Annotated in this window: 54 protein-coding genes and 1 tRNA gene (2 of these 55 running past the window's edge); 24 read left to right on the top strand and 31 right to left on the bottom strand. The window is 58.9% G+C overall.

What is annotated here, in order from left to right:
- The 5 genes from ACZ5A6_RS13465 to ACZ5A6_RS13445 all read left to right on the top strand — a co-directional run.
- A protein-coding gene (locus ACZ5A6_RS13465) for a DUF1045 domain-containing protein (protein WP_174060650.1) crosses the window boundary here: on the top strand, window positions 1-581 show its 3' portion. 118 nt of this gene lie to the left of the window's left edge; 581 of the gene's 699 nt are visible here — the last part of the coding sequence; the start codon falls outside the window, past its left edge; it ends in the stop codon at window positions 579-581.
- Window positions 578-1,714: an alpha-D-ribose 1-methylphosphonate 5-triphosphate diphosphatase gene (locus ACZ5A6_RS13460; protein ID WP_003514474.1), complete on the top strand. Its 1,137-nt coding sequence runs from the start codon at window positions 578-580 to the stop codon at window positions 1,712-1,714. Before ACZ5A6_RS13465 ends, ACZ5A6_RS13460 begins: the two co-directional genes overlap by 4 nt.
- Window positions 1,711-2,325 (top strand): phosphonate metabolism protein/1,5-bisphosphokinase (PRPP-forming) PhnN, encoded by a 615-nt coding sequence (gene phnN, locus ACZ5A6_RS13455; RefSeq protein WP_003514473.1) that lies wholly within the window; start codon window positions 1,711-1,713, stop codon window positions 2,323-2,325. Before ACZ5A6_RS13460 ends, phnN begins: the two co-directional genes overlap by 4 nt.
- A gap of 87 nt (window positions 2,326-2,412) precedes the next feature.
- Window positions 2,413-3,453: an AraC family transcriptional regulator gene (locus ACZ5A6_RS13450; RefSeq protein ID WP_035251984.1), complete on the top strand. Its 1,041-nt coding sequence runs from the start codon at window positions 2,413-2,415 to the stop codon at window positions 3,451-3,453.
- 383 nt (window positions 3,454-3,836) lie between these two features.
- Entirely contained in the window at window positions 3,837-4,082 is a 246-nt protein-coding gene (locus tag ACZ5A6_RS13445) for a helix-turn-helix domain-containing protein (RefSeq protein WP_003514469.1), read from the top strand.
- Between the two features lie 222 nt (window positions 4,083-4,304).
- On the opposite strand, the gene ACZ5A6_RS13440 is transcribed toward ACZ5A6_RS13445, so the two are convergent.
- The 8 genes from ACZ5A6_RS13440 to ACZ5A6_RS13405 form a co-directional block, all read right to left on the bottom strand.
- Window positions 4,305-5,294, bottom strand: coding sequence for an Ldh family oxidoreductase (locus tag ACZ5A6_RS13440; RefSeq protein ID WP_003514466.1), 990 nt, complete (start codon window positions 5,292-5,294; stop codon window positions 4,305-4,307).
- A gap of 186 nt (window positions 5,295-5,480) precedes the next feature.
- A complete protein-coding gene (locus tag ACZ5A6_RS13435; protein WP_003514462.1) occupies window positions 5,481-6,407 on the bottom strand; it encodes a TonB family protein in 927 nt (308 codons plus the stop codon).
- Entirely contained in the window at window positions 6,404-6,889 is a 486-nt protein-coding gene (exbD, locus tag ACZ5A6_RS13430) for a TonB system transport protein ExbD (RefSeq protein WP_113291276.1), read from the bottom strand. Before exbD ends, ACZ5A6_RS13435 begins: the two co-directional genes overlap by 4 nt.
- A gap of 6 nt (window positions 6,890-6,895) precedes the next feature.
- Window positions 6,896-8,053, bottom strand: coding sequence for a tonB-system energizer ExbB (gene exbB, locus ACZ5A6_RS13425; protein ID WP_174060649.1), 1,158 nt, complete (start codon window positions 8,051-8,053; stop codon window positions 6,896-6,898).
- Window positions 8,054-8,246: 193 nt separating this feature from the next.
- Complete coding sequence (gene hutC, locus ACZ5A6_RS13420; RefSeq protein WP_174060648.1) at window positions 8,247-8,984, bottom strand: histidine utilization repressor; 738 nt, start codon at window positions 8,982-8,984, stop codon at window positions 8,247-8,249.
- 35 nt (window positions 8,985-9,019) lie between these two features.
- Window positions 9,020-9,805 (bottom strand): ABC transporter ATP-binding protein, encoded by a 786-nt coding sequence (locus tag ACZ5A6_RS13415; protein WP_174060647.1) that lies wholly within the window; start codon window positions 9,803-9,805, stop codon window positions 9,020-9,022.
- Window positions 9,805-10,578: an ABC transporter permease gene (locus ACZ5A6_RS13410; RefSeq protein ID WP_003514452.1), complete on the bottom strand. Its 774-nt coding sequence runs from the start codon at window positions 10,576-10,578 to the stop codon at window positions 9,805-9,807. The genes ACZ5A6_RS13415 and ACZ5A6_RS13410 overlap by 1 nt, the downstream gene beginning before the upstream one ends.
- Before the next feature lie 141 nt (window positions 10,579-10,719).
- Complete coding sequence (locus ACZ5A6_RS13405) at window positions 10,720-11,661, bottom strand: ABC transporter substrate-binding protein (protein ID WP_174060646.1); 942 nt, start codon at window positions 11,659-11,661, stop codon at window positions 10,720-10,722.
- A gap of 205 nt (window positions 11,662-11,866) precedes the next feature.
- Between ACZ5A6_RS13405 and ACZ5A6_RS13400 the strand changes: the two genes are divergently transcribed.
- Window positions 11,867-12,577, top strand: coding sequence for a YoaK family protein (locus ACZ5A6_RS13400; RefSeq protein ID WP_174060645.1), 711 nt, complete (start codon window positions 11,867-11,869; stop codon window positions 12,575-12,577).
- 12 nt (window positions 12,578-12,589) lie between these two features.
- Here ACZ5A6_RS13400 and ACZ5A6_RS13395 read toward each other — a convergent pair whose 3' ends face one another.
- Complete coding sequence (locus tag ACZ5A6_RS13395; protein WP_003514447.1) at window positions 12,590-13,108, bottom strand: hypothetical protein; 519 nt, start codon at window positions 13,106-13,108, stop codon at window positions 12,590-12,592.
- A 77-nt stretch (window positions 13,109-13,185) separates the two neighbouring features.
- Here ACZ5A6_RS13395 and ACZ5A6_RS13390 point away from each other — a divergent pair, with 77 nt between their 5' ends.
- Complete coding sequence (locus ACZ5A6_RS13390; protein ID WP_003514444.1) at window positions 13,186-13,824, top strand: trimeric intracellular cation channel family protein; 639 nt, start codon at window positions 13,186-13,188, stop codon at window positions 13,822-13,824.
- A 72-nt stretch (window positions 13,825-13,896) separates the two neighbouring features.
- Here the strand turns inward: ACZ5A6_RS13390 and irrA are convergent, their stop codons facing one another.
- The gene (gene irrA / locus ACZ5A6_RS13385) at window positions 13,897-14,316 is read right to left on the bottom strand and encodes an iron response transcriptional regulator IrrA (protein WP_003507276.1); all 420 of its coding nucleotides are present in this window, start codon (window positions 14,314-14,316) and stop codon (window positions 13,897-13,899) included.
- Complete coding sequence (locus ACZ5A6_RS13380) at window positions 14,306-14,437, bottom strand: hypothetical protein (RefSeq protein ID WP_003514443.1); 132 nt, start codon at window positions 14,435-14,437, stop codon at window positions 14,306-14,308. Before ACZ5A6_RS13380 ends, irrA begins: the two co-directional genes overlap by 11 nt.
- 195 nt (window positions 14,438-14,632) lie before the next feature.
- Between ACZ5A6_RS13380 and fabA the strand changes: the two genes are divergently transcribed.
- From fabA to ACZ5A6_RS13355, 5 genes are all read left to right on the top strand, one after another.
- Entirely contained in the window at window positions 14,633-15,148 is a 516-nt protein-coding gene (gene fabA, locus ACZ5A6_RS13375) for a 3-hydroxyacyl-[acyl-carrier-protein] dehydratase FabA (protein WP_003514441.1), read from the top strand.
- 75 nt (window positions 15,149-15,223) lie between these two features.
- Complete coding sequence (fabB, locus tag ACZ5A6_RS13370) at window positions 15,224-16,447, top strand: beta-ketoacyl-ACP synthase I (RefSeq protein ID WP_003514438.1); 1,224 nt, start codon at window positions 15,224-15,226, stop codon at window positions 16,445-16,447.
- A gap of 5 nt (window positions 16,448-16,452) precedes the next feature.
- The gene (gene fabI / locus ACZ5A6_RS13365) at window positions 16,453-17,259 is read left to right on the top strand and encodes an enoyl-ACP reductase FabI (protein ID WP_003514436.1); all 807 of its coding nucleotides are present in this window, start codon (window positions 16,453-16,455) and stop codon (window positions 17,257-17,259) included.
- A 189-nt stretch (window positions 17,260-17,448) separates the two neighbouring features.
- Window positions 17,449-18,042 (top strand): TadE/TadG family type IV pilus assembly protein, encoded by a 594-nt coding sequence (locus ACZ5A6_RS13360; RefSeq protein WP_025592078.1) that lies wholly within the window; start codon window positions 17,449-17,451, stop codon window positions 18,040-18,042.
- Entirely contained in the window at window positions 18,039-18,632 is a 594-nt protein-coding gene (locus tag ACZ5A6_RS13355) for a TadE/TadG family type IV pilus assembly protein (protein ID WP_003514432.1), read from the top strand. The genes ACZ5A6_RS13360 and ACZ5A6_RS13355 overlap by 4 nt, the downstream gene beginning before the upstream one ends.
- A 19-nt stretch (window positions 18,633-18,651) precedes the next feature.
- Here the strand turns inward: ACZ5A6_RS13355 and ACZ5A6_RS13350 are convergent, their stop codons facing one another.
- The 3 genes from ACZ5A6_RS13350 to ACZ5A6_RS13340 form a co-directional block, all read right to left on the bottom strand.
- Complete coding sequence (locus ACZ5A6_RS13350; RefSeq protein WP_464110961.1) at window positions 18,652-20,418, bottom strand: sulfite reductase subunit alpha; 1,767 nt, start codon at window positions 20,416-20,418, stop codon at window positions 18,652-18,654.
- Window positions 20,415-25,919, bottom strand: coding sequence for a glutamate synthase-related protein (locus ACZ5A6_RS13345; protein WP_464110960.1), 5,505 nt, complete (start codon window positions 25,917-25,919; stop codon window positions 20,415-20,417). The genes ACZ5A6_RS13350 and ACZ5A6_RS13345 overlap by 4 nt, the downstream gene beginning before the upstream one ends.
- 407 nt (window positions 25,920-26,326) lie before the next feature.
- Window positions 26,327-27,655 carry an MFS transporter gene (locus ACZ5A6_RS13340; protein WP_003514422.1) on the bottom strand — a complete coding sequence of 443 codons (1,329 nt, stop codon included), beginning with the start codon at window positions 27,653-27,655 and terminating at the stop codon, window positions 26,327-26,329.
- Between the two features lie 306 nt (window positions 27,656-27,961).
- Here ACZ5A6_RS13340 and cyoA point away from each other — a divergent pair, with 306 nt between their 5' ends.
- The 9 genes from cyoA (at window position 27,962) to ACZ5A6_RS13295 (ending at window position 36,799) form a co-directional block, all read left to right on the top strand.
- Window positions 27,962-29,035: a ubiquinol oxidase subunit II gene (gene cyoA / locus ACZ5A6_RS13335; protein WP_174060642.1), complete on the top strand. Its 1,074-nt coding sequence runs from the start codon at window positions 27,962-27,964 to the stop codon at window positions 29,033-29,035.
- A gap of 76 nt (window positions 29,036-29,111) precedes the next feature.
- Window positions 29,112-31,115: a cytochrome o ubiquinol oxidase subunit I gene (cyoB, locus tag ACZ5A6_RS13330; protein WP_003514419.1), complete on the top strand. Its 2,004-nt coding sequence runs from the start codon at window positions 29,112-29,114 to the stop codon at window positions 31,113-31,115.
- Window positions 31,116-31,120: 5 nt separating this feature from the next.
- Entirely contained in the window at window positions 31,121-31,747 is a 627-nt protein-coding gene (gene cyoC, locus ACZ5A6_RS13325) for a cytochrome o ubiquinol oxidase subunit III (protein ID WP_464110959.1), read from the top strand.
- Entirely contained in the window at window positions 31,747-32,142 is a 396-nt protein-coding gene (cyoD, locus tag ACZ5A6_RS13320; RefSeq protein ID WP_003514416.1) for a cytochrome o ubiquinol oxidase subunit IV, read from the top strand. The genes cyoC and cyoD overlap by 1 nt, the downstream gene beginning before the upstream one ends.
- Before the next feature lie 195 nt (window positions 32,143-32,337).
- The gene (locus tag ACZ5A6_RS13315) at window positions 32,338-33,108 is read left to right on the top strand and encodes an SURF1 family protein (protein WP_174060641.1); all 771 of its coding nucleotides are present in this window, start codon (window positions 32,338-32,340) and stop codon (window positions 33,106-33,108) included.
- Window positions 33,109-33,222: 114 nt separating this feature from the next.
- Window positions 33,223-34,443, top strand: a complete 1,221-nt coding sequence (locus ACZ5A6_RS13310; RefSeq protein ID WP_065659752.1) for a phosphopentomutase — start codon at window positions 33,223-33,225, stop codon at window positions 34,441-34,443.
- Window positions 34,440-35,417, top strand: coding sequence for an adenosine deaminase (locus ACZ5A6_RS13305; protein ID WP_174060640.1), 978 nt, complete (start codon window positions 34,440-34,442; stop codon window positions 35,415-35,417). The genes ACZ5A6_RS13310 and ACZ5A6_RS13305 overlap by 4 nt, the downstream gene beginning before the upstream one ends.
- 96 nt (window positions 35,418-35,513) lie before the next feature.
- Window positions 35,514-36,143 carry a uracil phosphoribosyltransferase gene (gene upp, locus ACZ5A6_RS13300; RefSeq protein WP_003493096.1) on the top strand — a complete coding sequence of 210 codons (630 nt, stop codon included), beginning with the start codon at window positions 35,514-35,516 and terminating at the stop codon, window positions 36,141-36,143.
- Between the two features lie 134 nt (window positions 36,144-36,277).
- Window positions 36,278-36,799: a TIGR02281 family clan AA aspartic protease gene (locus tag ACZ5A6_RS13295; RefSeq protein ID WP_174060639.1), complete on the top strand. Its 522-nt coding sequence runs from the start codon at window positions 36,278-36,280 to the stop codon at window positions 36,797-36,799.
- Here the strand turns inward: ACZ5A6_RS13295 and deoA are convergent.
- The 10 genes from deoA to ACZ5A6_RS13245 all read right to left on the bottom strand — a co-directional run bounded on the left by deoA (window position 36,792) and on the right by ACZ5A6_RS13245 (window position 46,020).
- On the bottom strand, window positions 36,792-38,108 hold the full coding sequence (deoA, locus tag ACZ5A6_RS13290; protein ID WP_081307238.1) for a thymidine phosphorylase: 1,317 nt from the start codon (window positions 38,106-38,108) through the stop codon (window positions 36,792-36,794). The two genes, ACZ5A6_RS13295 and deoA, sit on opposite strands and share 8 nt — an antisense overlap.
- Complete coding sequence (deoC, locus tag ACZ5A6_RS13285; protein ID WP_174060638.1) at window positions 38,105-38,878, bottom strand: deoxyribose-phosphate aldolase; 774 nt, start codon at window positions 38,876-38,878, stop codon at window positions 38,105-38,107. Before deoC ends, deoA begins: the two co-directional genes overlap by 4 nt.
- A gap of 2 nt (window positions 38,879-38,880) precedes the next feature.
- A complete protein-coding gene (locus ACZ5A6_RS13280) occupies window positions 38,881-39,681 on the bottom strand; it encodes a purine-nucleoside phosphorylase (RefSeq protein WP_003514406.1) in 801 nt (266 codons plus the stop codon).
- Entirely contained in the window at window positions 39,681-40,070 is a 390-nt protein-coding gene (locus ACZ5A6_RS13275) for a cytidine deaminase (RefSeq protein ID WP_019564546.1), read from the bottom strand. Before ACZ5A6_RS13275 ends, ACZ5A6_RS13280 begins: the two co-directional genes overlap by 1 nt.
- A gap of 19 nt (window positions 40,071-40,089) precedes the next feature.
- Window positions 40,090-41,061 carry an ABC transporter permease gene (locus ACZ5A6_RS13270; protein ID WP_003514401.1) on the bottom strand — a complete coding sequence of 324 codons (972 nt, stop codon included), beginning with the start codon at window positions 41,059-41,061 and terminating at the stop codon, window positions 40,090-40,092.
- Between the two features lie 6 nt (window positions 41,062-41,067).
- Window positions 41,068-42,171 carry an ABC transporter permease gene (locus ACZ5A6_RS13265; protein WP_174060637.1) on the bottom strand — a complete coding sequence of 368 codons (1,104 nt, stop codon included), beginning with the start codon at window positions 42,169-42,171 and terminating at the stop codon, window positions 41,068-41,070.
- Window positions 42,172-42,178: 7 nt separating this feature from the next.
- The gene (locus ACZ5A6_RS13260; RefSeq protein WP_003514394.1) at window positions 42,179-43,684 is read right to left on the bottom strand and encodes an ABC transporter ATP-binding protein; all 1,506 of its coding nucleotides are present in this window, start codon (window positions 43,682-43,684) and stop codon (window positions 42,179-42,181) included.
- Window positions 43,685-43,767: 83 nt separating this feature from the next.
- Window positions 43,768-44,760, bottom strand: a complete 993-nt coding sequence (locus ACZ5A6_RS13255; protein WP_003514392.1) for a BMP family lipoprotein — start codon at window positions 44,758-44,760, stop codon at window positions 43,768-43,770.
- Between the two features lie 214 nt (window positions 44,761-44,974).
- Window positions 44,975-45,625: a peptide-methionine (S)-S-oxide reductase MsrA gene (msrA, locus tag ACZ5A6_RS13250; protein WP_019564547.1), complete on the bottom strand. Its 651-nt coding sequence runs from the start codon at window positions 45,623-45,625 to the stop codon at window positions 44,975-44,977.
- Between the two features lie 77 nt (window positions 45,626-45,702).
- Window positions 45,703-46,020: a hypothetical protein gene (locus ACZ5A6_RS13245; protein WP_013635245.1), complete on the bottom strand. Its 318-nt coding sequence runs from the start codon at window positions 46,018-46,020 to the stop codon at window positions 45,703-45,705.
- Between the two features lie 220 nt (window positions 46,021-46,240).
- Here ACZ5A6_RS13245 and ACZ5A6_RS13240 point away from each other — a divergent pair.
- From ACZ5A6_RS13240 to dnaJ, 3 genes are all read left to right on the top strand, one after another.
- Window positions 46,241-46,330, top strand: a tRNA-Ser gene (locus tag ACZ5A6_RS13240).
- Between the two features lie 287 nt (window positions 46,331-46,617).
- The gene (gene dnaK, locus ACZ5A6_RS13235) at window positions 46,618-48,519 is read left to right on the top strand and encodes a molecular chaperone DnaK (RefSeq protein WP_174060636.1); all 1,902 of its coding nucleotides are present in this window, start codon (window positions 46,618-46,620) and stop codon (window positions 48,517-48,519) included.
- A gap of 90 nt (window positions 48,520-48,609) precedes the next feature.
- Entirely contained in the window at window positions 48,610-49,743 is a 1,134-nt protein-coding gene (dnaJ, locus tag ACZ5A6_RS13230) for a molecular chaperone DnaJ (protein WP_003514371.1), read from the top strand.
- A 67-nt stretch (window positions 49,744-49,810) separates the two neighbouring features.
- Here dnaJ and ACZ5A6_RS13225 read toward each other — a convergent pair whose 3' ends face one another.
- From ACZ5A6_RS13225 to ACZ5A6_RS13195, 7 genes are all read right to left on the bottom strand, one after another.
- Window positions 49,811-50,362 carry a DUF924 family protein gene (locus ACZ5A6_RS13225; protein ID WP_174060635.1) on the bottom strand — a complete coding sequence of 184 codons (552 nt, stop codon included), beginning with the start codon at window positions 50,360-50,362 and terminating at the stop codon, window positions 49,811-49,813.
- Window positions 50,363-50,375: 13 nt separating this feature from the next.
- Window positions 50,376-50,588, bottom strand: a complete 213-nt coding sequence (locus ACZ5A6_RS13220) for a SlyX family protein (RefSeq protein WP_013635242.1) — start codon at window positions 50,586-50,588, stop codon at window positions 50,376-50,378.
- Between the two features lie 153 nt (window positions 50,589-50,741).
- The gene (locus ACZ5A6_RS13215; RefSeq protein WP_013635241.1) at window positions 50,742-52,247 is read right to left on the bottom strand and encodes a tripartite tricarboxylate transporter permease; all 1,506 of its coding nucleotides are present in this window, start codon (window positions 52,245-52,247) and stop codon (window positions 50,742-50,744) included.
- Between the two features lie 9 nt (window positions 52,248-52,256).
- Window positions 52,257-52,718 carry a tripartite tricarboxylate transporter TctB family protein gene (locus ACZ5A6_RS13210; protein WP_003514354.1) on the bottom strand — a complete coding sequence of 154 codons (462 nt, stop codon included), beginning with the start codon at window positions 52,716-52,718 and terminating at the stop codon, window positions 52,257-52,259.
- A 100-nt stretch (window positions 52,719-52,818) separates the two neighbouring features.
- Window positions 52,819-53,802, bottom strand: a complete 984-nt coding sequence (locus tag ACZ5A6_RS13205; RefSeq protein ID WP_026330668.1) for a tripartite tricarboxylate transporter substrate-binding protein — start codon at window positions 53,800-53,802, stop codon at window positions 52,819-52,821.
- Window positions 53,803-53,999: 197 nt separating this feature from the next.
- Window positions 54,000-55,346 carry a sigma-54-dependent transcriptional regulator gene (locus ACZ5A6_RS13200; protein WP_003514350.1) on the bottom strand — a complete coding sequence of 449 codons (1,347 nt, stop codon included), beginning with the start codon at window positions 55,344-55,346 and terminating at the stop codon, window positions 54,000-54,002.
- Window positions 55,343-56,793, bottom strand: partial view of a sensor histidine kinase gene (locus ACZ5A6_RS13195; RefSeq protein ID WP_003514349.1) — the 3' portion only. It continues 376 nt past the right edge of the window; the window shows 1,451 of its 1,827 coding nt (coding positions 377-1,827); the start codon falls outside the window, past its right edge; its stop codon occupies window positions 55,343-55,345. Before ACZ5A6_RS13195 ends, ACZ5A6_RS13200 begins: the two co-directional genes overlap by 4 nt.

Raw genomic sequence — 56,793 nt, 5'->3', positions numbered from 1 at the left:
CCGCTTATGCGGAGATGACCGAGGAGCCGCGCCGTTACGGTTTCCACGCGACGCTGAAAGCCCCCTTCGAGCTTTCCGAAAAATACAGCGAAGCGGATCTCGTCGCCGCCCTCGAACAGTTTGCGGCCAGCCAGTCCGTCTTCGATATTCCGCGTGTTGTCATCGGTGCACTCGGGCCGTTTTTCGCGCTCGTTCCGGATCGCACCTACCAGCCGCTGCAGGATTTTGCCGCTGAGATCGTTGACCATTTCGACCGTTTTCGCGCGCCCCTGTCCGAGACCGACATTGCCCGCCGGCGCCCGCAAAACCTGACCGAAAGCCAGCGGCAAAATCTGTCGCTCTGGGGTTATCCGTATGTCATGGACGACTTCCGCTTTCATATGACGCTGACGGGCCGCATCGACGAAAGCGACGCGCCCGCTATCCAGGATGTGCTTTCGACCAAGTTTTCCGAGTTCGTCGACCGGCCTCTCACCATTTCCGGCCTCGCTTTGTTCGTTGAGGAAACGCGCGGCGCACCATTTACCGTTCATCGCTGGCACCCGCTTGGCCAGCCGCCAAAGAAAGATGCTGACCCATGACCGAGCATGCCCTTTCCAACGCCCGTATCGTTCTGGAAGACGATATTATTCTGGGATCCGTTCTGATCCGTGACGGCAAGATTGCCGATATCAGCGAAGGCGCCTCCAAAACCGGTGAGGATCTCGAAGGCGATTTCCTCATCCCGGGTCTGGTGGAACTGCACACCGACCATCTGGAACAGCACTATTCGCCGCGTCCCGGGGTTATCTGGGATAAGATCGCCGCCATTCAGGCTCACGATGCGCAGGTCGCGTCATCAGGCATTACCACTGTTTTCGACTGCCTGCGGCTCGGCTCCGACGAAGATGGCGGGTTCAAGAAGGGCGAGATGCGGGAAATGGCGGATGCCATTGAAACCGCTGCCGATCAGAACCGCCTGCGGGCAGATCACCTGCTGCACCTGCGCTGTGAAGTCGCCTCCGCCGATGTGCTCGAGCATTTCGAAGATTTCGAGACCGATCCGCGTGTGCGGCTGATTTCGATGATGGACCACTCCCCGGGGCAGCGCCAGTTCCAGTCGATGGACCAATATATCTTCTATTACCAGAAGAAGCGCGGACTGAGCGACGAGGCTTTCGCCGAGTTCGTCAGACGCCGGCAGACGGCATCGGCGGAGTTTTCCGCCAAGCACCGGGATTACCTGGCGGCCCGCTGCGCCGAGCGCGGCATAACTGTTGCAAGCCATGACGACGCTACAGAAGCGCATGTGGGCGAAGCGATCGGACACGGCGTGAAACTCGCGGAGTTCCCCACCAGCGTCGAGGCGGCAAAGGCTTCGCACAGCGCCGGCATGAGCGTGCTGATGGGCGCACCGAACATCGTTCGTGGCAAGTCCCATTCCGGCAACATCGCCGCGCGTGATCTTGCCGAACTTGGCGTGCTGGATGTTCTCTCTTCCGACTATGTGCCGTTCAGCCTGCTTTACGCGCCGTTCCTGCTCGCCGACCAGGTGGAAGCCATCACTCTGCCGGAAGCGTTGCGCATGGTCACCTCCACGCCGGCACGAACGGTGGGCCTTCGCGATCGCGGCAGCATCGCAACGGGATTGCGGGCCGATCTGGTCCGAGTTCACCGCGAGGACGGCGTTCCCGTCGCCCGCTCGGTCTGGCGTCAGGGCAAACGTGTGGCATGACCGGCAACGGACAGGATAGCCGGCTTGACGGCCAGACACTGGGTACTGTGCCCGGAACCATGATCGTAATTGTCGGCCCGAGTGGGGCCGGCAAGGACACGCTGATGGATTATGCGGCAGCGCAGCTGTCCGGGCGGCCGGGCTTTCATTTCACCCGCCGGGTCATTACCCGCAGCGGCGATGCCGGCGGCGAAAATCACGATGCCGTTTCCATGCACGAGTTCAACCGGCTGGAAGACGAAGGTGCTTTTGCCGTTTCCTGGCAGGCGCACGGGCTGAAATATGGCATTCCGGCCGCCGTCTATCGTCATCTTAATGCGGGAGACGTGGTCATCGCCAACGGCTCCCGCTCGGCCCTGCCCCAGTTCGGCACCGCCTTTGCGCGCCTCAAGGTCGTGAACATCGTTGCACGGCCGGACGTGCTGGCGAAGCGGCTGGAGCAGCGCGGGCGGGAAAGCCGGGAGGATATTCTCCGGCGGCTGGAACGCAGTTCGCTCACGGTCGTCGGAGATTTTGATGTGACGACCGTGGACAATAGCGGTTCCATGGAAGATGCGGGCAAAACCATCATGCAGGTGCTGGAGCAGAGCGCCTGCCGTCGCCACATTTAAACTCCATAGGCCGAACTGCTCGACAAATGGCTTCCCAACGCTTACCATCAGGCGACAATTTCCAAACATGGTACGCCAAGGCGAGGGATGCCTGAAAAGAGGGTCAGCGACGAGATAACAGTGGTGGCCGGTCTGGCCGCCGGCGTCGCCAATTATGCACGGTCGCGGGGCATCGACATTGCCCCCATCTGCAAGGCTCTCGATATCGATCCTGCCACTTTCGGCAGCGTGACGGAGCGCATCAGCCTCGACCGATTTTGCCGCCTGCTCGAGACATGTGCGTTGATTTCCGGCGACGACGCCTTTGGTTTGCAATGCGCGTCCACCTTTCCCGCCGGCGCATCCGGCGCGTTCGGATATGGCCTGATCAGCGCGCCGACAGTGCGGGCTTTCCTGCGTTTTCTTCAGGATCACGTTTATTACGCGACGAATAACAGTAATTTCACCATGGTCACGGATGCCGCGCACGTAACCCTGTCGTGGTCCTTTGCGCCTGTCATCGCCAAACGCGATCAATATGTGGATTTGTCGCTGACAGCTCTGATCCAGCGCCTTCGCGATATTCTGGGGGAGCGCGTGAACCTGATCGAGATCGGTCTGGAACGGCCGAAACCGATTAATATTCAGCTATTTAAAGAAAGAATGACCAAGCGCGTCAGCTTTTCGCAACCCATCCACACCATGCGTCTTCCCACATCGCTTCTGGACGTGGTCAACCCAAATGCAGATGAGCGGCTGTTCGAGCTGATGAACTTGCAATGCCGGATGCTGCGGCCGGAGACATCGGCAGACGCCACGCATTTCATCGATCAGGTGAAGCGTTACATGCAGGTGCGGCTGTCGGATGCCGAGCTTTCGCTGAGCGAGATCGCCCCCTATTTCAACCTGTCGGAACGCAGTTTTCAAAGACGGCTTGCCGAGCTTGGGACTAATCTCAACGAGATAAAGGACGCCATTCGCAAGAATGCCGGCTTCAAGCTCCTCGTGGAAAGCGATCTTCCGGTTTCCGATATCAGCTACAGGCTCGGCTATTCCACGCCGGGTGCGTTTTCGCGTTCCGTTTCCCGCTGGTTCGGGGCAACGCCCACGGATATTCGCAAGAAACACGCGCATCATTCCGCCGTATAGGGCGCATTCCCAGCATCAATATTCCATATATCCAAAATAAAATTAGGAAATATGTCGGCGTTCATTGGATTATGCATCGAAACATAACAATAAAAACGCAAAACTTGGCGTGAGATGTTATTCTCTTGAGATGGCAGACCGCCTAATAGAACGCCGCAATATGCCTTCGGGCATGACGGAAAATATTCCAAAGCTTTGAATTTTACATTGTTCTGGACAAGAACCGATTTCAGGTTTTTGGGAAGGACGATGCAGTCATTCTTTCATCGCCGAGGATATGCCCATGCCGGGACCGGCTGGCTGCGAGATCAGCTGCTTATTGCCTGGTTCCTGAGGCCACATCCCGCTTTGGGAAGGTCAATCTCTTTTGAGGCTGAAAGACTATGTCGTCAAAAACGCAGCATGAACGTCATCAGGCGCGTGAAATCGTCCTTTCGGATCGTGAGCGGCAATATCTGGGGCTCGTTGCGCGGGGCCGACATCCTTCTCACATTGCCTTGATAACGGGAGCGGACGAAGCGGATGTTAAAGATACTCTGGAACGGGTCCGCCTAAGGCTGGGTGCGGCCAATCTGCTGAATGCCGTCAGCATCGCCCTGCTGCGTGGACTGATCGAACAGGATATTTAGAGCTTCCCTCTCGCTCCAAAAGCTTACGCGAAATCGTCCCCTTCCCGTAAGCCAAAACCGGATGTGTTGCTTTCTGCGCCAAAACCCACCATTTCGATGGCGGGACGGCGGACCAAAAGGCGGGTCGGAAATGACTTCCGGCCTATCGGCGCAACTGTAAGGCAGCCATACACGGTTTACCCGGCGGACTTTCCGGTCCGCCGGGTTTTCATTTTCAGTTCCTCACAGTGACTGAATCTCGGCAAGAATATCGCTTTCGACGATGATACCGCTTTCCAGCGCCTGCCTTCGAATGCCCTGGCTTCGCCGACCGGGCAAACGCACGTTTTCCTGCTTCTCTATCTCTCCGGCGATAAGCGCCAGTCGCTCGGTAAAGGCCGCACCGCCCGACGATACGGGGTCTATGGCGATGATCGTATGGCCGAGAGAGGGTGGCGCACCCTTGTCGTCCAGAAGGGAAGAGGCCTCGAAGGCGAAGCTTCCACCGGTGAGCGCAGCGGCCATGATCTCCACCATCAGCGCCAGGGCAGCACCCTTGGCCTCGCCCGCAGGCACCATCGTTCCGGCTAGGGCTTCTTCGGGATCGGTCGTGGGCCGGCCATTCGTATCAAGCGCCCAGTCGCCCGGAATGGTTTCGCCTTTCTGGCGGGCCGCCATAATCTTTCCGCGCGCAACCTTGGAAAGCGCCAGATCGATCACCAGCGGATCTGCCTCGCCAACAGGGCTGGCGAAAGCAATCGGATTGGTGCCATAGAGCGGTTTGGTGCCACCCCAAGGCGCCATGGATGCAGGCGCATTGGCGAACATCAGCGCCACGAGGCCCATTTCCGCGAAACGCTCGACTGTAAGTGCCATGACGCCTGCATGATGGGAGCGATGGATCGCGGCGAGCGCGATGCCCTGCTGCCGGGCCATGTCCGGCAACTCGTCTACGGCGCAGTCGATCGCGGGATAGGCGTAACCGTTGTTAGCGTCAATTGAAAGCACACCCGGTTTGACACGACTTGCCACCGGCCGCGCATTGCCATCGACCTTGCCAACCCGCGCCTGACGGACATAAACGGGGATGCGCCGAAAACCGTGGCCGCCCTGGCCTGCAGCCTCGGATGCCACAAGCGCCTTCGCCACGGAGCGGGCGTTTTGCGGCAGAACGCCGTTACGCTCAAAGATAGAGGATACGAGATCCTCCGCCTCTGCGATTGAGAATTTCATTCCGGAATGCCTCTGCGTGTTAAGTCGACAAGACCTACACCATCGAAAACATTCGCGAAATGCAATTCAGGCCCAAATGGATATCTTATCGAGAATAACGGTCGGGCACGCATTCGCCCTTCGGCAGGGCGTCATGCCAGGCAAGAGCTTATTCCAGCAGAACCGCGACGTGGCCTTGGAATTGATCTAGCGGATGCTGATCGGCAAGGTGATTGTCTTGTTTGCGTCCGGTGGCGGCGCGGGCACGGGTGACGCGCTCTGGATCCAGGCCGCAATCTGCTGGTCGATGGAGGAATCACCAGTGGACTGCACCACACTGACACCGCTGATGGCGCCTGTATCGTTAACCCGGAACCGCACGGTCGCTGTCATCGCATCGCTGCGAAGCGAGCGGGGCTTACGCCGCTGGATATGCGAGCGAACCTTCGATCCCCATTTTGCCGGCGAGGCGGAGGATGAAGAGAAGAAACCGGCATTGTTGCGCGATGCCGCCGTCCGGTCGGATTGCTGTGTCTCGGCCTTGGCCGTTTCGCGCAGTTCCGATGCCTGTTGCGGTTTGGGGCGCTGGCGCTCGACCTTCTTCTTGTCGTCCGGTTCTTTCTTCTCCACCTTCTTTTCGACCGGCGGCGGCGGTGGCCGGATGACGGGCAAGGGAACCTCGACATTTTCGAGTTCCGCCATCATCTGTTCCTGCACGGGATCGATCGGCTCCACCGGTTCGGGAATTTCCTGCGGCTCGACGATCTCCTCGACCGGCGGTTCCGGCGGCTGCACGGGTTCCGGCGGCGGCGTTTCCACAACCGGCTCAGGCGGCGGCGGCTCCTCCGGGGTGACTTCCTCTACCGGCTGGCTGTTGTCGCTCTTTACCTCTTCGGCATCTTCAACGTCCTGCGCAGGCGTCGTTTCCTCGGTGTTGACGGCTTCCGGTATGGCCGCCATTTCGATCATGATTGCGGCAGGCGGCGGCCCGCCGGCATCCAGTTCTTCTGGTTCCTGCATCAGGTAATAGGCAAAACCCGCATGAACGCCCAGCATGAGCAGTGCTGCGGCGGACCACAACGCCGCTTCCCCGAGGCGGGAATGTCGGGACTGCGGGTAGCCGTTTTCAGTCATGGCGCGGTTCCTGGCACTGCAGGCGCGGTGGGCGGAACGGCACTGGCTGGCTGCGTTGCCGCAGCGGCATTTTCCAGCCCTACCAGAGCGATTTTCAGATATCCGGCATCGCGAAGCAGGTTCATGATTTCCATGAAGTGGCCATAGTCGACGGCTTTGTCGGCGCGCAGGAAAATTCGCGTATCTTTCTTGCCGCCCGTCTGCCGGTCGATCGCCGCTGCCAGGGCTTCGCGGGCAACCGCATCATTGCCGAGATTGAGCGACAGATCATCCTTGACGGTCAGATAAAGCGGCTCTTCCGGGCGCTCCGCTGGCTTGGCGGTGGATGCGGGCAGATCGACATTCACATCCACGGTCGCCAGCGGTGCGGCCACCATGAAGATGATGAGCAGAACCAGCATCACGTCGATGAAAGGCGTGACGTTGATTTCGTGGTTTTCGGAGAGATCGTCTCCGCTATTTTCGCGAATACCTCCAGCCATGACCGATCACCGCCCAACCAACGACACAGCGGGTTTGCTGCTGCCCGGCGGAATGCGGCGGAAATCGAGGTCGCGGCTGACGAGGCGTTCCACGCCGGCTGCGGCATCCGCCAGCAAATGCCGGTATCCCGTGATCGAGCGGGCGAAGACGTTGTAGATCACCACCGCTGGAATAGCAGCAACAAGGCCGATTGCCGTGGCAAGCAGCGCCTCGGCAATGCCGGGTGCCACGACGGCAAGATTGGTGGTCTGCGATTCCGAGATGCTGATGAAGGAATTCATGATGCCCCAGACGGTACCGAACAGACCGACAAAGGGAGCGGTGGAGCCGATGGTCGCCAAGGCGCCCGTTCCGCGCGACATGCGGCGACCGGCGTGGGTTTCAATGCGTGACAGGGCCGAGGATACACGCTCCTTGATGCCGCCGCCGTCGGTGTGTTCGACCACCGCGTCGGAAAGCTGCATTTCGTGAGTTGCCATGCGCAACATCAGCGCTGCCGGCCCGCCCTTCTTTTCGACGGCCTCAGTCGCCTCGTTCAGGGTTTTCGCCCGGCGGATGACCTTGAGCGTCGCACCGGCGCGCACCCGTGCACCGGCAAGTTCGATAGACTTCGCCACCCAGACCGTCCAGGTGACGAGCGATGCGAAGGCAAGACCGATCATCACGCCCTTCACGACCCAGTCTGCCGCCATGAACATGCCCCAGGGAGACAGGTTGTGCGGAATGTCCGCACGATGTCCGGCACTTGCGGGTTCGGCGACTACCGGTTCAACCGGGGTGGAGACCTCGTTCGGCGCTGCCGTACCGTTCGTCGGAGCGGGTTGCTCCGTCTGTGTCGGCTGCGGTGAAACACCTTCGGCTGCCGGCGTGGGATTACTTGCGGCGGGCGCAGGCTGGGCCGGCGCGGGCTGTGTGGGCGCGGCAGCGGAAGGCGGCACAGGCTGGACTGCCGGAGCGCTCGGCGTCTCAGGCGACTGCGCGGGCTGCATCGTTTCCGTTGCCGGTGCAGGTGCTGGTTGGATCGGGGTCTCGGATGCCGACTGAGCAAAAACCGCTCCGGCACTCAAGCCGGCCAGCAAAGTGACCGTCATGGCAAGTGAGATATGCCGTGTTTTGTTTGCCCTGGTGAAGCACGCGGAAGAAGTTGAGGTCTCAGCTGACATAATTTTTATCCCGGATTTCCGTCGATGAACTCATCCGCAGATTGACCGGTTCATTAAAACCGGGGCCATGAACGGATGCCGTCGTGAAAGCTTGACGTTCCGATAATAAACCTGAGTTCTTTTGACAACTATTATATTGCCAAAAGACGACCCGTAAACTCTTCTTTACAAAAAATTGACCGACCTGCGGTCTTCAGGTGTTTTGCGAAGGCGAAAACTGCGCCACCAGCGCGTGTCGGTCGCCGGGATAGGTGACCCGAACACTGGTGACATAATCCGCTCCGTGCCAGGTGCGGCGGTGGATGACCAGACACGCCGCACCGGAAGCAATGCTGAGCGCGGTCGCATTTTTGCGATCAGCGGAAACTGCGCTGATGCGATGTTCCGCGGCACTCCAGGGAACCATTTTCAGCAGCCAAGTGCCCGGCCCGATCTGTGAAAAATCCGCTGCCTCAACCTCCGGAACGGCGGTGACATTGATGATGCGTTCCTCGAGGCAAAAGGGAACGCCGCCGGCAAAATGCGTGCAGGTGAGTTCCAGAACCGGGGCATCCGCGGCAAGCGCCATGGCCGCGCCGTCTTCTTCCCCCGCAGGGCGCAGTCGCCGTCTGTCGAGACGGTAACCGTAAACGAGGCCGAGGGCCTGCACCTCCCGCTCGATATCGTGGATTTCCAGCACGGCCGATTGCGCATGGGGCTGGCGAACGAAGGTGCCGAGACGCCGGCGGCGCTCGATAAGGCCGCGCTGCACCAGTTCGCCGAGCGCCTTGTTCACCGTCATGCGCGAGCAGGCATATTGCCGGGTCATCTCGTGTTCGTAGGGAATACGGTACCCCGGCGGCCACTCGCCCGACATGATGTGGCGCTCGACATCGTTGCGGATGCGCTCGTGCAGTGATTTTTCCTGAAGATCGGCGCCTGTACTCCTCATACCGATGCTTCCTTCCTCCCGGTTCTATGGATCAACTATCCATGGGCAGCGGCGGCAATCGCCTCGCTGCGAATTTCCTCCGTCAACTTGGCGCGTAGCTGCGAAAACTCCGGGCTGGCCTTGACGGTGTAGTGACGCGGATGCGGCAGGTCGACCGGCATGATCGACTTGATGCGCCCCGGCCGTGCTGTCATCGTCACAACCCGCGACGCCATGAATACCGCCTCCTCGATGTCATGCGTCACAAAAATGACGGTCTTCTGCTCACGCTCCCATATGCCGAGCAGCAATTCCTGCATCAGCCCGCGCGTCTGGTTGTCGAGTGCGCCGAAAGGCTCGTCCAGCAGCAGGATTTTCGGGCCGTTTGCCAGAGCGCGAGCGATGGCTGTTCTCTGCTGCATGCCGCCGGACAGCTGTTTCGGCCAATGGTTCTCGAAGCCGCGCAGGCCAACCTTGTCGATATAGCTATCGACGATCTCCCATTTTTCCTTCTCGGCCACACCACGCTCGCGCAGACCGAAGGCGACATTTTCCCGGATCGTCAGCCACGGAAACAGCGTGTAGGACTGGAACACCATGCCGCGATCCGCCCCCGGCCCTGTCACTGCCCGGCCGGACAAAAGGACTTCACCCGTCGTTGGACGGTCAAGACCGGCGATGATGCGCAGCAAGGTCGACTTTCCGCATCCGGACGGGCCGAGAATGGTGACGAAATCGTTGCGGGAGATTTCCAGATCCGTGGGCTGCAAGGCCAGCGTTGGCTGGCCGCCCTGAACGCCGGGGAAAGTGCGGCTGACGCCCTTGATAACGAGTTCGCTCATCAGGCAAGCCTCCAGGCGAAAAGCTTCCGGTTCAGCGATTTGAACGCGAAGTCAGAAATAAGTCCGATGACACCGATGACGATGATGCCGAAGATGATTTGCCCGGTCGCCATCAGCGCCTGGCTGTTGATGATCATATAGCCGATGCCCGACGACGCGCCGATCAACTCGGCAACAATGACATAGGTCCAGGCCCAGCCGAGGACGAGACGGAGAATTTCCGCAATATCGGGCGCATTGGCGGGAATGAGAACGCGGCGGACCACGCCCCGGTCTTTTGCGCCAAGTGTATAGGCAGCCTCCACCAGATCGCGTCTTGTGCCGGCAACCGCCACGGCAACCATAAGAATGATCTGGAAAACTGCGCCGATGAAGATCACCAGCAGCTTCTGCATCTCGCCGATGCCGGCCCAGAGAATAAGCAGCGGCACGAAGGCAGAAGCCGGAAGATAGCGTGCGAAGGAGACGAAGGGCTCAAGCAGCGCCTCGACCGGCTTGTAAGCGCCCATGGCGATGCCGACCGGTACAGCAACGAGCGAGGCCAGCACGAAGCCGCCGACAACACGCCAGATCGTCATGCCGATATCGCTGGCAAATCCCTGATCGGTCAGCAGATAGATGCCGTCCTTCAGCATGGTGATCGGGTCAGCCAGAAAGGTCGGCGATACGAAACCGCCGAGCGTGGCAAAGCCCCAGGCGGAGAAAAAAAGCACGAAGAACAGAATGCCGAGAAAAATCCGCGTGCTATTCTTTATGGGTTGAAGAGGTTGCATTCTGTCGCCTGTCCGGAAAACGGGCGCGGCACTCTATCGCCGCACCATCTAAGCGCCGTGCGTCGTCCATGACGCACAGGCGCTGTAAGGCTTCTCACTGGCTGCAATAATCCCCGAAGGAAAAGCAGCAGTTTGCTTCTGTTACTTGATGAAGGACGTGTCGGCGAGTGTCGAAAGATCGGGTTTCGATTTTATCACGCCGATTTCCAGAAGCAGATCAGCCGATTTTTCGGAGAATGTCTTGAATTCACCGTCGAAGAACTTCTGGTTGGCGGCCTTGTCCTGCCATTCCAGGAATTTCGCCGAAGCTGCGAATGCCTCGCCGGTCTGTTTTACGTCCGCTCCCATGGTCTCATAGGATTTTGCAGGGTCCGTCTTGATGAGCTCGAGCGCCTGGAAATAGCTGTCCGCAAGGGCTTTTTCCGCCTGCGGATTGGCCTTCAAGAAATCCGGCGTGCAGCCGAACGTGTCCATGACGGCTGGATAATCCAGCGTCGTCGCAAGGATTTTCCCCTTGTCCGGTGCGGCGCGCACTGTGGACAGATAAGGCTCATAGGTCATGGCGGCTTCATTCTGGCCGGCGACGAATGCCTGCGCGGCCGGTCCCGGCTCAAGGTTGACGACCTTCACGTCCTTCAGGGTCAGGCCGTTTTCCTTCAGTATCCAGGCAAGGAAGAAATAGGGGGATGTGCCCGGTGCAGAAGCGGCAACCGTCTTGCCTTTCAGGTCCGACACCTTTGCAACATCACTGCGCACCGCAATGCCGTCGGCTCCGTGCGACTTGTCCATCTGGAAAATCTGGGTGGACTTCACGCCGTTGGCATTCCACGCGATCCATGTTTCGACCGTGGTGGCGGCGCACTGGATGTCACCGGAAGCAAGCGCCAGATGCCGGCTTGCCTGCGGAATCTTCTTGATATCGACCTTGAGGCCATTCTTTTCGAAAATGCCGGCCTGCTTGGCAAGCGTCAGTGGCGCAAAGCCGGTCCAGCCGGACATGCCTATTGTAACCGATGTTTCGGCATAGGCGGAAGCAGATGAAACAAGCGTCGCGATTGCGGCGATAACCCATGTCTTTTTCATGATCGGAACCCCTTTTGATTTATTTTTGTGCGATATTTTTTTCGCTTTATTTGAGGCATGCTAGGCAGGGATTTTACATTTGTCTAGACAAAATAGAGGCGCTCAAACGCTTCCAGAAAGATTGCAAACAAGCCGCCCGGCATTCTAGACATAGGATAGCACAGCCCGGCGCATCGGCCCGCTGTTTTCCATATCGAGCTTTTCCATGACCAGACAGAGACGCCGTAACATCATCAGGGCAAGGCGCACCGGCACCGGCATTGCGCTCGTCGCCGCCATTTCATTCATCGCCGGAATGACAGATGCGGTGGGTCTTCATCTTTCCGGCGATTTCGTTTCCTTCATGACCGGCAACACCACCCGCGCGGCCATTTCGGTGGAAGCTGGCGTTTATTCCCATGCGGCGAAACTACTCTTCGCGATCATCGCTTTCGTGGCGGGCAATGCTGGCGGTATCGTGGTCGCGCATAAATTCGACCGGAGCATCTTTGCCGTTCTCGTGGCCGTCGGGTCGCTGGTGGCGATTGCCGCATTGCTGCGCGGCGATGCTTCCGCCCTGGCGCAGTTTTATCTTGTCGTTTTCGCCATGGGGATGGTCAACGCTGCCGTCGAGCATATTGAGGGGCTGCCTATTGGCCTCACCTACGTGACCGGCGCCCTTTCCCGTTTTGGCCGTGGCATCGGTCGCTATCTTCTGGGGGAGCGAAGCCTCGATTGGGGCATCCAGATCGTGCCCTGGCTCGGTATGATAAGCGGCGCAATCTGCGGGGCGGTGTTGGGCGCCATGCTACAGTACGATGCCCTGTGGGTGGTTGCGGCAACCGTTTTTGCGGTCGCCATCGCCACACTCGTCATTCCGCGTTCGCTTCGCCACCGCTATAACCAAAGGGTCCGGATCAGGCGCATCGCGCCCTGACGGACTGCGTCGTCACTTGCGTGAGATGGTGACGAATTTTGTGCCGCGCACCCGCACCGTCATCAGGCAGGCTTCCTTGTCGGTTCGATCGCAATAACGCGGGTGCATCTTCAGTACGAAGACCATGTTGCCGAAACGTTTGATGAAATCGTAGCCGTAAATCCGGGCCGTCGCGATCATCAGATATCCGCCCTCTTTGACTTGGACGTAAAAATTGTAAGGGCAACCTTCGTCATCGCAGCTGCGGCCTTTTTCGCCATCGCAATCCAGCACGCCGTGATTGACGACGGCATCCGTCAGGCCATCATTGTTGATATCCAGTCTGGTGATGAAATCATCGCCGAAGCCAGCCGTCTTGCACTCCTTGCGGAAATGATCCTTTTCATAGATCTCAGGATCGTTCACCAGCTGCTGCTGTGCCGCCAGCGCGACCGGAAACATCAAGAGGACCAGCGCCTGAAGAGCGGCAACGATAGCGATTCGCACGGCATTTTCCTTTGCATCCGTTTCGTTTATGGATGTTGCGATCATCCGGGCGGCCAGCCTAGAGTTCCGTGCTTGCGCGACACTGACGCAAACGCATCCAAATTTCCGGGGGGACCTTTTCCATGACACTGCTGGGTTTTCTCGATTATGCCGGCGTTGCCGTGTTTGCCGCAACCGGCGCATTGGCCGCCTCACGCAAGCAGCTCGACCTGATCGGCTTCCTGTTTTTCGCCGCCGCGACCGGGATCGGCGGCGGCACGGTGCGCGATCTCGTGCTGGGCAGGGCGCCCGTGTTCTGGGTGTTGAACCCGACCTATATTCTGGTCTGCGTATCGGTTGCGGTTCTGCTTTTCTTCACCGCCTACCTGTTCGAATCCCGGTATCGGGTGCTCATCTGGCTCGATGCCGTCGGCCTCTCAGCCTATTGCGTCATGGGAGCCGCCAAGGGTCTGGCTGCAAGCGGCTCCGCAACCGTGGCGATCGTGACAGGCGTTTTGACAGCGACGTTCGGCGGCGTATTGCGCGATGTTCTCGCGGGAGAACCCTCCGTGCTGCTGCGCCCGGAAATCTACATCACCTGCGCGCTTTTGGGGGCATCCATCTTCACCGGCGCTTATTTCCTCGGCGCGCCGCTTTATGTCGCGTCGGGCATCGGCGTCTTGACGGCTTTCGGTGTCCGGTCCGGAGCGTTGATCTTCGGATGGACCTTTCCGCCCTACAAGGGCAAGCCCGGCAGACGGCCCGAAGATATATTGAAGTGAGGCGGCGAAGGTTGCCTGAAACAAAAATGGCGCCCACAGGCGCCATGTTTTCTTGTTTATCAAGCCGAAGCTTCAACCGCGCTTGCGACGCAGGCGAATGACCACGTCCACATGGGCGATTTCCATGCCTTCGGGCGCCTCTGGCAGATTGTCGATCTGGAGATTGTTCACGGGGATGTCGAGAACCTCGTTCTCTCCTTCCACGAAGAAGTGATGGTGGTCGGACACGTTGGTGTCGAAATAGGTGCGCGCACCCTCGACAGCCAGAACGCGGATCAGGCCGGCTTCGGTAAACTGATGCAGCGTGTTGTATACCGTCGCGAGAGAAACGGGCACGCCGGCGGTCACCGCCTCGTCATGCAGCTCCTCGACCGTCAGGTGGCGATCACCCTTTGCGAAAAGAAGATCGCCCAAAGCAACGCGCTGGCGCGTGGGCCGCAGCCCCGAGCGCCGCAGCCTCGTCCCGATATCCAATGTGGCGTCAAATGCCATGCAATCCCATTCCAAACACAGGGGTGAAACCCATCAATTGCAATAGCATATATCTTTTGCGGTGAATGCTTTCAATAGTTTCAGCGTCGCCGAGTGTCGCAAATGGCTGCAAACCGGCCATTCTTGCAAATTTCCTCTGGTTCCTGCCGGATGGTTCCTGTATGCGGACGGCATATTGAGGTAATGACTTCTCTAAAGAAGGTTCGAAGACAAAGAATGGGGGCATAATGGCCTCTGCCCTTGCAGCGCTTCATTTTGAACCTAACTTGCTCTAGTGAAGTCGATAAACACCAGTGATTGAGGAAGTGAAAGCGGTATGGCAACGAGGCAATCAAGTTACAATTACGAGGAGATCCTTTCCTGCGGACGCGGCGAATTGTTCGGTCCGGGAAATGCTCAGCTTCCGTTGCCTCCCATGCTCATGGTTCACCGCATCACCGAAATTTCCGAAACCGGCGGCGCGTTCGACAAGGGTTTCATCCGCGCTGAATACGATGTCAGCCCAGACGACTGGTATTTCCCCTGCCATTTCCAGGGCAACCCGATCATGCCGGGTTGCCTCGGCCTTGACGGCATGTGGCAGCTGACCGGCTTCTTTCTAGGCTGGCTGGGCGAAGAAGGCCGCGGCATGGCGCTCTCCACCGGCGAAGTCAAGTTCAAGGGCATGGTTCGCCCGGAGACGAAGCTCCTCCAGTACGGCATAGATTTCAAGCGCGTGATGCGCGGACGTCTCGTCCTGGGTACCGCAGACGGATGGCTGAAGGCAGACGGCGAAACCATTTATCAAGCGACGGACCTTCGTGTGGGGCTGTCGAAGGAAAAGACCGCCTGAAGCGGACGGAATAGTCCTGGCAAACGCCGGGCGGCTTCGGTCGTCCAGCCGAAATCTTAAGAAAAGGTCCATTTCATGAGACGAGTTGTTGTCACCGGCCTCGGCATTGTTTCTTCCATCGGTGGTGATGCCGCCGAAGTCACCGCATCCCTGCGCGACGCCAAATCCGGCATTTCATTTTCACCGGATTTTGCTGAACACGGTTTCAAGTGCCAGGTATGGGGCAAGCCGTCTCTCGATCCGACCGAGCTGGTCGACCGTCGCGCCATGCGCTTCCTTTCGCAGGGCGGCGCATGGAACCACGTTGCCATGAAGCAGGCGATTGCCGATTCCGGTCTCGAGGAAAGCGACATCAGCGGCAACGAGCGCACCGGCATCATCATGGGTTCGGGCGGTCCTTCCACCCGCACCATCGTCGAAGCCGCCGATATCACGCTGAAGAACAACAGCCCGAAGCGTATTGGCCCGTTTGCCGTGCCGAAGGCCATGTCCTCCACCGCATCGGCCACACTTGCGACCTGGTTCAAGATCCACGGCGTCAACTATTCGATCTCTTCGGCCTGCTCCACATCGGCGCATTGCATCGGCAACGCCGCCGAGATGATCCAGTGGGGCAAGCAGGACGTGATGTTTGCTGGCGGCCATGAAGACCTCGATTGGTCCATGTCCAACCTCTTCGACGCCATGGGCGCGATGTCGTCCAAATATAACGAGACGCCAAACCTCGCTTCCCGCGCCTATGACGTCAACCGCGACGGTTTCGTGATCGCCGGCGGTGCTGGCGTACTGGTTCTTGAAGAGCTGGAACATGCAAAGGCGCGCGGCGCCAAGATTTACGCCGAGATCGTCGGTTATGGCGCAACCTCGGATGGTTACGACATGGTGGCTCCTTCCGGCGAGGGCGCGATCCGCTGCATGCGTCAGGCCCTTTCCACCGTCAAGGGCGATATCGACTACATCAACACCCACGGCACCTCGACGCCGGTTGGCGACAGCAAGGAAATCGGCGCGATCCGGGAAGTCTTCGGCGACAAGATCCCGCATATCCAGTCGACCAAGTCCCTCACCGGCCACTCGCTGGGCGCAGCAGGCGTTCAGGAATCGATCTACGGCCTGTTGATGATGCAGGAACGCTTCATCGGCGAGAGCGCGCATATTTCCGAACTCGATCCGGAATTTGCGGGCGTCCCGATTGTTCGCAGCCGCATCGACAACGCCAAGATCGACACGATCCTTTCCAATTCCTTCGGCTTCGGCGGCACCAACGCCACGCTGGTCTTCCAGCGTCATAACGGATAATTGCCATGAACGGCATCATGCAGGGTAAACGCGGCCTCATCATGGGCGTCGCAAACAATCACTCCATCGCCTGGGGTATCTCCAAGGCTCTTGCGGCGCAGGGCGCAGAGCTCGCCTTCACCTATCAGGGTGAGGCGCTCGGCAAGCGGGTAAAGCCGCTCGCCGCCGAGCTCGGATCCGACTTTATCGTGCCTTGCGATGTCGAGGATATCGCCTCGGTTGACGCGCTTTTTGCGGCAATCCGAGAAAAATGGGGTACGCTGGATTTCGTCGTGCACGCGATCGGCTTTTCCGACAAGAACGAGCTGAAGGGTCTTTACGCGGATACGACCCGCGAGAATTTCAGCCGCACTATGGTCATCTCCTGTTTCTCGTTCACGGAAATCGCCAAGCGTGCCGCCGAACTGATGACGAATGGCGGATCCATGCTGACGCTGACCTATAACGGTTCGCAGCGGGTCATCCCCAACTACAACGTCATGGGCGTTGCCAAGGCAGCTCTCGAAGCGTCCGTGCGTTATCTCGCTGCCGACTATGGCCCGCGCGATATTCGCGTCAACGCCATCTCGGCCGGACCGGTCCGCACACTGGCGGGCGCCGGCATTTCCGATGCGCGCGCAATTTATGCGTGGAACCAGAAAAACGCACCGCTGCGGCGGACAGCGGATATCGACGATATCGGCGGATCGGCACTTTATCTGCTGTCCAACATGTCGCGCGGCGTTACCGGCGAGTGCCACTATGTGGATTGCGGCTACAACATCACCTCCACACCCACCCTTGAGGTTCTCTCAAAAGCGGATGCGGAATAAGCTATCGTTTTTCCAGTAAGTAAAAGCCCGGCGATATGCCGGGCTTTTTGCGTTTATAGCCTGTGCCATTTTTGCGAACTGATAAAGTATAACTCGTCGGGGTAACTGAATTTAAACACCGGCTGGTTATGGTCAGCAACAAATTCAACGGTTGCGCTTGCCGCATATTCTAAAGATCGACACCGACATATGCGACTGGCCAAATTGAAGCCATTGCTGGAAAAATTCGGGCTCTCGCGTGACGGGACAGCAGCCATCGAATTCGCGATCCTAGCGCTTCCCTATTTCCTCGTCGTCTTTGCGATCATCGAAACTTTCATCGCCTTGATGGCGGAGCAAGTGGTCGTCAATGCTACCGACACAATGGCGAGGCGTCTGCGCACCGGGCAGATCAGCAGTTCGATTTCCAAAGAGGATTTTCGCAAGAGTTTCTGCAACGAAGTTTCGGTGATTATCACCTGCGATGATGAGATCAAAAAAGAACAGAAGCTTTATATAGACCTTCGCTCCTTCACCGCCTTCAAAGATATTCCAACTACGATACCCTTGAAAGCTAACGGCGAATATTACGATCTCGACACGGCGCAATTCGGCTTCAAGCCGGGTGGACCTGACACGATCAATATGCTGCGCGTCTATTATCGCTGGCGTGTAGTCGCAGATATCATCCGACCATATCTTACCAAAATACGACCAGCCGACGGGTCAATGCCCTCGCATTTCCTCATTGTCGCGACCGACGCTTTCATGAATGAGAAGTACACCACGAGCGGGGGCTCATGATGGCAGGGCTTGTTTCTACCATCACGAACGGCCGACTTCGTTTTATCGCGCTCGTTGCACGCTTCGCAAGGGATCGCCGTGGCGTGGGTGCGGTAGAATTTGCGATCGTCTTCCCGATATTGCTTGCGCTTTATCTGACGTCCTTCGAACTCACCATCGGCTATAATACCTACAAGCGGGCAAGCAGCGCCTCCGCAACGATCAACGACCTGATCTCCAAAACAAATTCCGTCGACAAGGCTTATCTGACAAGCATGCAGGACGTAACGGCTGCCGTCTTTGCGCCTTACAGCACCAAGGGTCTGCAGCTGAAGATCAGCGGCATCAAGATCGACAAGCAGAAACAGGCGACTATCGCCTGGTCCTGGAACGAGAAAAACGCGCGGCCCTATGTGGTGGGATCGCCAGTCTCCGTTCCCACACGTTTGCTTGTAGCGGACAGTTTCCTCATCCACGTCGAGCTTTCCGTGCCGCATGAATTGTTGATGTTCATGCCAGATATTTCTTCGTCCGGCGTAAGATCGATCACGATTGCACGCGATTATTTCTTCAAACAGCGCGACGCTGAGATAACCTGCTCCAATTGCTGATGCGCCTCAGCGCTTTGCTCTAATAAACATCGCGCAGATACCGTTTTTCGCGCTTCAGCCGGTTTACATAGTCGCTTGCCGCTTCCGCAGAGATGCCCGCCTCGTCAATAACGATCTGGTGCAGGGCATCTTCAACATCCTTCGCCATGCGGGTCGCGTCGCCGCAAACATAGAAATGGCCGCCCTCTTCGAGCCATTGATAGAGTGCCTTGCCGTTTTGGCGCATACGGGTCTGAACATAGATCTTTTCGGCCTGATCCCGCGAGAAAGCGAGATCGAGACGGGTCAGCACGCCATCGCGACTCATCTTTCCAAGTTCGTCTTCGTAGATGAAATCCGACTGCCGGTGCTGATCGCCGAAAAACAGCCAGTTCCGGCCCTTTGCGCCCCGCGCCTGCCGTTCCTGCAAAAATGCCCGGAATGGCGCAATGCCCGTGCCGGGTCCCACCATGATAACAGGTGCGTCATTGTCCTGAGGCACGCGAAACGCCTTGTTCGGAGAGACGAAAATCCCGGCACTCTGCCCCGCTTCTACCCGGTCCGCGAGATAGGTGGAGCAGACGCCGCCACGCTCGCGACCTTCGGCGCGATAACGCACGCTGGCGACTGTCAGATGCACGCTGTTGTGCGCGGCCAGAGGGCTGGAAGAGATAGAATAGGCGCGGTGCTGTAACGGCTTCAGGAACGTCACGAATTCAGCAAGGTCGAATACGGGTTTTTCACCGAGACTAAGCAGGTCGAGAATATCCTTGCTCCAGAGAAAGGCGGCAAGCTGTTCCCTGTCTCCATTCGCAAGGATGTGGCTGAGTTCATCGTGCCCTGCGCGCTTACCGATCTCGGCGACCAGTTCACGCGACGGTGTCGATATCTCGAACATATTGAGAAGCGCATCGCCGACCGGACGGTCGAGTCCGACGACTTCGCCATCCGCGCTCACTCCGAAGCGTTCGAGCAGCGCGCCCACCAGTTTCGGGTCGTTTAGGGGAACGACGCCCAGAGCATCCCCCGCCTCATAATCGAGACCACTTTCGCCGAGATCAAATTCGTAGTGGCGAATTTCCTTGGACGAAGCAGGCCCGGAAAGAAGGCGATTGACGCTCACCTGCGCAGCATAGGGGTTCTTGCGGCTCCAGCCCTGTTTTGCCCGCGCGGGCGCCTCGGCGATCGCCGGCACGACCGCCGCCTTATTGCCACCATCGATGGCGAGCGCGAGTGGCAGGGTCTCGCCGATCCAGTTGGCTGCGACATCTTCGAAATCGATATCGCAATCGATACGCGTCTTCATCCGTTTGCCGCCAAGCTGCTCGAAGCGGGTATCGATGAGCTTGCCCGCCTGGCAGAAGCCATCGTAACCGGTGTCGCCAAGCGCAAGCACGGCAAAGTTCATCTCATCCAGCCGGGGTGCGGCCTCCTTGGAAAGTGCCTCCCAGAAAAGCTGGGCATTGTCAGGCATTTCACCTTCGCCGTAGGTGGAGGTGACGACAATGACGCGCTTCATGGCGCCCAGACTATCCATGGAAACATCATCCAAGGCCGTCACCACAGGCTGCATGCCCTGGGCACGGGCGGCGTCGGCTATATCCATCGCCAGCGCCTCGGCATTGCCGGTCTGGGTGCCGAAGAGAATGTTCAGCACGCTGGCCGCCGCCTTGGGAGCGGCAGCGGCAACCGATGTGTCCATACCCATTGCTGCGCGGGAATGAAGCCCGGCCAGGAAGCCGGATAGCCAGGCGCGCTGGTCGCCATTGAAAGGGGCATCTTGAGGAATGTAAGGTATCTTCATCATGCTGCCCTGTTCTGGCTGGATGCGGTGGCAAGATCGGGAATGGCACGCGCCGCGAAAAGCTCCTCAAAGCCCGGCAGACGACCGATCTTCTCGATGTTTTTGCGGTCCTGCTGAATGATCCAGCCATAGGTGCCGGGGCTATCCACCGACCAGATGTTACGGCGCGCAAGCGCCTGCTTGTAATCGTCGAGCCGCTTGGCGGCGATCATCACCGCAAGCTGCTCGTCATCATGATCGGAAAGCGCCTCGCGCGCATATTTCAGCAGCCGCTGCATCAGCGCATAGTCCTCCGTGAGGACGAGATTGCGCACGGCTTTTTCGATGGCGGGATCGGAAGGACCGGATGCCATCGGCAACCGTTGGAGAGCAATCGCCTGCGCCATACTCAAAACCGTGTAGTTGTTGATGAGCGCATACATGTCTTCCGTATCCGTCTCACCATAACCAGGAACGGTTCCGTTCAACACGGCCTTGCGGTCGCGATAGGCCAGCTTGAACTTCCGCACCTGATGGGCGGCAAGCGCGGACGCCAGTTCCTCCAGCAGCTCCTTGCGGGGCTTGGCTTTCAGAATTTCGTCGCTGTCCTGATAAAGCAGCAGGGCGCGCGGCATGCCGTAGACGAAATTGTGCTGTTCGCTTTCCCAGTTTTCCAGAATCCATGCGGCCTTGGCCGACCCTGTTTCGTCGACATGCCAGGTCAAAAGCTGGTGAACGGCCTGATTGTGGATAGATGCCTGTTCGTCCTCGCCGGTGATGGAGCCGAGCAGGATGGAATCATGGCTCACCTTCTTCGGCAGATCGCGGTAAGGGTCATATTGATAGACGAAGCCGCCGCTCATGCCGTTGCCGAAACCCTTGCCGAAACTGCCGAGGTTAAGCACAGCGCCATTGGTCATATATTCGCAGGCGAAGTCGCCCACACCTTCGACAACGGCTGTCGCACCCGAATTGCGCACCGCGAAACGGTCGCCTGCCTGCCCTTCCACGAAAGTGCGACCGCCGGTGGCGCCGAACAATGCAAAATTGCCGACCAGCACATTGCCATCAGCATCTTGCGAACCGCCACCGGGGGAGCGCACTACAATGGTGCCGCCGCAGGCGCTTTTGCCGACGCCATCATTGCAGGTACCGGTATGGACCATGACCATGCCGTCATTGCAGAAAGCGCCGAAGGACTGCCCGGCTGAACCTGATGTGTCGATGCGCACCGAACCCGCCTCCAGAAAACGGCGGCCACGGCTATCCCGCTTCACAGCCGGAAGCGCATCCGCCTCTTCGTCGGAAAGTTCGTGGTTCAGCATGCGCTCGATATCGACGGCGAGCTGGCCGCCAACACTCTTGTTGCAATTGTTGAGGAAGCGGTTGCCGCCAAGCTCGATGTTTTCCCGTCTGCTGTCGATCAGAGCCGAGCGCACCAGTTCAATGAAGGCATCGTCCAGCGCGAAGTCCTTTTCCATATAGACAGGGCTGTCGATCTTCACTTCCTCCACCACCGAAAGCATCGCCCGCAGGTCAAGCTGGCCGACGCTCGCCGGGTGATCGAGGAGGTGAAGAAGATCGGAGCGGCCCCGAGCTTCGCGCAGCGAGCGCAGCCCGAGTGCGGCCAAGATCTCGCGGGTTTCATGGGCGATGTTCATGAGGTACTGCGCCAGCGCGCGTGGATCGCCGTTGAAGGCTTCCTGATTGGTGGTGAGGCCGGCGGGGCACTTGATGTTGCAGTTCTTCGCCATGACGCATTTCAGCATCATCAGCGCCGTGGTGCCGAACTCGAAGCTGTCGCCGCCGAGAAGGGCCGATTTCACCACGTCGCTCGCCGTCTGGTGCGCGCCGGAGCAGCGCAGCAGCACCTTGGCACGAAGGCCTGTGGCACAAAGTGCCTGATGCACCTCGGCGATGCCGATTTCCGCCGCGCGGCCGGTATATTTGAGGCTGGTGACAGCGGCCGCACCCGTGCCACCGGTATTGCCGGCAACATTGATGACATCCGCACCCGCTTTCGCAACACCGACTGCAATCGTGCCGATGCCTTCCGACGAAACGAGCTTGACGATGACGCGCACGCGCGCCGCCTTGGCGTCGTGGATAAGCTGGGCCAGATCCTCGATCGAGTAGGTATCATGGTGCGGCGGCGGCGAAACCAGCTCGACGCCTGGGGTGCCGCCACGAGCCGCGGCTATTTCCACCGTTACCTTTGGAGACGGCAATTGCCCGCCCTCGCCGGGCTTTGCACCCTGGCCGATCTTGATCTCTATTTCCTCCAGCATCGGGTCGGCAAGATAACCCGCCCATACACCAAAACGGCCAGAGGCGAACTGCTTGATGCGCGAGGCGCGGATGGTGCCGTAACGGGAAATATGCTCGCCGCCCTCCCCCGAATTCGACATGCCGCCAACCATATTGGTGCCATGCGCTACCGCCTCATGGGCGGCTGCGACCAGCGCGCCATGGCTCATCGCACCCGAAGCGAGGGTCTTGGTGATCTCACTCGCCTTTTGCACAGCGTCGAGCGCAATGCTGTCAGGTGCGGTGCGGATCAGCGACAGATAGGTGAATGCTTCACCCTTCGCCTGAACCAGAAGCGCGCCGCCCTCTAGCCAATGGCCGGCAATATCCTCACCGAAACGATCGAGCAGCGACTGTCCTAGTGCGGCAAGCCGGGCAAGCTCATGACCGTGCGGCCCGGTCAATTCCAGCCGGAACGCGCCTTCGCCCGCACTTTCGCAGAGCAATCCGCGCACCATGAAGCTGTTGTTGCCACGTCTGGAAAAGCGCCCCATCTCGCGGCGGAATTCTTCGGCCGAACCGGCAAAGGTCACATCAGCCGGCAATTCCAGAACATCACGCAGGGCTGCCGGACGGCGGGCCCTTTCTTCGGCCATCATGCGTGCGAAGGCGCGGTAACCCGGCGTTACCTCGAAAGCGTCGATTGCTTCGGGCGTCAGCCGGTCGAAGCTGTTGTGATAATAGGCCGCATCGTTGAGGCCGAAAGCATCCTCCAGCCGGTTGAGCGGCAGGAGACGCAGCGCCTCTTCGTTGTCGGTTCCCTTGTCGAAACCGATCTTTTCCTCCGTCATATCGACGAAACCGCGAACCGCCGTCGTGCCATAGGAATGGCCCGCACCTTCGGCGCGCTCCTTGAAGAGACCGAGCAGCGGAATGTCGTTTTCACCCTTTACCGACAGCGCCTTTCGATGCCAGTCCGACACCGCCTGCGCGATGACAGCGAAGGTAACGCCACCGACCGGGGTCTTAACATTTGGGAAATAACGCTTCAGCACAGGATCGTTGGTGTCGAGGAAGTTCGGTTCGAAGAACTCGCCGCCAATATAGCTTTCCGCCGTGCACAGCCCGACCTTGCCCATGGTCTTCATCAGCGACTTTTCAGCCGCGTTGGCAAAACGCTTGAAGGCCTTGTCAGCATCGGCACCAAATTTCTCCTCGGCACGGAACTGCACGCCGAGTGGGTAGACAGCCGAAGCCCCGAAACCAAGGCCCGCTGCGATGTGATGCGAGGAGGAAAATTGCCCACTTTCAACGATCAGGGACACGCGTAGCCGCAGACCCTCCTCGATCAGCCGCTGGTTGATGGCGGAGACGACCATGATCATAGGCAAGGCCGCACGACCTGCCGAAACGTGCCGGTCAGTGACGACGGCAATACCGCCCTCCTCAGCCGCGAAAGCCACAACCTCACCGCAGAGGCCATCTATCGCCTGACGCAAGGCCGCTTCGTTGGCACTCGCAGCATCAAAGATCGGCGTATAAAGCATCTCGAAACGACGAACTGGCGTCTCCGACTGCTCGCGAATGCGCAGCATGTCGAGATGGGTCAGGATCGGGGAGCGCACGACAATCTGGCGGGCCGCTTTCGCACCGCTATTCGGCTTTGCGCCGAGCGCCACGCGCAGCGTCATGCCATCGGCCTCACGAATGCTGTCGAGCGGGGGGTTGGTGACCTGCGCAAAGCGTTGCGAGAAATATTTGGCAACCCCGCCTTCCTGATCGGAGAGCGCGTTGATGGCATTGCCATAACCCATGGCCGAGATTTTTTCAGCACCCGACGCCAGCATCGGATCCATCAGGAACTTGAAGCTTTCCTGATTGTGCGAATAGGCGACATAACGCTGATGCCGTTCCAGATCGCCATTGTATCGAAGCGGCGATCCCTGCTTTTCGGCGGGCACCTCCGGCAAATCCGCAAGCATGACGCGCGCTTCAGACAATAGCGACGGGTAGTCCCGCCGCGCCGCCAGAAGCTCCAGCGCCTCGACGGTGGAAAAGGCGCGCCGTTCGGCGTGGTCGTAATAAAGCATGCCGCCGGCCTCGATGCGACCGCGACGAATGACGCTTTCGGCCGGAAAGGCGATCTGCCCCGCCTCCGACATGACGCAGAGATAATCGTCTGTCTCGACGGTCCGCAGCGGGCGCAGGCCGAGGCGATCAAGCCGTGCGCCGATGATGGTGCCGTCGCCGAAAATCAGCGCAGCCGGGCCGTCATTCTTCTCCTCGTAGAGCGAGAAATATTCCAGCATCGCCTTGACGCCGGGCGAGAGCGTGTCGTCGTTTTCCCAGGCGGGCGGCATCATCGAGACGACGGCGGTGACGAGGTCGAGACCGTCTTCCATCACCCGCGCCTGCAATGTCTGGTCCAGACGGCAGCTATCAGACTGGCCCTTCGGCCGGATGATGCTTGCATTTTTCGCCAGCGCCACGGCCGCTTCCGACAGCCGGTTCTTCTTGTCAGTGTTGAGTTCGCCATTATGCGCCATCAGCCGAAAGGGCTGCGCCATGGAGGGGTGCGGATCCGTATTGGTGGAAAACCGCGTGTGGAAATACATCGTATGCACTTCATGGCGCGGATCGGTCAGGTCGCAGAAATAGGGCATGACCTCATGCGAGTTCAAACGCCCTTTCAGAACCTGCGTGCGTGCGCTGAGCGACAGCGGATAAAAACCGGCAAGTTCCGGCGCAGTATAGGCAAGCGCCTCGATAGCGAGCAGCGCCTTGTGAATACGCCAGTCGAACTCGGCAAGGGTTGCGCATTCCGCTGGGGCCGAAAAGACCCATTGCCGGATCGGCAATTGGTAGGAAATGGCGGCCGCGCGGATGGCCGCGTCATTCACCGGTACATTGCGGACAAGCAGGATCGAGAAGCCCTGTTCCTCCAGAGCACTGCCGATGATGCCGATCGCCTGGTCATGAAAAGCAGGGTTCTGCGGCAGGAAAAAATTGCCGACGCCGAACCGGCCGGCTTGCAAGGAATCGTTGTCCGTCAGCTTCCGGAAAAATGAGAGTGAAAGATCGAGCGACACGCCAGCACCATCACCCACGCCCTCCGCCGACATGCCGCCGCGATGCGGCACGGCACAGAGCGCCTCGTGACCGCACTTCAGCACATCATGCGTCTGCACGCCGTCCTTGCGGGTGATGAAACCGACGCCACAGCTGCTTTTCTCAAAAGCCGCATCGTAAAGGCCGAATTTTTGCTCCGTCACGCTCAAGGTTCTCTCCTCTCGTTGCGCATTCCGCGCGGCATCGCCCTTTTCCCGAAACCCGGCGCGGCAGCCGGCACTCTGCGGGCGGAGCCGCAGGCGACCTGGCTGCTCCTCTTCTTTTCTGCTTATCGGCGTTTAATGGCGCGAACGGTCGTTTTGCGGCCGCCAAACGGCGTGGCGGCATTGGCCGCTTTCTCGCAAATAATGATCGTCATCGTTCGCATTGCGTTCCCTGATGGCCGGCATTTCCGGCAGTGAGACACATTGAATTACGTCAGTATTGCTTACATAATATTTCATGATGGGCCGAGTCAAGATTAAAATCGGTCCCACGCAATAAAAAAACAAAAACGCCGCGAAATCCGACAGGATTCCGCGGCGCGATGGCTGCAGAGGTGTTTATATTGCCCTGTTCACTCCGAGGGCATGTCCAGTGTTCGGCTGAACCACAGTGCGACCAGTGTACAGACTGCACCCGACATCAGGTAAATCCCGACGGCAAACAGTCCGAATTTGGACGAAAATCCGAGCGCCACGAGCGGTGCAAAACCAGCGCCGATCAGCCAGGAAATATCCGAGGTGAGCGAAGCGCCGGTATAACGGTATTCGCGGCTGAAGCGGGAGGCGAGCGCACCGCCCGCCTGGCCGAAGGACAGGCCAAGCAATGCAAAGCCGACCAAGACGAAAAGATAGCGCCCTATATCGCCCGAACTCAGCAGGAGCGGCGCCACGAGGCTGAAAAGACCGATCAGCACTGCGGCGAAAGCCAGCAGCTTCCGCCGGCCGATTTTGTCGGCGAGAATACCAGAAACGACGATCATGCCGCCGGCGATGATCGCGCTGACGAATTGCACGAACAGAAAGTCCGAAACCCGCTGGGTGGTATTGAGGGAAACCCAGCTCAGCGGGAAGACCGTGACGAGATGGAAGAGCGCGAAGCTTGCGAGCGGCACGAAAGCGCCCGTCAGCACGACCGGGAACTGCGAGCGCAGCATCTTGAACACGGGGCGCGGCTCCAGCTCATGCTGTGCCAGCATGGACTGGAATTCCGGCGTGACAATCATGCGCAGGCGGGCAAAGAGCGCGAGAACATTGAGCGCCAGTGCAACGAAGAACGGGAAACGCCAGCCCCAGGCCAGGAATTCCGCGCTGGAGAGCTGCGTCACGAACACGATGAAGAATGCGCTGGCAAGACCAAAGCCCATCGCAGCACCAATTTGCGGCATCATGGCGTACCAGCCGCGCTGCTTCGGCGGTGCGTTCATGGCGAGGAGCGAGACAAGACCATCCCAGGCACCGCCGAGACCAAGTCCCTGACCGATACGGAATACCGCCAGAAGACAGGGGGCAAGCATGCCGGCCTCCGCATAAGACGGAAGAAAGCTGATCGCCATCGTGGAACCGCAAAGCGTGAACAGGGCCGCCATCAGCTTGACGGCACGGCCGAACTTTCGGTCGATCTGGAGGAAGATCAATGAACCGATCGGCCTTGCGATGAAGGCCAGCGAGAAGACCGCAAAGGAATAAAGCGTCGCCGTCAGCGGATCGACGAAGGAAAAGAAGACATGCGGAAAAACGAGCGCGGAGGCGATGGCGTAGATGAAAAAGTCGAAAAACTCCGTCATTCTCGCAAGAATGACAGCAATTGTAATGCGATCCGGATCGACCTTGACCGGATCGGTCCCATGTCCCTTCGCTTCCGGCGCCTGCCCAAAAGATGGAGCAGCATCAGTATAACTCATAATATCCCTCCTGCGTCATGGACGAACCATTTCCTGTAACGCGCCGGCTCCTCTTCCTTAGCGTTACGATGCGACGGATTGTCACACGCACCCTACGTAACGTCAATTGAAGTTTGATAAGAAAGGCTTGCCCCGCAAGCTCCCTATGCGATAATGCAGCCGCTCCGCCTTCAAACGCGGCTCCGCTAAGCCTATGGTGCATCGCGAAGGTTTCGCTGCACCGCGACAATATACCTCATTTCAAAAATGATGTTCGGCAATTAATCGCGGCATAATCCAAACTGTACGAGTTCAAAGAACGTGCGCATGATCAAGAAAATCACATCTGCCCTTCTGGCAATCCCCGCACTGCTGCTGCTTAGCGGCTGTAACCTCGTGGTGATGAACCCTTCGGGCGACGTCGCCATCCAGCAGCGCGACCTCATCATCACGTCCACGGTTCTGATGCTGCTCATCATCGTCCCGGTTATCGCCCTGACGCTATTCTTCGCATGGAAGTATCGCGAATCGGCGAAGGCCGAGGATTACGATCCCGAATGGCATCACTCGACGCGCCTTGAAATGGTGATCTGGTCCGCCCCGGTCGCCATCATCCTGATGCTAGGCACGGTGACCTGGATTTCCACCCACCGTCTCGACCCCTACCGCCCGCTGGAGCGTATCGACGAAAACCGTCAGGTTACCGCCGAGACCAAGCCGCTTACGGTGGAAGTGGTGGCCATGGACTGGAAGTGGCTGTTCTTCTACCCCGAGCTCGGCATTGGCAGCGTCAATGAATTTGCAGCTCCGGTCGATGTTCCGATCAACTTCAAGATCACCGGCACGACCGCGATGAATTCGTTCTTCGTTCCCGCACTCGCCGGCCAAATCTACGCCATGGGTGGCATGCAGACCAAGCTGCACGCGGTCATCAACAAGGAAGGCGTTTATGACGGCTTCTCGGCCAACTTCTCCGGCCCCGGCTTCTCGCATATGCGCTTCAAGTTCCATGGTCTCAGCCAGCAAGGCTTCGATCAGTGGGTTGCGAAGATCAAGGATGGCGGCAAAGGCTTCGGCCGCCAGGAATATCTCGACTTTGCCAAGCCTTCGGAACGTGAGCCGGTGCAATATTTCGCCTCCGTCGATCCGCAGCTTTACGATGCCATCCTCAACCGCTGTGTCGAGCCCAACAAGCTCTGCATGCGTGACATGATGCATATCGACGCCAAGGGCGGCGGCGGCAAGGAAGGCATCGATATCGCCAAGGCGCTGAACTCCGTCGTCTGTACACCGCTTTCACCTTACGGTGTCGCCAGCGGACCCCAATCCAATCCGGCTGCGATCGAAGGACAGACTTTCGAACCCGCGGCGCTGCCGGAAACGAAACAAGTCGCTGGCTGACGGATAAGTCCCGGCATTATGCGGCGCGGCCAATGGCTGCGCCGATCTTATGTCTTAGAATCGCAAGAGGCTAAAAATGATCGTCAATTCCGATCAAACGTCATTCCTGTTCGGGAAGCTGACATGGGAGTCCATCCCGCTTCACGAGCCCATTCTCGTCGCGACCTTCGCGGCAGTGGCTCTTGGCGGCATCGCCGTCGTCGGCGCCCTCACCTATTTCCGGCTGTGGGGTTATCTCTGGAATGAATGGTTCACGAGCATCGATCACAAGAAGATCGGTATCATGTACATCATTCTGGCACTCGTCATGCTGCTGCGCGGTTTCGCAGATGCCATAATGATGCGCGTCCAGCAGGCGATCGCCTCCGGCGGATCGGAAGGCTATCTTCCGCCGCACCATTACGACCAGATTTTCACGGCCCATGGCGTCATCATGATCTTCTTCATGGCCATGCCGATGATCACCGGTCTCATGAACTTCGTCGTGCCGCTGCAAATCGGCGCCCGCGACGTTTCGTTCCCCTTCCTCAACAACTTCTCGTTCTGGATGACCACGGCCGGCGCCGTCATCACCATGATCTCGCTATTCATCGGTGAATATGCGCAGACTGGCTGGCTTGCCTATCCGCCGCTTTCCGGCATTGATGGAAGTCCGGGCGTGGGTGTGGATTATTACATCTGGGGTCTGCAGATCGCCGGTGTGGGCACGACGCTCTCTGGTATCAACCTGATCGTCACGATCATCAAGATGCGCGCACCCGGCATGACCATGATGCGGCTGCCGATCTTCGTCTGGACGTCGCTGTGTTCGAACATCCTGATCGTGGCATCCTTCCCGATCCTGACCGGCACGCTCGCCCTTCTGACCCTTGACCGTTACGTTGGCACGAATTTCTTCACCAACGATCTCGGCGGCAACCCGATGATGTATGTCAACCTCATCTGGATTTGGGGCCATCCCGAAGTTTACATCCTGGTGCTGCCGGCCTTCGGCGTCTTCTCGGAAATCGTCTCGACCTTCTCCAACAAGCGTCTTTTCGGTTATGCCTCGATGGTCTATGCGACGGGTGTCATCACCATCCTCGCCTATATCGTGTGGCTGCACCACTTCTTCACCATGGGTTCCGGCGCAAGCGTCAACGCTTTCTTCGGCATCACCACGATGATCATATCGATCCCGACCGGTGCGAAGATCTTCAACTGGCTCTTCACCATGTACAAGGGCCGCATCAAGTTCGACGTTCCTATGCTGTGGACGATCGGTTTCATGATCACCTTCGTCATCGGCGGCATGACCGGCGTTCTTCTCGCTGTTCCGCCGGCGGACTTCGTGCTCCACAACTCGCTGTTCCTCATCGCCCACTTCCACAACACCATCATCGGTGGCGTGGTGTTCGGTGTGCTTGCGGGTATCGTTTACTGGTTCCCGAAGGCCTTCGGCTACCGCCTGGATCCGTTCTGGGGCAAGCTGTCCTTCTGGTTCTGGTTCATCGGCTTCTACTTCGCCTTCATGCCGCTCTACATTCTCGGCCTGATGGGTGTGACCCGCCGTATCAGCCAGTTCGAAGACAATTCGCTCCAGATCTGGTTCCTGATCGCAGCCTTCGGCGCCTTCCTGATCGCGCTCGGCATCGCTTCCTTCGTCATCCAGCTCATCGTCAGCTTCTTGAAGCGCGATCAGCTCCGTGACGTGACCGGCGATCCCTATCATGGGCGTACGCTGGAGTGGTCGACCTCGTCGCCTCCGCCTGCCTACAACTTCGCTTTCACGCCGGTTGTGCATGACGTCGACGCCTGGGCGGATATGAAGAAGCGCGGTTACGACCGTCCCAAGGAAGGCTTCATCCCGATCCATATGCCGAAGAACACCGGTGCGGGCGTAATCATCAGCGCCATCAGCGTCGTGCTTGGCTTTGCATTGGTGTGGCACATCTGGTGGCTGGCGGCTCTGTCCATGCTCGCCATCATCGCGGTCTCGATCGCCCATACCTTCAACTACAACCGCGAATACTACATTCCTGCCTCCGATGTTTCGACAGTCGAGGCGGAACGTACGAAGCTGCTTGCGGAACAGGCGTAACGAATATGGCTCATACACCTGCACAAAGCGCCGCGGGCGCGGAAACACCGGTCTTCTACCTGAAAGAAGACCACCATCCGGAGAACGGCACCTCGCTGGGCTTCTGGCTCTATCTGATGAGCGACTGCCTCATCTTCGCAACGCTGTTTGCCACCTATGCCGTTGTCGGCCGCAACTACGCGGCCGGCCCTTCGGGCGCAGATCTGTTCGATCTGAAGCTTGTGGCGATCAACACCGCCTTCCTGCTTTTCTCTTCCATCACCTATGGCTTCGCCATGCTGGAAATGGAAAAGCAGAAGGTGAAGACGACGCTGATCTGGCTCGGCATCACCGGTCTCTTCGGTCTCGCCTTCCTCGCCGTGGAACTTTACGAGTTCCATCACCTGATCGAAGAAGGTGCAGGTCCACAGCGTTCGGCGTTCCTTTCCGCCTTCTTCGCGCTGGTTGGAACGCACGGTCTGCACGTCACCTTCGGCGTGATCTGGCTCATCACACTGATGTTCCAAGTCGCAAAACATGGTCTGATCGCCGCAAACAAGCGTCGCCTGATGTGCCTGTCGATGTTCTGGCACTTCCTTGACGTCATCTGGATCGGCGTCTTCTCCTTCGTTTATCTCATGGGAGTTCTTTGATGAGTTCCGAAGCACACGCACACCACGACGCGCATGGCGACGACCATCATCACCATGATGGCGCCAGCCACGGCACGTTCAAAAGCTACATGATCGGCTTCGTCCTGTCGGTCATCCTGACGGCGATCCCGTTCTGGCTGGTCATGGGCGACGTTCTTGAAAACAAGACGCTGCTGGTCATCGCGATCATGGGTCTCGGCGTCATCCAGATCTTCGTGCACATGATCTACTTCCTGCACATGGACACCAAGTCCGAAGGCGGCTGGACCTTCATGGCGCTGATCTTCACCGTCGTGGTGCTGCTGATCACGCTCTCCGGCTCACTCTGGGTCATGTACAACATGAACAAGAACATGATGCCGCTGCACATCGAGGATGTGAAAAACCTGCCCTGAGCAGCCATAGATCAACGGCCTGCCGGATTTCCGGCGGGCCGCTTTCTGCGCCAGCACACGACCCCCGCAGCGCATAACCCCATGAATCGTCGGCGCGATTTATGGGGTTATTTGCTGGAAGACCCGGATGCCGACAGCCGACAGCCGACAGTGTTGCCGCAGCAAACCGCATGGCCTTGCAAGGACTGTGAAACCATGACCGATCCGTCGACAACCGCCCCGCACACGCGACGCATCCGCCCCGCAGCAATCGTCGTCCTGCTTCTGACTATTGTACTGACAGGCTTCCTGCTGGCGCTTGGAACATGGCAGGTTCAACGCCTCTTCTGGAAGCTCGATCTCATCGAACGCGTCGAAGCTCGCGCCCATGCCGCACCTGTGGATGCACCGGCAGCCCGCGAATGGCCGGCCCTTGCCGATCCCGCAGAGTATGAATATCGCCGCGTGAAACTGTCAGGCACCTTCCTCAACGACAAGGAGGTCCAGGTCTATACGGTCAGTGATCTCGGGCCCGGCTACTGGGTGATGACGCCGCTGAGACGCGATGACGGATCGAATATCATCGTCAATCGCGGCTTCGTGCCTTCCGACAAACGCGATCCATCCTCGCGCCGGGAAGGGGAGCCAAGCGGGGAGGTCGAGATCGTCGGGCTGATGCGCGCGTCAGAAACCGGCGGGCTTTTCCTTCGAACCAACGATCCGGCACATCGGCGCTGGTACTCCCGCAATATCCCGCAGATATCGCAGGCATCCGGCCTTTCCGGCGTGGCGCCCTTTTATGTCGATGCCGATGCGACGCCCAATCCGGGCGGCCTACCGGTCGGCGGCAAGACCATGCTTACCTTCCCCAACAACCACCTGTCCTACGCCATCACATGGTATATTCTGGCGGTCATGGTAATTGCCGCTGGATGGTATGTGCTGCGCAATCTCAACGCGCCGAAATCGAAACGGGAAGAGGATTGAACAGCCGGTTTTACCGGATGGTTCATAAAATCACTTCCTTCTTCACGTTTTGCTGATCTATAACGACAGTTCGGCCTGACATTGCCCGTCGGCGCATTTTCGTTTCGGTGAGTTATGGCAAGAGCATTTCTTCTCGTTCTGGATTCCTTCGGTGTCGGCGGTGCGCCTGACGCGGAGCATTATGGCGACCTTGGCGCCAATACGCTCGGTCATATCGCCGAATTCTGCGCGGCAGGTGCTGCCGACAGGCCGGGCCTTCGGGCGGGTCCGCTGAAGCTGCCCAACATGTCTTCGCTTGGTCTTCTGGAGATTGCACGACAATCAAGCGGCGACATTCCCGCCGGCATGGAACCGCCGGAGCGTATTTTCGGCCTGCATGGCTCTGCCAGCGAAATATCGAAGGGCAAGGATACGCCCTCAGGCCATTGGGAGATCGCGGGCACGCCCGTCACCTTCGACTGGGGCTACTTCCCGACAGAGGGCGACGCCTTTTCTCCCGAACTGGTGGAAGCCATCTGCACGCAAGCGGATATTCCAGGCATTCTCGGCAACTGCCACGCTTCCGGCACCGAGATCATCGCGAAGTTTGGCGAAGAGCATATCAGGAGCGGCAAGCCGATCTGCTACACCTCATCCGATTCCGTGTTCCAGATCGCCGCGCACGAGGCCCATTTCGGATTGCAGCGGCTCGTCACGCTCTGCGAGACGGTGCGCAAGCTGCTCGATCCGCTGAATATCGGCCGTGTCATTGCCCGTCCCTTCATCGGCGAGACGGTCGCAACCTTCGAACGCACCGGCAACCGCCGCGACTTCTCCGTTCCGCCGCCCGAACCGACGTTGCTCGACCGCCTTGTGGAGGCTGGCAGGAAAGTGCACGCGATCGGCAAGATCGGCGATATCTATGCCCACAAGGGTGTGTCGCGCATCATCAAGGCAAATGGCAACAGCGCCCTGATGGATGCAACGCTGCACGCTATTGACGAAGCCGAAAACGGCGATCTTGTCTTCACCAATTTCGTCGATTTCGACATGCTCTACGGCCATCGCCGCGATGTTGCCGGTTATGCGGCGGCGCTTGAAGCCTTCGATGCGCGCATTCCGGAAATCCATCGCAAAATGGCGCCGGGCGACATCGCCATTCTTACCGCTGACCATGGTTGCGATCCCACATGGCGGGGCACGGACCATACACGGGAAAGAGTGCCGATCATGGCATTCGGGCCGGGCATCCGCTCCCGCGATGTCGGCATTCGTTCAAGCTACGCCGACATCGGCGAAAGCATCGCCCACCATCTAGGTATCGAGGCCGGTTCGCACGGCAGGAGCTTCATTTGACATCGCATTTGCTGAAAGCGGAAATTCACTGCCACCTGGAAGGTGCGGCACCCCCTGCCCTCGTCGCAAAACAGGCCGAGAAATACGGCATAGACACCAGTAGCTTTCTGCGCGACGGCCAGTACGTCTGGTCGGATTTTGCGCAATTCATCCAGTGCTACGATGCGGTGGCGCAGGTGTTCAAGACCGATGAGGACTATGCGGTTCTGACGCAAACCTATCTGACCGAACTTGCCGAGGCCAATACGATCTATAGCGAGCTCATCATCTCGCCCGATCATGGCGACCGCATCGGGCTCGGCGCTGACGCCTATCTCTCCGGTATCGCCGAGGGCATCCGGATCGCGAAAGAAAAGACCGGTATCGAAACCCGCATCATCGTGACCGGCGAGCGGCATTTCGGTCCTGAACGGGTCATCGCGGCGGCTGAATATGCGGCACGGACGAAACACCCGCTGGTGACCGGTTTCAACATGGCGGGCGAGGAGCGCATGGGCCGCGTCGCCGATTATGCACGCGCCTTCGACATTGCCCGCGATGCCGGCCTTGGGCTGACAATCCATGCGGGTGAGGTCTGCGGACCGGAAAGCGTCGTCGATGCGCTCGATCTCGTAAAGCCGTCGCGCATCGGCCATGGCGTGCGCGCCATCGAAGACGCCGCTCTCGTCGATCGGCTGGTTGAGGCGGGAACAGTGCTTGAGGTCTGCCCCGGATCAAATATCGCGCTCAACGTTTATCCCGATTTCGGCAGCCATCCGCTGAGGGCGTTGCACGATGCCGGGGTGCGCGTCTGCATCAGTTCCGACGATCCGCCATTCTTCTTTACCTCGCTTGCCCGGGAATATGCGCTGGCTGCGGATGCTTTTGGTTTCAGCGATGCCGAGATTAACCGCATGACCCGAACCGCACTGGAAAGCGCCTTTGTGGATGAAGTCACACGCGCCCGGCTGCTTGCAAAACTCGATAGCCACTAGGCATCGGTTGGCGGGGTAAAACCGCGAAGAAGGCTTGCGAAAAGCCTGCTTTCGGTGAATTACAGGGGCACAGGATAAAAAAGGAAGGCCAGTTTCATGGACGGCGTTACAGTCATCGAACATCCGCTGGTGCGGCACAAACTTACCATCATGCGCAAGAAGGAAACCTCGACAGCCGGCTTCCGCCGCCTGCTCAGGGAAATCTCGACGCTGCTCTGCTATGAAGTGACGCGCGACCTTGAAATGACCATGGAAACCATCGATACGCCGCTCGAAACCATCGAGGCTCCGGTGCTGGAGGGCAAGAAGCTGGTTTTCGCCTCCATCCTGCGTGCCGGCAACGGCCTTCTGGAAGGCATGCTCGAACTCGTGCCTTCGGCGCGTGTTGCGCATATCGGTGTGTATCGCGATCACGATACGCTGGAGGCGGTCGAATATTACTTCAAGGCTCCTGAAAGCCTCGATGCCCGCCTTATCATCGTCGTCGATCCAATGCTGGCGACCGGCAATTCCTCCATCGCTGCGGTTGAAAAGCTGAAAGAGCGGGGCGCGAAGAACATCCGCTTCCTGTGTCTGCTGGCTGCACCCGAAGGCATCAAGAATTTCCGTGAAGCGCATCCCGACGTGCCGATCTATACTGCCGCAATCGACAAGCAGCTGAATGAAAAGGGTTACATCGTTCCCGGCCTCGGCGATGCGGGCGACCGCATGTACGGCACGAAATAACACCGTTCATCATCGCTTAACCGTTTGAGCCATTCGCCGACCAATAAGCGGCGAATGGCTTTTTCTTTTAAGATTTCAGCACGTTTTGCGTCTATTCTGCATAGGGATAACCCTGCCTTCTCAGGAGCGACGACTTGCTGGCGCGTACGATTTTTCTGCTTATCGGTCTTTCGGTCAGCGCCACGCAGATTCCGGCGCTGGTGGAAAAATTTCAGCCGCGCCCGGAAGCCAAGGTGGAAAAAGCCGAAGTCAAATCGGAAGCCGTCAAACCGGAACCCCTTTCGCTTGGTGGCGTCAATCTGAAAGCGGACGCACGCGGCCACTTCAACGCAGCCTTCCGTATCAACGGCAAATCTTTCGACGGGCTTGTCGATACCGGCGCCTCCATGGTTGCCATCAATGAGACGATCGCCCGGCGGCTCGGTTTCGGCGTCAACAGCCTCGATTTCAAATATCCGATCTCAACCGCCAACGGCCAGACCATGGCGGCCTATCTGAAGCTCGACCGGGTGGAAATCGGCACGATCCGCGTTCAGAATGTCGACGCCATGGTGCTGAAAGATAATGCGTTGAGCAACATGCTTGTTGGCATGAGCTTCCTGAAACAACTATCGTCATTCAAGGTATCGGGTGGCGAAATGAGGCTGGTCAGGTAATTCGCTCGAGGACCACAGTGCTGGTTTCCATCGCAGTGTCAGCAACCCCATAGCAGGCCGTAATCCTTTTGACGGCAAGTTCCGCTTCTTGCTTAGAGGCCGCATGGACGCAGGCGATTGGTTCGCCTTTTTCCACTTTTGTGCCGAGCGGCAGGATATCGGAGATTCCAACCGAAGGATCGATCTTGTCTGACGGCATTCTTCTGCCGCCGCCAAGCTCGACAACGACCATGCCGAGATCGCGCGTCGCACAGGATGCCAGCCAGCCGCTGCGCTCAGCCGAAACCGGGAGAATAACCGGCGTCGATGGCAGGTAACGCGATGGATGATCGACAAAGTCCGCAGGCCCGCCAAGTGCCGCGACCATTTTCGCAAAGACTTCCATGGCACGCCCGGAGGAAAGGGCGGCCTCAGCCAGCGCCTCACCTTCATCCAGAGTGGCCGCGCTGCCCGCTTGCACCAGCATTTCCGCAGCGAAGGCAAGAACCACCTTTTCGAGACGTGTTCCCGCCTTGCGGCCAGCCAGAAAGTCCAGGCAATTGACGATTTCGACCGCATTGCCTGCGGCATCGCCAAGCGGCTGGTTCATGTCGGTTATAAGAGCCGTCGTCGGCAGGCCTGCGCCATTTGCCACATCGACCAGCGCGACGGCGAGATTACGGGCATCCTCCACACTCTGCATGAAAGCGCCGTTGCCGACCTTCACATCCAGAACCAGCGTCTGAAGTCCGGCCGCAAGCTTCTTAGACAGAATGGAGGCGGTGATCAACGGGATGGAATCCACCGTCGCGGTCACGTCCCTGATAGAATAGAGGCGCTTGTCTGCGGGGGCGAGATCGCCCGTCTGGCCGATGATGGCACAGCCGACCGTCTTGACCGTCCGGCGGAACAGGGCCTCGTCCGGCATCACATCGTAACCGGGGATCGCTTCCAGCTTGTCTAGCGTGCCGCCGGTATGGCCAAGGCCCCTGCCGGAAATCATCGGCACGGCAAGACCGCAGGCGGCAACGATCGGGGCGAGCATCAGGGAGACGTTGTCGCCGACGCCGCCGGTCGAGTGCTTGTCCGCCACCGGCCTGCCAATATCGCTCCAGGACAGGACATCGCCGCTGTCGCGCATGGCGAGTGTCAGCGCCACCATCTCGTCGCGGTTCATACCCCGGAAAAACACCGCCATGGCAAAGGCAGCGGCCTGGCCTTCCGATATGCCGTCCTTGGACAGCGCCTCGATAAAAGCGGCAATCTCCTGCGGCGCAAGAGACAGGCCATCACGTTTGCGGCGGATGATTTCCTGCGGGATCAAGCTCAATACCCGCTGGCGGCCTTGGCCGGTTCGCCACCGGCCAGCACGTTCAGGACATCATCGAGAACGCCGGAAGCGCCGAAGCGGAACGTGGACGGCATGGCCCAGTCGGGCGCCATGATGGTTTCCGCCAGCCGCAGATAAAGCGTGGCGTCTTCCACCGTGCCGACACCGCCGGCAGGCTTGAAGCCCACCTTCTGCCTGCTGTCGCGGATCGCCTGCAACATGATATCGGCAGCTTCCAGCGTGGCGTTGATGGCGACCTTACCTGTTGAGGTCTTGATGAAATCGGCCCCTTCGGCAATGGCGAGTTCGGAAGCACGACGAATGAGAGCCTTGTCCTTCAGCTCGCCGGTTTCGAGAATGACCTTGAGAAGAACGGGTGCGACGCAGACCTTGCGTACGGCAGCCACCAGCTCGGAAACAGCCGTTTCATCGCCTGCTATGAACTTACGATAGGGGATGACCAGATCGATTTCGTCGGCACCGTCGCGGATAGCCGCCTCGGTCTCCGCCACCACGGTCGCAACATCCAGATCGCCCGAAGGAAAATTGACGACCGTGGCGATACGGATCGCATGGTCTTTTCCGAAAGCGGCACGCGCCTGGGCGACGAAACGCGGCCAGATGCAGATCGCGGCGGTATTGCCGTATTCGGTATGAGCCCTCTGGCACAAAGCAGCAATCTGCTCGGGCGTGCAGTCTTCCTTGAGGTTGGTCAGGTCCAGCAAGGATAGTGTCAGGGCAGCCGCTTCGCGCGGACGCTGGAGTTCCATGGTCACGCTCCTCCTGCGATCATTTCTTTCAAGATGGCGGCAAGCCTCTTGCCGCCCACCGGGGCCATGTCCTTGGTTTCCTCATGGCTCAGTTCAGCGCCAGTCATGCCGGCACCGTAATTGGTAATAACCGATGCGGCGGCAACGCGCATCCCGAAAAAGCGGGCGAGGATGACTTCCGGCACGGTGGACATGCCGACGGCATCCGCACCCAGCAGCCGCGCCATGCGGATTTCCGCCGGCGTTTCGAAGCTCGGGCCGGAAAACCACATATAGACGCCGCCGAACAAGGGCACCGTCGCGCGGATCGCGGCATTACGCATGGCGAGCATCAGGTCCGGATCATAAGCCGTGGTCATGCCGACGAAGCGGTTGTCGCTCTCTTCGCCAATCAGCGGGTTCATGCCGGAATAATTGATATGATCGGTGATCTGCATGACCGAGCCGGGCGGTATGTCCTGCCTGACCGAGCCTGCCGAATTGGTGAGGATGAGCGACTGCACGCCAAGACCAGCGAGCGCCTCAATGACCGCGCGCATGGCGGCCGGATCGCCTTTTTCGTAATAGTGCACCCGGCCGGACAGCATCATCACCGGCTCGCCACCGAGATAACCGGCCACCAACTCGCCCGCATGGCCAGAAACGCCGCTTGCAGGGAAACCGGGAAGTTCGGCGTAGGGCACGCGGATCGCATCGCTGACCTCGTCCACCAGCGACCCCAGGCCTGAGCCCAGCACGATGGCGATGCGCGGCATCAGGCCATTCAGACGCTCCACCAGAATATCGATCAGCGTATCCGGCATCAGGGCAGCTCGGTCTTGAAGCTGAAGGGCAAAAGTTCATCCATGGTCATGACCTTCTGAACACCGGTTTCGTCACAGAGATAGACCTTGGTGTCTGGCGAGGCGAATTCGGCGATCTTCTGCCGGCAGCCGCCGCAGGGCGGGCAAAGAGCAAGCTTTTCCGCGATGACGGCGATCTCGCTTATCTTCTTTGCTCCACCCATGATCATGGCGCTGATGGCCGAAGGCTCGGCGCACCAGCCTTGAGGGAAGGAGAGGTTCTCGATATTGGCGCCCTTGTAGATTTTGCCGTCTTCAGCGCGGATTGCCGCACCGACAGGGAATTTCGAATAGGGCGCATGGGCAAAGGCCATGGCCTCCACCGCTGCCTCGAACAACTGATGGGACATTGGTTCACGGGACATGGATTTAACGCTCCTTCGCATAGGCAACGCCACCGGCCTTGGGGGGCTTGGCGACGCCGATGAAACCGGCAAGCAGGATGCAGGTCAGAATATAGGGCATGGCCTGGAAAATCTGCACCGGCACTTCACCGATACCCGGCACGGATTTGCCCTGCATGAAGTTGGCGAAAGCATCCAGGAAACCGAAGAGCAGGCATGCGAACATGACCGGCACCGGCTTCCATTTCGCGAAGATCAGCGCGGCGAGTGCGATATAGCCCTTGCCGGCCGACATGTTGGCGATGAAGGCCGCCGATTGCGCAACGGCGAGATAGGCGCCCGAGAAACCGCATAGGAAGCCGGCAACGATGACGGCGCGGTAACGCATCCATGTCACCGAAATGCCCGCCGTATCGACCGCGCCCGGATTTTCACCCACCGCGCGCAGGCGAAGGCCGAAACGGGTGCGGTAAAGCACCCACCAGGACAGCGGCACCGCCAGAAAGGCGAGATAGGTCAGGATATTGTTGCCGGAAATGACATTGGCGTAGAGCGGGCCGATGAAAGGCACTTCGCGCATCGCATCCGCACCGGGCAGGATGATCGGTGCGAAACGGCCTTCGCCCGGCAATTGCGGCGTGCGCCCGCCCTGCCCGAACCACGCCTGCCCCAGAACCACCGTCAGACCGGCGGCAATGAAGTTGAGCGCCACGCCCGAAACGATCTGGTTGCCGCGATTTGTGATGACGGCAAAGCCGTGGATCAGCGAAAACAGGATGGAGACGGCAATGCCCGCAAGCAGGCCGGCCCAGGGATTTGCGGTGAGATAGGCGACACAAGCCGAAGCAAAGGCTGCCGCCAGCATCTTGCCTTCAAGGCCGATATCGAACACGCCCGCGCGTTCGGAAAACAGCCCGGCAAGCGCCGTGAACAGAAGCGGGATGGTGAGACGGACGGTCGAGCCGAGAATGCTGACCAGCATATCGAAGAAATCCATATCAGCTCACCCCTTTGCCAAGCGCTGGTAGATGCGGACGATCGCCGGCCGGTACATGTATTCGAGCGCGCCGGCAAACAGGATAACCAGACCCTGGATGACGACGATCATCTCACGGGTAATATTCGGCATCTCGAAAGAGAGGTCTGCACCGCCCTGATAGAGAATGCCGAACAGCAGCGCCGAAAACAGGATGCCGAGCGGGTGGCTTCGCCCCATCAGCGACACGGCGATGCCGACGAAACCCGCACCGCCGACAAATTCCACCTGCAGGCGGGCGGAAGCCCCCATGACCGGGTTCAGCGCCATCATACCTGCCAGACCGCCGGAAATGAGCATGGCGATGATGACGGTGCGCGCATAGGGAATGCCGGCATAGACGGCGGCCGAGGGGCTGACGCCGAGCGTGCGCATCTCATAACCGAGCTTGGTGCGCCAGATCAGCACCCAGACGAGAAAACACATGACCAGTGCGATGATGAAGGAGACGTTGAACGGCGCCGGCCCGAGCTTCAGGCCGAACAGCGCCATCAGCCAGTCGAGCTTCGGCAATTGCCCACCTGGCAGAAAGGTGCGCGTTTCCGGCGCCATCTTGCCCGGCACGATCAGCACGTTCACCAGCAGATAGACCATCAACGCCGCAGCGATGAAGTTGAACATGATAGTGGTTATGACGACGTGGCTACCGCGTTTTGCCTGCAGCCATGCCGGAATAAACGCCCAGGCCGCGCCGAAAACCGCAGCGCCGATGATGGCGAAGGGCATCGTCACATACCACGGCACATAATGGTCGAGCGCCAGCGCCACCAGCGCCGCGCCCAGTCCGCCAATATAGGCCTGGCCTTCAGAACCGATGTTGAACAGACCGGCATGGAAGGCGACCGCCACAGAGAGGCCGGTGAAGATGAAACTCGTCGTATAAAACAGCGTGAAGCCGATGGCATCGCCACGACCTAACGCACCTTCGATGAGCAGGCGAAGCGCCGCGAGCGGATTTTCACCGATCGACCAGACGACGAGGCCGGAAATCAGAAATGCGGTAACTACATTTAAAAACGGCAGGAGGCCGTAGGTGATCCAGTTTGGCAGGGGTACGGAAGCGGTGCTCATTCATGCCTCATGCGGCGATGCCGGCCATCATCAGGCCCAGCGTCTGTTCTTCGGCTTCCGCCGTTTTTTCTCCAACGACACGCCCGGCGAACATGACCATGATCCGGTCCGAAAGGGAACGGATTTCATCGAGTTCGACCGAAACCAGCAAGATCGCCTTGCCGGCATCGCGCATTTCGATGATGCGGCGATGGATGAATTCGATGGCGCCGATATCCACACCGCGGGTCGGCTGGCCGATGATCAGCATCTTGGGGTCACGCTCGATTTCGCGGGCAACGACGATCTTCTGCTGGTTGCCGCCGGAAAAATTGGCGGTCTTCAGCTGCGGGTTCGGCGGGCGAATATCGTATTTCTCGATCTTTTCGACCGCATCCTTGCGGATGGCCTCGGGGTTGAGGAAAGGGCCTTTGCCGTATCGCTCGTCATGGTGATAGCCGAGGATGGAATTTTCATATTCCTCGAATTTCAGCACCAGCCCCATATGGTGCCGGTCTTCCGGAATATGTGCGAGACCGAGTTCGCGCAGAATGGACGGATCGGGCCGATCAACCTTCTGCCCGGCCACCCATATCTCGCCCGAGTAAGGCTTGCGGATGCCTGCGATCGCTTCGAGGAGCTCAGACTGGCCATTGCCGGCCACACCGGCGATGCCGACGATTTCACCGGCGCGGACATCCAGCGAGACATCGTCGACCATGGTGACGCCGCGGCTGTCCTTGACGGTCAGATTACGGATGGAAAGGAGAACCTCGCCCGGCGTCGTCTCGCCTTTTTCCACCCGTAGCAGCACGCGACGGCCGACCATCAGTTCGGCCAGTTCCTCAACGCTGGTTTCGGAGGTTTTGCGGGTCGCCACCATTTCGCCGCGGCGCATGACGGAGACGGAATCCGTGATCGCCATGATCTCGCGCAGCTTGTGGGTGATGAGGATGACGGTTTTGCCCTGCTCACGCAGGACACCGAGGATCTTGAAAAGATGATCGGCTTCCGCAGGCGTGAGAACGCCGGTCGGCTCATCGAGGATCAGGATTTCGGCGCCACGATACATGGCTTTCAGGATTTCGACGCGCTGTTGCAGGCCGACCGGCAGTTCCTCGATCACAGCATCCGGATCGACTTCCAGCCCGTAGTCGTCTTCAAGGCGCTTCAACTCCTTGCGCGCAGCCGCCCTGCCCTTGGCAAGCGATGCGCCGCCTTCCGCGCCCAGCATGACGTTTTCCAGCACGGTGAAATTTTCCACCAGCATGAAATGCTGATGGACCATGCCGATGCCAGCACTGATCGCAGCCTGGCTGTCGCGGATCGATACCGGCGCGCCGTTTACCCGGATTTCACCGGCATCAGCCTGGTAAAAACCGTAGAGGATCGACATCAGGGTCGATTTTCCGGCACCGTTTTCCCCGATGATGCCGTGGATCGTACCCTTGGCAACGGTCAGGTTGATATTCTTATTGGCGTGAACGGCACCGAATTTTTTATCGATGCCCACGAGTTCGATTGCTGGGTCCATACTCAAACCGAAACCTCTCCGAAGGCTGGATATGAAAAGGGCGCAAGGTGAAAAATCACCATGCGCCCCAGACACATATCATATCATTTCGGGCAGGAATTGTCCGCCATATAGTCATGAACCTTGATGGTGCCGGCAATGATGTCGGCCTTCGCCTTGTCCACGGCGGCGGTCATTTCCGGCGTGATCAGGGCCTTGTTGTTGTCATCGAGAGCATAGGCAACGCCGTCTTCCTTGACGCCGAGAGCAACGATGCCGGGGGTGAACTTGTCGTCCTTGGCATCCTTGTAGGCGTTGTAGACAGCCAGATCGACGCGCTTGACCATCGAGGTCAGAACCGAGCCGGGGTGCAGGTGGTTCTGGTTGGAATCGACGCCGATCGAGAATTTCTTGTTGTCGGCAGCGGTCTGCAACACGCCGATACCGGTCGCACCGGCTGCCGCGTAGATCACGTCAGCGCCCTGGTCGATCTGGTTCTTGGTCAGTTCGCCACCGCGCACCGGATCATTCCAAGCCGCACCCGTGGTGCCGGTCATGTTCTGGAAGACTTCGATCTTGTCGTTGGCAGCCTTGGCGCCCTGCGCATAACCACAGGCGAATTTACGGATAAGCGGAATATCCATGCCGCCGATGAAGCCGACCTTACCGGTCTTGGAGGCCATGCCTGCCAGAAGACCGACGAGATAAGAGCCTTCGTGCTCCTTGTAGACGACCGAGCGGACATTCGGCAGTTCGACGACGGAATCGACGATGACGAACTTGGTGTCAGGGAATTCGGCTGCAACCTTTTCCATGGCCGACGTCCAGGCGAAGGACACGGCAACAACCGGGTTAAAGCCCTTGCTGGCGAAGTTGCGGATAGCCTGCTCGCCCTGCGTATCGCTGGTCGGTTCAAAATCGCGGAACTCGATGCCCGTTTCTGCCTTGAACTTCTCAGCGCCAGCCGCGGCGGCTTCGTTGAACGACTTGTCGAACTTGCCGCCCGTACCATAAACCAATGCCGGCTTGATATCGGCAGCAAGCGCGGAAGCCGACATGGCGGCGAGCGCAAAAAGCGTCAGAAGGGATTTTTTCATTGTGCAGCCCTGTTGTTGCAATTGATATTTTAAGGGTCCTCCCGCAAACCCGTTGACCGGGAATGTCTGCGGAACCGCCAGCCGTTATCCCGGCTGTGCTTGGCTCATATCCTTGCATGGCTCAATGAAAAATTCATCCGGTTTTTTTGACCCGGTGGAAAAACTTTATTCTGGCGTTTTTTTGGTCTTTCCACCTGGGCAACGTGCAAAAAATCTAGTCGATATTGCAGCTTACGCCGGTTCCCCTGAGCCCGCAGTAGCCGCCCGGATTCTTGGCAAGATATTGCTGGTGATAGTCTTCCGCGTAATAAAATGTTTCAAGCGGTCCAATTTCGGTGGTGATGGCGCGGCCATGCCCCGCCTCGTCCAAAGCCTGCTGAAAAGCGTCGTGCGCCTTCTGCGCCTGCTGCAACTGGCCTTCGGTATTGGCATAGATGGCGGAACGATAGGTCGTGCCGACGTCGTTGCCCTGCCGCATCCCTTGCGTCGGATCATGCTCCTCGAAGAATATCTTAAGCAGGCCTGACAGCGAGATGACGGCCGGATCGTAGACGACCTTGACCACTTCGGCGTGGCCCGTCTGGCCCGTCGTCGTCTCCTGATAGGTGGGATTGCGGGTAAAACCGCCGGCATAACCCACCGCCGTCACCCACACACCCGGTGTCTGCCAGAACAGGCGCTCCGCACCCCAGAAGCAACCCATACCCAGATAGATGATTTCCAAACCATCGGGATAAGGCCCCTTCAAGGGCCGGCCATTGACGAAATGGGTCTCGGGCACGGCAAGCGCCTCTTCACGGCCGGGCAAAGCCGTCTCTTCGGTCGGCATCGTCGTCTTTTTTGAAAGCGTATCGAACAGGAACATTCGGTCCTCCGTGCGGCCGATTATGCCGCTTCTCAGGGTTCACATCTGCGGGGCGCGCGCGCTGTCAGTTGATAAATTCAGACTGACGAACGCCTCATCACTTTGCGCTTCCTGTAACCGGCCATCCAGCAAAGCAGGGATAGCGCGAGGAAAAAAGCAAATGCCGGCAGTCCCGACAGGGCATTTTCAATGAAGCGCCACGCTTCAGGGTGAATATAGTGAGCCAAGGCCGTTTCCACCATGGTGCGCGAGGCAGGAAGAAGATAGTTCCAGACGGACAGGATGCCGGTGATATTGACCGAGGATGTGGAAACCGAGCGGATCGAATCGAGTACGCCAAGAAAAACAGCTGCAATGAGAAGAAGAAAGCTCAAAAACCGCAAAAAAGCTTTCATCAGGATACCTCGGTTGCGGCTCGTCGTTTCGACAGCCATGTTTTGAAAGATATATTGCATCGATAAAGGCGGGAAAACCGGTTTGCAATCGCATCGGAAGGCAGGAAATTGCCGACAATTCAAAAAACTGTCAGATTCGTGTTGATCCCAGCGAATTCATCGGTATATATCGCGCCGTTCCAGTGATTTGCATTCCTCAAAACATGCAGATTTGAAAAAAGGACAGGTGGCCGAGTGGTTTAAGGCGCACGCCTGGAACGCGTGTGTGCGTGAAAGCGTACCGTGGGTTCGAATCCCACCCTGTCCGCCATTTCACCTCACCTCAATGACTTTATAAACGCGCCTCCGCATCGGCATGACCGTGGCAGTCAAAGTCACGTTTTTGCCCTTCTGCAAGCCTTGATGGCTATGCTTCTGCACAGACAGGGGTTTCATCCGCTTTTTTGCAGCGCTTCACCCTCTCTTGCGCCTTGCAGCAGGAAAAATCGCTCCTTATATACGCCGCATAACAGCAGCGAATACTGCAAATCCAAGTCAAGGAGTTGTCCATGGAATGCCTCACGGGGTTCCGACAGCTCGCTTCAAGGAGAGAAGAGCATGGCAAAAGTAATCGGTATCGACCTTGGCACAACCAATTCCTGCGTTGCAGTGATGGACGGCAAGGACACGAAAGTTATTGAAAACGCGGAAGGCGCGCGCACTACGCCATCCATGGTGGCATTTTCCGACGATGGCGAACGCCTTGTCGGCCAGCCGGCCAAGCGCCAGGCGGTCACCAACCCGACCAACACCCTGTTTGCGGTCAAGCGCCTCATCGGTCGCCGTTATGAAGACCCGACCGTCGAAAAGGACAAGGCTCTCGTTCCCTTCGAAATCGTCAAGGGCGACAATGGCGACGCATGGGTGAAGGCTCAGGACAAGAACTATTCCCCTTCGCAGATTTCCGCGATGATCCTTCAGAAGATGAAGGAAACGGCTGAATCCTACCTCGGCGAAAAGGTCGAGAAGGCCGTCATCACTGTTCCGGCATACTTCAACGACGCCCAGCGCCAGGCAACCAAGGATGCCGGCCGCATCGCCGGTCTGGACGTCCTGCGCATCATCAACGAGCCGACCGCGGCAGCCCTCGCTTACGGCCTCGACAAGAAGGACGGCAAGACCATCGCCGTTTACGACCTTGGCGGCGGCACCTTCGATATTTCCGTTCTGGAAATCGGCGACGGCGTTTTCGAAGTGAAGTCCACCAACGGCGATACCTTCCTCGGCGGTGAAGACTTCGACATGCGTCTGGTCGAATATCTGGCCGGCGAGTTCAAGAAGGATCAGGGCATCGACCTGAAGAACGACAAGCTCGCTCTGCAGCGCCTCAAGGAAGCTGCCGAAAAGGCCAAGATCGAACTTTCGTCCTCGCAGCAGACCGAAATCAACCTGCCGTTCATCACGGCTGATGCTTCCGGTCCGAAGCACCTGACGCTGAAGCTGACCCGCGCCAAGTTCGAAAGCCTGGTGGACGATCTGGTGCAGCGCACCGTCGCCCCTTGCAAGGCTGCCCTCAAGGATGCCGGCGTTACCGCTGCCGAGATCGACGAAGTCGTTCTCGTTGGTGGCATGAGCCGCATGCCGAAGGTGCAGGAAGTCGTCAAGCAGCTGTTCGGCAAGGAGCCGCACAAGGGCGTGAACCCTGATGAAGTGGTTGCCATGGGCGCCGCCATTCAGGCCGGCGTTCTGCAGGGCGACGTCAAGGACGTTCTGCTTCTCGACGTGACGCCGCTGTCGCTCGGCATCGAAACGCTGGGTGGCGTCTTCACCCGTCTGATCGATCGCAACACGACGATCCCGACGAAGAAGAGCCAGACCTTCTCGACCGCCGAAGACAGCCAGTCGGCTGTGACGATCCGTGTCTCGCAGGGCGAGCGCGAAATGGCACAGGATAACAAGCTGCTCGGCCAGTTCGACCTCGTCGGCCTGCCGCCGGCACCCCGCGGCGTTCCGCAGATCGAAGTGACCTTCGATATCGACGCCAACGGCATCGTGCAGGTTTCGGCGAAAGACAAGGGCACCGGCAAGGAACAGCAGATCCGTATCCAGGCTTCCGGTGGTCTTTCCGACGCCGACATCGAGAAGATGGTCAAGGACGCTGAAGCCAACGCCGAAGCCGACAAGAAGCGTCGTGCGGGTGTGGAAGCCAAGAACCAAGCCGAAAGCCTCGTTCACTCCACCGAGAAATCGGTGAAGGAATATGGCGACAAGGTTTCCGAAACCGACCGCAAGGTCATCGAAGACGCCATTGCCAGCCTGAAGACGGCCGTTGAGGCTTCCGAACCGGATGCCGACGACATTCAGGCAAAGACCCAGACCCTCATGGAAGTTTCCATGAAGCTCGGTCAGGCCATCTACGAAGCGCAGCAGGCTGAAGCCGGCGCTAACGGAGAAGGCGGCAAGGACGACGTCGTCGACGCCGACTATGAGGAAATCAAGGACGACAAGAAGTCCGCATAATCGCGTGACTTCCCGTCTCCTGTCGATACATGCAAGACATCCGGCTGCCGAAGTGCAGCCGGAAATCCATTTGCGAGGCTTGTTATCTTAATGGCGAAAGCAGACTTTTACGAAACACTCGGCGTCAGCAAGACCGCGGACGAAAAAGAGCTGAAAAGCGCCTTCCGCAAACTCGCGATGAAATACCATCCGGACAAGAACCCGGATGATGCTGATTCCGAACGGAAGTTCAAGGAAATCAACGAAGCCTATGAAACGCTGAAGGACCCGCAAAAACGCGCGGCCTATGACCGTTTTGGCCACGCCGCCTTTGAAAATGGCGGCATGGGCGGCGGTGGTATGGGCGGCGGCGGTTTCGCCAATGGCGGCTTCTCGGATATCTTCGAAGACATCTTCGGCGAGATGATGGGCGGCGGACGCGCACGCCGCTCTTCCGGCGGTCGCGAGCGCGGCGCCGACCTTCGCTACAACATGGAAATCACGCTGGAAGAAGCCTTTGCCGGCAAGACGGCGCAGATCAGGGTTCCAACCTCGATAACCTGCGATGTCTGTTCCGGTTCCGGCGCAAAACCCGGCACGCAACCCAAAACCTGCGGCACCTGTCAGGGTTCCGGCCGCGTGCGCGCAGCCCAGGGCTTCTTCTCGGTAGAACGCACCTGCCCCACCTGCCACGGGCGTGGACAGACGATTTCCGATCCGTGCAGCAAGTGCCACGGCCAGGGCCGCGTGACGGAAGAGCGTTCGCTTTCGGTCAACATTCCCTCGGGTATCGAGGATGGCACCCGCATTCGCCTGCAGGGCGAAGGCGAAGCCGGCATGCGTGGCGGCCCGGCGGGCGATCTCTACATCTTCCTGTCCGTGCGTCCGCATGAGTTCTTCCAGCGCGACGGTGCCGATCTCTATTGCACCGTGCCGATCTCCATGACGACGGCCGCTCTTGGCGGCACCTTCGATGTGACGACGCTCGACGGCACGAAGTCTCGCGTGACGGTTCCGGAAGGCACCCAGCCAGGCAAGCAGTTCCGCCTGAAGGGCAAGGGCATGCCGGTGCTGCGTTCGGCGCAGACTGGCGATCTCTACATCCAGATCCAGATCGAGACACCGCAGAAGCTCAGCAAGCGCCAGCGCGAGCTGTTGCAGGAGTTCGAGCAACTCTCGTCCCAGGAGAATAATCCGGAATCGACCGGCTTCTTTGCCCGGATGAAGGAATTCTTCGACGGCTGATCTGCGGCCGTTACCCACCAAAAAAAGCGCCGCCGTCTTTCGGGACTGGCGGCGTTTTTCGTTGAAATCAGCCAGTAAAACCGCCCGCATCAAGATATTGCCGTTCCTCCGGCGTCGTTTCCCGCAGCAATATGTCGTTGCGATGCGGAAAGCGGCCAAAACGCGCGACGATATCGTGATGCTCTTCGGCATGGTGGAGATAAAGCCCGCCAAGCGGCCGGTTGAGCGTGCAGGCACGCTCCTGATCCTCGATGCTTTCCGAATGGGAAAAGGGCAGATAGAAAAAGACCCGCAAATCCTCGGTCACCGCCTGATCGTGGCCGCGACGGATGGCCTCGCTGGCGAACATGCGTGCCAGCGGATCGGTCGCATACATATGCGCTGTCTCGCGAAAGCAGTTACGCGGGAACTGATCCAGCAGAAGCATCAGCGCGAGGCTGCTTTCCGCACCGTCCAGCCAGCCATCCAATTCGCGCCTTGCAGCAGCAAAATGGGCATCGCGGAAACGGTCATGAAAGTGATCGTCGAAGGCGGCGTCCTTGTCGAACCACTTGTCCGGTCCTGCCTGCTTCCAGAAATCCACAATTTCGGCGGCAAGTGCGGCTGTATCGCTCCTCATCGGGTCTCCCTCATCAATAATGCGGCGGCCGGGTAATTGCGGGCGCGTCCAGCGACTGCTCCTCAAGGCTCAGGAACCTTTCCGTCAACCGGTCGAGCTTGGCGCGGGTCTGTTCCACCACCTTCCACTGTTCCGTCAGCTGGTCGGACAGTTCCTCTATAGTCTTGGCCTGATGCGCGATCGTTTCCTCAAGCGCAATGATCCGTTTTTCGGTTTCCGACGTCATATCGACCTCTCTTTCCCGCCCTTCCTTGGCCCTAAAAAGCTTCAAGTCAACCATATGCCGCTTCGGTGAACCGGATTCCTCACAGCGATCCCATCAACGCAGAAACGCCGGCGACATTTCCATCACCGGCGTTCCGAATATTTCGAGACCTGCTCAGTCTTCTTCTACGAAAACCTCTTCGCGCTTTTTCTTCACGCTGGGCAGGAAGACGATGATCAGCACCGCCAGAGCAATAAACAGCAGGGTAGCGCTGATCGGTCGGGTGACGAAGGTCGTCGGATCGCCACGTGACAGGATCATGGCGCGTCGCAGGTTTTCCTCCAGCAGCGGCCCAAGCACGAAGCCCAGCAGCAGCGGCGCCGGCTCGCAGCGCAGCTTCACGAGCACATAACCAATGAAGCCGAAGAAGGCGACGGCGTAGAGATCGAAGACGTTGGAATTGACGCTGTAAACCCCGATGGCGCAGAAGGCCATGATGATGGGGAAAAGCACGTAATAAGGCACCGTTAGCAGCTTCACCCAAAGCCCGATCAGGGGCAGGTTGAGGATGACGAGCATCAGATTGCCAATCCACATCGAGGCGATGATGCCCCAGAACAGCGCCGGCTGCTCGGTCGCAACGTTCGGACCGGGCACGATGCCCTGAATGATCATCGCACCGATCATCAGCGCCATCACCGGGTTTGCGGGAATGCCGAGCGTCAGAAGCGGGATGAACGAGGTCTGGGCACCGGCATTATTGGCGGATTCCGGACCGGCAACACCGGCGACCGCACCGTGTCCAAACTCCTCAGGATGCTTGGAGACGCGTTTCTCGACGGTGTAGGATGCGAAGGCAGCGAGAATTGCACCGCCGCCGGGCAGGATGCCCAGTGCCGAACCGATGACCGTACCGCGCAGCACCGGGCCGACCATCGCCTTGAAGTCTTCCTTCGACGGCATCAGGCTGCTGACCTTGGCGATCAGCACCGAGCGCGTGCGCTCGTTTTCGAGATTGCGCAGGATTTCGGCGATACCGAATACACCCACCGCCACCGCAACGAAATTCAGCCCATCGGCATATTCACGGATGCCGAGAGTGAAGCGTGGCGCGCCGCTGTAGATATCCGTGCCGACCAGACCGAGCAGCAGGCCAAGCACGACCATGGCCAGCGCCTTGACGATGGAACCATGGGCAAGCGCGATGGATGAGACAAGGCCGACGACCATCAGCGAGAAATATTCCGCCGCGCCGAATTCCAGCGCAATCGCCGTCAAAGGCGGTGCAAAGACTGCCACGAGAAAGGTGGAAACCGTGCCGGCAAAAAACGAGCCGATGGCGGCAATCGCAAGTGCGGCACCCGCCTTGCCCTTGCGCGCCATCTGGTAGCCGTCAATGGCGGTCACGGCGGATGAGGACTCCCCCGGCATGTTGATGAGGATCGCCGTGGTGGAGCCGCCATATTGCGCGCCGTAATAGATGCCTGCGAGCATGATGAGCGATGAGACGGGCTCAAGCTGAAAGGTGATCGGCAACAGCATGGCGATGGTTGCGGTTGCGCCGATGCCCGGCAGCACGCCGATCAGCGTGCCGAGCAGCACGCCAATCAGGCAGAAGAACAGGTTTGCCAGCGACGTGGCCGTGACGAAACCGAGAGCAAGATTATCAAGCAATTCCATTACGGCACCTCAAAATTTAAGCCAGGGGCCGAAGCGCTGGAATGGCAGGCCGAGACCATAATTGAACACAGCAACGGAAAAGACCGTGATGGCGGCGGAAATAATGACGGCCATGAGCGGGCTCATCTTGTGCGAGGCGAAGGCTGCGATAAGGGCGCTGAAAAAAAGCGCCGGTACGAAACCAAGCCCCCGGACCGTAAAACCGAAAAAGATCGGCGCGGGCAGGATGAAAAAAATCCCCCGCCAGGCAATTGCACCGAGGGCATCGCCCTGCACACGGGTGGCGCGAATGAATATCACCCCGCCAAGCAGGATCAGCACGATTGCCAGAACAAGCGGAAAATAACCCGGCCCCATGCGGAAGGCGGTTCCGATATCCAGCCCGAAAGACTGCAACGCGAAAAAAGCGCCAAAACCGATGAAAATTGCCCCACAGGCTGCCTCGGCAGGGTCAATGAAAAACGACTTCATGAAAGATGCCCCTCCACTGCGGCCGGTCACACACCGTTCCGCGCGTTAAATTGACGGCAAGAAGCCGGCGGCAGGGTGCCGCCGGCAATTGCTCCAACCATCAGTCGGCATATTGGCCGGCGCCCTCGATCACAGGCTTCCAGCGGGCGATTTCGCTTTCAAGCTTGGTCTTGAGCGCTGCGGGCGTCGCATCGGCTTCCGGGGAAGGCGTGGTGCCGAGTTCGGCAAAACGGGCCGCCACGTTCTTGTCCTTCAGCGCGACCTGCAGCGACTTGGAGAGCTTTTCGTTGATCTCGGCCGGTGTACCCTTCGGCGTGTAGATACCGTGCCAGATACCCACCTCAAGCTTCGGCAGGCCCGATTCGGCAACTGTCGGTACGTCCGGCAGCACGTCGAGCCGTTTGGCCGAGGTTACGGCATAGGCTTTAACGGTCCCGCCCTGGATTTGCTTGGTGGTGTTGGTAGTCTGGTCGCACATGATATCGACCTGTCCGCCGAGCAGGTCGGTCATGGCCGGGCCTGTGCCCTTGTAGGGAACAGTGACCAGCGGTGTCTCGATCGCGCTCATGAACAACATGCCGCACAGATGCGAAGCAGCACCGATGCCGGCATTGGCAACGGTGACCTTGTCCTTGTTCGCCTTGGCGTAGTCGATCAGACCCTTGAGATCCTTGGTCTCGAGCGTCTTGCGCGACAGAATGGTCATCGGCACTTCCGTGACCAGACCGACATATTCGAAAGCGTTCAGGGTATCATAGGCGAGCTTGCGATAAAGCGTGGCGCTCGTCGCCATGCCGATGTGATGCAGCAGAACGGTGTAACCGTCCGGATCCGACGCCGCCACGCGGCCAGCGCCCAGCGTGCCACCAGCGCCGCCGACATTTTCGACGATGATCTGCTGGCCGAGATCCTTCGACATGGATTCAGCGACAAGACGCGCGACCGTATCTGTCGGGCCACCGGCGGCAAAGGGCACGACCATGGTGATGTTGCGCTCGGGGTAGTTCTGAGCGGATGCAGAAAGCGCAAAAAGGGAAACGGCAGCGGCGGCAGCAAGGCCGGTAACTGTCTTCAGTATTTTCATCGATTCCTCCCGGATGAAAATGTTCGCCACTTCAGCCGCGCATGCTCCTCCATGGCGACCGGGGTGAGCCATTTGCGATCCGGGATTGCCGTTCAGCAACGGCGGTCTTGCGGCAAGGCGCGCTTTTATCGCCATCATGGGCAGCAATGGGTGGATTTCTACCCATACGGGCTCATCCATGGGTGGAAATCCACCCATCACACCTCGGTCATGTGCCGGTGCAGCTCATATTTCTGCATTTTTTCGTAAAGCGTTTTGCGTGAAATGCCGAGGCTCTCATAGACGGATTTCAGATTTCCGCCGTGGGCGGCGATCGCGCGCGCAATAAGGCTTTTTTCATAAGCGGCGACCCTTGCGGCAAGCGCCGCCTTGCCATCGCCCTCAAACGGCAGCGAGGTTTCGGAGACATCGCTTTCCAGACCGAGAACGAAACGGTCCGCCGCATTGCGCAATTCCCGCACATTGCCCGGCCACTCACGCAGGGAAATGACTGAGAGTAGATGCTGCGGAACGTCCATATCTTCCCGACCGTAACGGGCAGCAGCCTCCCGCACCAGATGCAGGAAAAGCAGCGGTATGTCGGCACTGCGCTGCGAGAGGGACGGCACGAGAATCGTCGCCACGTTCAGGCGGTAGAGAAGATCGGCACGGAACCGTCCTGCCGCGACTTCCTGCTCCAGATCGACCTTGCTGGTGGCGATGAAGCGGACGTCGAGCTCGACTGTTTCATTGGAGCCAAGACGGGTGATCACCCGTTCCTGCAACACGCGCAGGAACCGGCCCTGCAATTCAAAGGGCATGGAGCCGATCTCGTCCAGCAATATGGTGCCGCCGCGGGCATGCTCGAACTTGCCGTAGCGCGGGCGCAGCGCGCCAGGAAAAGCGCCAGCCTCGTGGCCGAACAGCTCGCTTTCGATCAGCGTTTGCGGAAGGGCGGCACAATTGATGGCGACAAAAGGCCGGTTGGCTCTGGCGCTGATATCATGAAGTGCGCGCGCCACCACTTCCTTGCCCGCACCGGTATCGCCGACAATGAGCGTATCGGCATCGGTCGCACCGATGGCGCGAATGCGGTAACGCAGATCGACCATGACCTGGGTTCTGCCGGGCAGACGCGTTTCGAGATCGTCATGCTTGCCCGCCACCGCCTTCAGGCGGCGGTTTTCCAGCACCAGTGCCCGCCGGTCGTTGGCTCTTTTTATGATGCCGGCGAGATATTGCGGAGTGAAGGGCTTTTCGATGAAGTCATAAGCACCGTTGCGCATGGCATTGACGGCAAGCTGCACATCGCCATGGCCCGTCATCAGGATGACAGGTATTTCCGGGTCAAGCTCCCGCACCTTCTGCAGCAGCGTCATGCCATCCATGCCGGGCATCCTGATATCGCTGACCACGACGCCATCGAAGCTGTAGCCGATGAGCTCAAGCGCATGTTCGGCGCTTGCCAGCATGGTGACCGCAAAACCGGAAAGTTCCAGCGCCTGCGCGGTGGAAAAGCGCAGTTCCTCCTCGTCATCAATCAACAGAACCCGCGACATGGTCATTCCGCCGCCACCTCCACACGATAGGCTGCTGCCGGTAATTCGATCTCGAATTCCGCGCCGCCGTCTTCATGGTTTCTGACACGCAGCTGGCCGCCAAAATCCTTGATGATGTTGTAGGTGATGGAAAGGCCGAGACCGAGGCCACGCCCCACGCCCTTGGTGGTGAAGAAGGGATCGAAGATGCGCTCCGAAATCGCCGGAGGAACGCCCGGACCTCGGTCACGAATGAAAATCGAAACCGTCTGACCGTGCAGCACGGCTTTCAAAGCGATGCGACGATCCTCGCGCCCTTCCACCGCATCGGCGGCATTGGAGATGATGTTGACCAGCACCTGCTGCAGCCGCACCGGCCCGGCCTTCACCGCAAGCGGCACCGGACCAAGATCAACATCCAACACCGCATTGGCGACCTTCAGCCGTGCTCCAACAATTTCCAGCGTATCGCGAAGGACAGCATCGAGCGCGACCGCAGCCATTTTCTCATTGGGTTTGCGGGCAAAATTTCTCAGATGCCTGCTGATAGAAGCCATGCGATCGATAAGGCCCGAAATACGCCTGAGGTTTTCCGTCACCTCTTCCAGACGTCCACGTTCCACGAGAAGAGAGGCGTTTTCCGCATAATTCTTGGCGGCTGCGAGCGGCTGGTTGAACTCGTGCGAAAGTGCTGCCGACATTTGCCCGAGCGCTGCAAGCTTGCCCGCCTGAACCAGGTCATTCTGCATCTTGCGCAATTGTTTCTCCGTCTGGCGGCGCTCGGCGATTTCGTGTTCGATTTCACGGTTCACCCGCGCCAGATCGGCTGTGCGCTCCTCCACACGCCGCTCCAGCTCCGCCTGAGCTTCGGCCTGGTGGGTCAGGCGTTCACGCAGGCGCCGCCGTCTTTGCAGCATGGCGGCGACCACGGCAGCGGCAAGACACAGGCAGAGGATGATCGCGATCATCGCCGTCTTGACCTGCGTCCTGAGTGAGCCGGTATCCATCAGCACGCTGACCGTCCAGCCCGCGTCGGGCATCGGCTGCGACAGGACGAGATATTCCCGGTCACCGTCGTTCTGGCTGATCGTCATCAACTGATGAGAGCCGAAATTGCCGTTTTTCAGCGGCAGTTCCTTCAGGTCGGCATTGGCGTAACGCCGGGATGCCGCCGTGCGCGCAAGCCTTTCCGGTGTCAGCGGCATCAGGCCGGAATAAAGCCACTGCGGCGTTCCGGTCATGAAGATGATGCCTTCCGGGTCCGATACGAGAATGCGGTTTTCACCATCGCCGAACGACGCCTCTATGCCTTCAATGTCGACCTTGAAGACGATGACGCCCTTGATCTCCTCGTTGAAGAGAATAGGCGCGGAAAAATAATAACCGCGCTTGTGGGAGGTGGTGCCTAGCGCAAAGAAACGCGACGGGAAGCCCTTGGCGGCATCCTGAAAATAGGGACGGTAGCTGAAATTCT

The sequence above is a fragment of the Agrobacterium sp. 6Ca8 genome, assembly GCF_055382765.1.
Note: the sequence above shows the minus strand (reverse complement) of the source record. Positions and strands in the feature narration are given on the sequence as shown.

Coding starts and splice junctions, on each gene's coding strand:
- ACZ5A6_RS13460 (WP_003514474.1), top strand. CDS start 578: ATGACCGAGCATGCCCTTTCCAACGCCCGTATCGTTCTGGAAGACGAT.
- phnN (WP_003514473.1), top strand. CDS start 1,711: ATGACCGGCAACGGACAGGATAGCCGGCTTGACGGCCAGACACTGGGT.
- ACZ5A6_RS13450 (WP_035251984.1), top strand. CDS start 2,413: ATGCCTGAAAAGAGGGTCAGCGACGAGATAACAGTGGTGGCCGGTCTG.
- ACZ5A6_RS13445 (WP_003514469.1), top strand. CDS start 3,837: ATGTCGTCAAAAACGCAGCATGAACGTCATCAGGCGCGTGAAATCGTC.
- ACZ5A6_RS13440 (WP_003514466.1), bottom strand. CDS start 5,294: ATGAAATTCTCAATCGCAGAGGCGGAGGATCTCGTATCCTCTATCTTT.
- ACZ5A6_RS13435 (WP_003514462.1), bottom strand. CDS start 6,407: ATGACTGAAAACGGCTACCCGCAGTCCCGACATTCCCGCCTCGGGGAA.
- exbD (WP_113291276.1), bottom strand. CDS start 6,889: ATGGCTGGAGGTATTCGCGAAAATAGCGGAGACGATCTCTCCGAAAAC.
- exbB (WP_174060649.1), bottom strand. CDS start 8,053: ATGTCAGCTGAGACCTCAACTTCTTCCGCGTGCTTCACCAGGGCAAAC.
- hutC (WP_174060648.1), bottom strand. CDS start 8,984: ATGAGGAGTACAGGCGCCGATCTTCAGGAAAAATCACTGCACGAGCGC.
- ACZ5A6_RS13415 (WP_174060647.1), bottom strand. CDS start 9,805: ATGAGCGAACTCGTTATCAAGGGCGTCAGCCGCACTTTCCCCGGCGTT.
- ACZ5A6_RS13410 (WP_003514452.1), bottom strand. CDS start 10,578: ATGCAACCTCTTCAACCCATAAAGAATAGCACGCGGATTTTTCTCGGC.
- ACZ5A6_RS13405 (WP_174060646.1), bottom strand. CDS start 11,661: ATGAAAAAGACATGGGTTATCGCCGCAATCGCGACGCTTGTTTCATCT.
- ACZ5A6_RS13400 (WP_174060645.1), top strand. CDS start 11,867: ATGACCAGACAGAGACGCCGTAACATCATCAGGGCAAGGCGCACCGGC.
- ACZ5A6_RS13395 (WP_003514447.1), bottom strand. CDS start 13,108: ATGATCGCAACATCCATAAACGAAACGGATGCAAAGGAAAATGCCGTG.
- ACZ5A6_RS13390 (WP_003514444.1), top strand. CDS start 13,186: ATGACACTGCTGGGTTTTCTCGATTATGCCGGCGTTGCCGTGTTTGCC.
- irrA (WP_003507276.1), bottom strand. CDS start 14,316: ATGGCATTTGACGCCACATTGGATATCGGGACGAGGCTGCGGCGCTCG.
- ACZ5A6_RS13380 (WP_003514443.1), bottom strand. CDS start 14,437: ATGGCCGGTTTGCAGCCATTTGCGACACTCGGCGACGCTGAAACTATT.
- fabA (WP_003514441.1), top strand. CDS start 14,633: ATGGCAACGAGGCAATCAAGTTACAATTACGAGGAGATCCTTTCCTGC.
- fabB (WP_003514438.1), top strand. CDS start 15,224: ATGAGACGAGTTGTTGTCACCGGCCTCGGCATTGTTTCTTCCATCGGT.
- fabI (WP_003514436.1), top strand. CDS start 16,453: ATGAACGGCATCATGCAGGGTAAACGCGGCCTCATCATGGGCGTCGCA.
- ACZ5A6_RS13360 (WP_025592078.1), top strand. CDS start 17,449: ATGCGACTGGCCAAATTGAAGCCATTGCTGGAAAAATTCGGGCTCTCG.
- ACZ5A6_RS13355 (WP_003514432.1), top strand. CDS start 18,039: ATGATGGCAGGGCTTGTTTCTACCATCACGAACGGCCGACTTCGTTTT.
- ACZ5A6_RS13350 (WP_464110961.1), bottom strand. CDS start 20,418: ATGATGAAGATACCTTACATTCCTCAAGATGCCCCTTTCAATGGCGAC.
- ACZ5A6_RS13340 (WP_003514422.1), bottom strand. CDS start 27,655: ATGAGTTATACTGATGCTGCTCCATCTTTTGGGCAGGCGCCGGAAGCG.
- cyoA (WP_174060642.1), top strand. CDS start 27,962: ATGATCAAGAAAATCACATCTGCCCTTCTGGCAATCCCCGCACTGCTG.
- cyoB (WP_003514419.1), top strand. CDS start 29,112: ATGATCGTCAATTCCGATCAAACGTCATTCCTGTTCGGGAAGCTGACA.
- cyoC (WP_464110959.1), top strand. CDS start 31,121: ATGGCTCATACACCTGCACAAAGCGCCGCGGGCGCGGAAACACCGGTC.
- cyoD (WP_003514416.1), top strand. CDS start 31,747: ATGAGTTCCGAAGCACACGCACACCACGACGCGCATGGCGACGACCAT.
- ACZ5A6_RS13315 (WP_174060641.1), top strand. CDS start 32,338: ATGACCGATCCGTCGACAACCGCCCCGCACACGCGACGCATCCGCCCC.
- ACZ5A6_RS13310 (WP_065659752.1), top strand. CDS start 33,223: ATGGCAAGAGCATTTCTTCTCGTTCTGGATTCCTTCGGTGTCGGCGGT.
- upp (WP_003493096.1), top strand. CDS start 35,514: ATGGACGGCGTTACAGTCATCGAACATCCGCTGGTGCGGCACAAACTT.
- deoC (WP_174060638.1), bottom strand. CDS start 38,878: ATGGAACTCCAGCGTCCGCGCGAAGCGGCTGCCCTGACACTATCCTTG.
- ACZ5A6_RS13280 (WP_003514406.1), bottom strand. CDS start 39,681: ATGCCGGATACGCTGATCGATATTCTGGTGGAGCGTCTGAATGGCCTG.
- ACZ5A6_RS13275 (WP_019564546.1), bottom strand. CDS start 40,070: ATGTCCCATCAGTTGTTCGAGGCAGCGGTGGAGGCCATGGCCTTTGCC.
- ACZ5A6_RS13270 (WP_003514401.1), bottom strand. CDS start 41,061: ATGGATTTCTTCGATATGCTGGTCAGCATTCTCGGCTCGACCGTCCGT.
- ACZ5A6_RS13265 (WP_174060637.1), bottom strand. CDS start 42,171: ATGAGCACCGCTTCCGTACCCCTGCCAAACTGGATCACCTACGGCCTC.
- ACZ5A6_RS13260 (WP_003514394.1), bottom strand. CDS start 43,684: ATGGACCCAGCAATCGAACTCGTGGGCATCGATAAAAAATTCGGTGCC.
- ACZ5A6_RS13255 (WP_003514392.1), bottom strand. CDS start 44,760: ATGAAAAAATCCCTTCTGACGCTTTTTGCGCTCGCCGCCATGTCGGCT.
- msrA (WP_019564547.1), bottom strand. CDS start 45,625: ATGTTCCTGTTCGATACGCTTTCAAAAAAGACGACGATGCCGACCGAA.
- ACZ5A6_RS13245 (WP_013635245.1), bottom strand. CDS start 46,020: ATGAAAGCTTTTTTGCGGTTTTTGAGCTTTCTTCTTCTCATTGCAGCT.
- dnaK (WP_174060636.1), top strand. CDS start 46,618: ATGGCAAAAGTAATCGGTATCGACCTTGGCACAACCAATTCCTGCGTT.
- dnaJ (WP_003514371.1), top strand. CDS start 48,610: ATGGCGAAAGCAGACTTTTACGAAACACTCGGCGTCAGCAAGACCGCG.
- ACZ5A6_RS13225 (WP_174060635.1), bottom strand. CDS start 50,362: ATGAGGAGCGATACAGCCGCACTTGCCGCCGAAATTGTGGATTTCTGG.
- ACZ5A6_RS13220 (WP_013635242.1), bottom strand. CDS start 50,588: ATGACGTCGGAAACCGAAAAACGGATCATTGCGCTTGAGGAAACGATC.
- ACZ5A6_RS13215 (WP_013635241.1), bottom strand. CDS start 52,247: ATGGAATTGCTTGATAATCTTGCTCTCGGTTTCGTCACGGCCACGTCG.
- ACZ5A6_RS13210 (WP_003514354.1), bottom strand. CDS start 52,718: ATGAAGTCGTTTTTCATTGACCCTGCCGAGGCAGCCTGTGGGGCAATT.
- ACZ5A6_RS13205 (WP_026330668.1), bottom strand. CDS start 53,802: ATGAAAATACTGAAGACAGTTACCGGCCTTGCTGCCGCCGCTGCCGTT.
- ACZ5A6_RS13200 (WP_003514350.1), bottom strand. CDS start 55,346: ATGACCATGTCGCGGGTTCTGTTGATTGATGACGAGGAGGAACTGCGC.